Source organism: Gordonia sp. LMA484 (assembly GCF_058129505.1).
The window spans coordinates 515,704-572,123 of sequence record NZ_CM176700.1; the positions used below are offsets into that span (position 1 = coordinate 515,704).

Consider the following 56,420-nt stretch of genomic DNA (forward strand, 5'->3'; position numbering starts at 1 on the left):
ACGATGATGCGCCCGCGTGCCGCGGCGAACCCGCAGGCGAGGGCGTTGCCCTTGCCCTTGCGGGTTTGCGAGATGATCCGGGCGTTCGGCCAGAGTGACCGGGCCACGTCGATGGTGTCATCTGTCGAGTGGCCGTCGACGACGATGATCTCGGCGATTCCGTCGGGCATGCGGCGTGCCACATGCGGGAGGTTCTTGGCCTCGTTGCGAGTAGGAATCACCACGGTGACATCAGGATGTGTAATCCGCATTCTCATTTCCCCCGAAAAATGAATGCTGAAGCGATGAATACGGAACATCGGCGTCCCGTGGTGCAATCGTGACCCCATTTCGCCGCTGGCGCAACAGTGTGGATTCGGCCGACGGTTAACGGTCGATGAACTCCCGGCGTCATCCGGTTCCTGCGGACGACGAAAGTTGTTCGTATGCACGGGAAACCGCTGCAGGCCCGGGGCGGCATGACGGGTCCATCGCTTTGCCGGCTGCGTGTGATAGCGCTCACTGGTCGATCGTTTGCCATTGGGGTGTGGTGCCCGAGGTGGTCATACTCGAAGCCATGGAATCGGGGGCCATACATTCGGGCGACGTCACCGTCGTCATCTGCGCGTACACACACGATCGTTGGCTCGATCTGTGTTCTGCGATCACATCTGTTGTGATGCAACGGGATAAGCCTTACGAGCTGCTGGTGGTGACCGACCACAACGACGCGCTCGCCGACGACGTCGCGCGGTTTGCGGCCCGGATCGATCCGGACGTGCCGGTCCGGGTGCTCGCCAGTCGGGGGCCGCGTGGACTGTCCGGCGCCCGGAACAGCGGGGTCGCCGCGGCCGTGACCCCGATCGTCGCGTTCCTCGACGACGACGCGACCGCCGACCCGCACTGGATCGCCCGGATGGTCGAACGATACGACGGCGTCGACGTGCGCGGCGTCGGGGGATACGCCCGGCCGACATGGCCGGGCGGGCGGCGCCCGCCGTGGTTTCCCGCCGAGTTCGACTGGGTGGTCGGCTGCAGCTATCCGGGGCAGCCCACCGGCGTCGCGACGGTACGGAACTTCATCGGCGCCAACATGTCCCTGCGTCGCGACGACATCATCGCCGCCGGCGGATTCCACACCGGCCTGGGCCGGGTCGGCCGGATTCCGCTCGGCTGCGAGGAGACCGAACTGTGCATCGGCATCGCTCAGCGGCACCCGGCGGCACGACTGGTGTTCGACCCGGCGATGATGGTCAACCACCGGGTCACCGAGGACCGGATCACGCCCCGGTACTTCATCCGGCGCTGCTATGCCGAGGGCGTCTCCAAGGCGGCGGTCTCCAGACTGGTCGGCAGCGGTGACGGGTTGTCCAGTGAACGCGAGTACGTGACCCGCGTCCTCCCGCTCGGCATCGCGACACGTGTGCGGGGATCAGTCGGCGGCGTCGCGGAACATCGGGCGGTTGCCGACGGCGCGCGATCGCGTCTGGACCTGATCACCCAGACCGGCGCGATCGTGGGCGGCGCTCTGGTCACCGCGGCCGGGTACGCCCGCGCGCGGCTGTCCGGCACGGTGATTGCAGCCCGCGATGGCGGAGTGTCGCAGGTCGAACATGACGAGCCGGAGATACGAAGGAGTGGCGCGTGATTCGATCTGACATCCGGGCGGTGTCCGCTGTGCTCGGGGTGTGTCTGGCGATCGCAGTTCTGCCGGTCACGTGGCCGGCAGCCGCGGCACCGGGGTCATCGGAGGTGTCCGATGCGTCCGACGAGTTCACGGGCCCGGCGGGCGCCGCACCGGATTCCTCGGTCTGGACGCATGACGTCGGTGGCGGTGGCTGGGGTAACGACGAGCGTCAGATCTATACCGCGGCGACCCAGAACGCGCGTCTCGACGGCAACGGTCACCTCGTCATCGAGGCACGCAAGGACAGCGATCGGATCACATCGGCGCGACTGACCACCAAGGGACACTTTTCGTTCGTCTACGGCACGTTGTCGGCACGAATCCGGGTGCCGGTCGGGGTCGGGCTGCATCCGGCGTTCTGGCTTCTCGGCACCGACATCGATCAGGTCGGCTACCCGGGCTCGGGCGAGATCGACATCATGGAGTTCATCAACGAGGGCACCTATTGGCACACCGCGCTGCACGGGCCGACCACCGACGGGGAGCACTGGCAGTTGACCCGGTCGGGTCCGTTGTGGGGCGTGGCCGGGGCGGGCTTTCACGTCTATGCGGTGCATCGCGCGCCGGGTGTGATCGCGATGTCTGTCGACGGGCGCATGGTGAGTACCTACACCGTCGCCACGGTGCCGCAGAATGCGCGCTGGGTGTTCGACACACCCATGTATGCGTTGCTGAATCTGGCGGTCGGTGGCCGCTGGCCGGGGCCGGTGTCGCCATCGACCGTATTTCCGGCGCGGATGGTCGTGGACTGGGTGCGGTTCACGACGTGACCGGGCCGCGGCGCCCGCCTACTTAGGGTTACCTCACCGGAGTGGGCTACGATGCGGCTGTGAGTGATGTCGCGGGGGAACCGCTGGTCAAGGCCGTCGATCTGGTTCGCGAGTACCGGATGGGTGATGAGCGGGTGCGGGCCCTGGACGGGTTGAACCTCTCGTTGGACGGCGGCCAGTTCGCGTCGATCGTCGGTCCGTCCGGGGCCGGGAAGTCCACCTTGCTGCACGTTCTGGGTGCGCTGGACACCCCGACATCGGGAACCATCACCGTCGACGGCACCGACCTCGGCTCGCTCGACGACGAACGGGCATCGGCGTTCCGACGTCACCGGGTCGGCTTCGTTTTCCAGTTCTTCAACCTCGTCCCGACGATGTCGGCGTGGGAGAACGTGGCACTGCCACGTCTGCTGGACAGCCAATCACTGCGCAAGGCCAAACCCCGCGCCGTCGAACTGCTCGAACGCGTGGGCCTCGGCGACCGCGTGAACCACCGGCCGTCGGAACTGTCGGGCGGACAGATGCAGCGCGTGGCCATCGCACGTTCGCTCATCATGGACCCGACGATCCTGCTCGCCGACGAACCGACCGGCAACCTGGATTCCAAGACCGGTGATTCGGTGCTCGAACTGCTGTCGGAGGTCGCGCACGACACTCCCGACCGGCTCGTGGTGATGGTCACGCACGACCCGCACGCCGCCAACGTCGCCGACACCACGATCACGGTGCGTGACGGGAAGATCGCGTGACCGAGACGTCGACGCGGGCGAACCCCGTTAGGTCGGTCGCGTCCGGGCTCTCACGGATCCGGGTGCTCAACCTCCGCGAGATCCGCACCCACCGGCTGCGGGTGTTCACGTCGCTGTCGGTGGTGATCGTCGCCTCGGCCCTGCTGATCTCGGTGCTCGGCCTGTACGGGTCGCTGACCGAGTCGGTGCGCCAGGTCAACGCCGCCATCGCCGGGACCGCGCAGGTGGAGGTCGCGGCCATCGCCGACTCCGGCATCGATGACGGACTGGCCGCCGAGATCCGCAGAGACGTGCCCGACGCCAAGTCGGTGGTGCCGCTGATCCGCGACTCGGTGGTCATCGACGACCACAACGTCGCCCTGCTCGGTTCGGACTTCCGGGTCACCGCGCTGTCCGGAGACCTGCGACAGGCGGTGTCGCAGGAACAATCCTCGGGTCTGACCGAGCGTGACCTCGACGACGGGATCGTCGTCGGCGCGGCGACCGGCCTGCGCAAGGATCAGCGGCTGACGATCAATGGTGTCCCGGTGCGAGTGGTCTCGGTGATCGACGGCGACCAGGGCGCGGTGCTCAACAACGGCAAATTCATCTTCGCCTACCTCGGTCTCGCGCAAGAGTTGGCGTCGCGGGAGGGCAAGGTCGACTCGATCCTCATCGTCACCCAACCCGGCGCCGACGTCGCGACGGTCAAGTCCGAGGTGGCGCGCGTCGTCGACGGCCGAGCCGTGGTGGTCGACCCCGATTTCCGCGCCAAGCAAGCCGAGGTGGCCAGTTCGGTGACCCGCGACGCCACACTGCTGGTGTCGCTCATCTCGCTGGTCATCGCCGGGTTCCTGGTGTTCAACACGATGAACATGGCGGTCGCGTCGCGGCGGCAGGCGCTGGCGATGATGCGGGCGCTGGGTGCGCGGCGCGGCCACCTCGTCGGTGACCTGCTGGGGGAGTCGGCGCTGTTCGGTCTGGTCGGCGGGGCGATCGGTGTGCCGATCGGCATCCTCGCGGGCCGGTGGGCGATCGGTCGCATCCCGGAGGCCGACACCGACGAGATGGCCACCGTCATCAGCTATCACCTGCCCGGTTACGCGCCGGTGATCGCGATCGTCGCATGCGTCCTGGCCTGTGTGGCGGCGACCTCACTGGCCGCGCGATCCGTGTTCGCGGTGTCCCCGGTGGAGGCGATGGTCGCCGGCGAGGTCGCCGACGGCACCACGAAGAGCAGCCGTGCGGTGCGGATCTCCGCGGTGGTCGGTGTGGTGCTGCTGATCGGGTCGTGGTTCGTCGCGACGGACGTGCCCGGTCGGCCGGCGATTCTCGCGGGCGCCGTCTATGCCGTCGGTGGACTGTTGCTCTGCTACGCGCTGACCCCACCGTTGGTGGCAGTGGTCGTCGGGCTGACACGGCGGTTCCGCGGCCCCGGACAGCTCGCCGCGGTGAACACCGAACGCGCCCCGCGTCGCGCGTGGGCGACCCTGATGACCGTCGCCGTCGCGGTGGCGGTGGGGATGGGCACCTCGGGTGCGTTGGACAATCTCGTCGGTTCGATCTCGAATTCCCTTGACGGCCTGGCCGACCCGGATTTCTATGTGTCGTCGGCGGACAGCGGCGGGTTGCCGACCGGTCCGCCGTTGCCGACCGCGATCAAGCCGGCGGTCGAGCAGGTCCCCGGAGTCACCCAGGTCGTCGGAGCGCAGTGGGCGGCGGTGAACATCGGCGAGGCGCGCGCCTACGTCCAGGGCCTCGAACCCGGTTCGATGGCACCCTTCGTGAAGAAGGCGGACCCGGCGGCACTGCGGCAGGTCGTCGCGGGTGACGGGATTCTGCTGTCCAACGTGCTCGCCCGCACGCTCGACGTCGGGGTGGGGGACACGCTGCGGATGGCTACGCCGAGTGGCTATCGCGACATCGTCGTCCGCGACACCGTCAACTACCTGTCCATCGGATCGGGTACAGCTGCGATGTCGAATACGTTGCTGTCACAGTGGTTCGATCGCCCCGGCGACACCTATCTGCAGGTGTCCACCGACCCGAACGCCGACCAGGAGCAGATCCGGCAACGGCTCGAGGCGATCGCGGCGGCCAACCCATCCGTCGGTGGGCGCCAGGTGTATGTGCACTCCGGCGCCCAGGCGCTGGAGGCCGCGCAGATGCAGGCACAGCAGGCGGGCGCATTCACGGTGGCCATCCAGTGGATCGTGGCGCTCGCCGCCGCCGTCGCGCTCCTGAATACGTTGCTGCTGTCGGTCATCGAACGCCGCCGCGAGCTCGGGGTGCTGCGCGCGATGGGTGCCTCGCGCCGGTTCGTCTCCCGGATGGTGGTCGCCGAGGCTGCGGGAGTCGCCCTGATCGGATCGTTGACCGGCCTGATCCTGGGCAGCGCCCTGCACTTCCTGTCCGACAAGATTCTTTCCGCGACAACGTCGATCGACATCCAATACTCGCCCCGACCCACCACCCTGCTCTTCGTCGCGGTCGCCTGCATCCTCTGCATCGGCGGCGCGCTGATCCCGGCGATGCGCGCGTCGAGGATGAACATCAGTGAGTCGATCCTGAACGAGTAGCGCGGCGGCCGCGGCCGGGCTTTCTGTGAGCTAACCGCCCAGGTCGGAACCCAGATCAGACCGTCAGTCCCGCATGCGCCAGGAACCGTTCGAACAGCAGGTCGCAGTCGCGGGCGGCGATGTCGGCGTTCTCGGCGATCGCCGCTGTCAGTGCGGCGAGATCCACGTCGTCGCCGGACATGTCGGACTCCGGGCCCGAGAAGCCGTCCTTCCAGGACACGAAGCACGCCGGACTGATCTCCGGATGGAATTGCACTCCGAGGTGTCGGCCGCTGACGAAAGCCTGTACACCCGCAGCGTTTTCGGCGATCACATCGGAACCCGCGGGAGCCGTGATGGTGTCGTGGTGGTACTGCATCCACGGTCCGGTGGCCACGAGGTCGGGCCGAGACGTCCGGACCGGGATGAACCCGTGCTCCGGGTGGTCGCTCGGCACGACCGACCCACCCAGCGCGCTGGCCAGGATCTGACCGCCGAAGCAGATGCCGTAGATCGGGACGTCCGCGGCGATCGCCTCCTGCAGGTACCGTCGTTCCGCGTCGATCCAGGCCAGCGAATCGTCGTGCACGGAGTCCGACGAACCGGTCACCACGACGAGGTCGACCTCGGAGGGTGCGGGCAGTGCCTCACCCTCGTCGGCGGCACGGATGATCACGTCGATGCCGCGACGCTCCATCGCCGGGAGCAGGCTGCCGACCATGTCGCGCCGGTAGTCCGGCAGCACATTGTGCACCAATGTCAATGCTTTCAATGCCATTCGGTGAGCCTAGTGTCCCGCACCGGAAATTCGTTGGTGATTTCGACGGCCAGGCGGCGCCTCGCTTCGTTGGCGTCGTCGCAGGTACATCCAGTACCTGCTCCTCCGCCGCCTCGCGATGCATCCACCTGGACCGCCGAACTCATGAAACGAGTTTCCGGCGCGGGACACTAGATGACGCTGCCGATCCATAGGGAACCGTCTTCGTTCCCGATGCGTCCTAATCGCACTCACCATTCGGTACTCGCCGGGAAGGAATCAACAAATGGAATCGGGTTCACTGCGGTCGGCGTCGCCGCGGTTCGGGATGGATCCCGCCGAGGTCGACCGTCTCGCCAGGGCGTGGACGGCGCAGGCCGCGACCGCGCGCAGCGTCGATCTCGTTGCGTTGAAGAGTATTTCGCAGCCATCGAGCCGGACCATGATCGCAGTGGCGGCGGTGGGCGCACCCGCGGAAGGCGCTGCGCGAGCCCTCGCCGGCCGGCTGGAGTCGATGACGGAATCACTACACACGTTGACGGTCGTGGCCGAGGGCGAGGACGTCGCGGCGGCAGCAGTATTCGACGATGCCATCGGCCGTTGATGCGCCCGACGATCTCCGACCTCCGTAGGTGGGACCCGAACGGCCTCTCCATCGCCGCCGATGCCGCGCAGCAGGCGGCCCAGCTGCTCGACCACGTGGTGAAAGTGGCCATCAGGTCGATGGACGACGCCGACAGCTGGATGGGTGTGGCGCATCGTGCCGCGAACTCGATGATGTCTGCGGAGAGCCGTCGGACGGCGGAGGTGCGCACCGTGCTGACCCGGATCGCCGACGAGGCGAGGGACGCGGGGGCGGACCTCGGTTGTGCGCGGGACTGTGTGCTCCGCCACATCGACGCCGCGCTCGACGACGGATTCCGCGTCAGTGACACCGGCCAGGTGGCCGCCGCCGATGACCTTTCAGGTGGTGCCGCGGCGACGATCGCCGCGCAGATCTCCGACGGGCTCAACGTGCTCGACCACATCGACGAGTTCCACGGCGCGCGGCTCGACGACCTCGCCGAAGATCTGTTCGCGCTCGTGGATCGTCCCGGCACAACCGCGCCATCAGCGGCCGGCGATCCGCATCGCACGATCGCCCGACTGCGGAGTATGACGCCCGTGCAACGTCGAGAACTTCTATCCCACATGACCGCCGACGAAAGACGGCGTGTGGTGCTCGCCGATCCGCAGACCATCGGCAACCTCGACGGCGTCGACTTCGACATCCGGGCCGACGCGAACGAGATCAACATCCGTGCCGCGCTCGAGGAGGAACGGCGGGCCGGACGAGGTGACGGTGCGCGGGCGAGACGGCTCGAGGAGTTCCTCCGTCCGCACGCGGACGGCTCGCAGCGTCGCTTCGTCGCCTTCGACAACACCCCGAACGGGCATTTCATCGAGATGATCGGTGAGTTTCGCCGCGACACCCGGTTCGCGGCTGTGGTCGTTCCGGGCGCGGGGACGGACCTGGACAACAGCGATGCAAAATCCAGAGCGGCAGAGGAACTCGCGCGGCGGACGAACGGCCCGGTCTTTCTGTACCTGGACGGCGACCTCCCGCAGGCGTTGGGGTTCGAAGGCCTTGGCAGGGCGTTGGGCACCGGAGCCATGCTCGGCACGGTGTTCGGACCGCCCGGTGAAGCGCTGGGTTTCGCTGCCGGCGTGGCCGATTCGATCGACGGCTCGGCCGCCGACCCCGACCTCGCCCGCGCGATGGCCCCGCGACTGGTCGCGTTCGGTGCCGAGCTCGACGCCGAGATCGCCGAGCACGCACCCACCGCGACGACGACGTTCATCGGCCATTCCTACGGGGGAGCGGTGGTCGGATCGGCCGAGCAGCTCGGTTTGCGTGCCGACCGCGTGGCGTATGCGTCGGCGGCCGGCACCGGGGCGTTCGACGGCCCGTGGCGCAACCCCGACCCCGACGTCGAGCGATTCTCGATGACCGCGCCCGGCGACCCCATCCAGTACGTGCAGTCCCTGCCCGGCAACCCGCTCGGCGACGACCCGGACACCGCCCCGGGCGTGGTCCGCATGGATACGGGCTTTCACGGCCCGGACGCCGCTGGACATCGCGATCGCATCGAGGGATTCAGCGGCCACGGTGACTACTGGGATGATCCGGACTCCGACGCCTTCGCCAACCTGGTCAAGGTCATCGTCGGTGAGCAGCCCAGTCCGTCCGTCGAACGTCGCCCCGACGGCGCCGGCATTCTGGGTGACCTGCTCGGCGACGGCATCATGGCGGACCTGCGTGACGGCGACGTCGACCTGCCCGGCCCCATCCCCGACATCCCACTGCGTCTGCCCTGGTGAACGCTCCATGCGCCGATCCGAAACTTGACTGTCAATAATTCTTGACAACATAGCGATGTCAACATAACCTGACACCATGCACGACGAACAGAACCCGACCGCAGCCCAAGGCGACCTCGCCGACGACGACACCACCGGTGCCGACCTCGCCGGCGATGCCGCGAGCGGCGATCCGGCCCGGGGTCTGGCCGCCGTCCGCGCGTTGCGCACCCTGGCCGACCGACTCGAGGTCGTCCAGGTGGCCAATGCCCGCGCCAACGGTTGGAGCTGGCAGTCGATCGCAGAGGTTCTGCAGATCAGCCGCCAGGCCGTGCATCAGAAACATGCACACCGTGAGGCCCGCGCGAGCGGACCGGAAGGAGACACGAACAATGTTTGAGCGATTCAACCGCGACGACAGAATGCTGATGGCATTCGCCATGCAAGAGGCCGGCGACCTGGGTCACCGGCAGCTCGGAAACGACCACCTGATCCTGGGCATGCTCTGCAACGCCCGGAGTCCGCTGTTCACGCTGCTCGGCGAGCAGGGCCTGACCCTGGCCGGCGCCCGCGAGGCAGTGCAGAAGTACCACTCCGAGCACGACGACGAAACAGAAGCGTCTGCGGCGACCGACGAAGAGTCGGCCCAGCAGCGCTACGAAGAGGATCGAGATGCCCTGCGCAGCATCGGCATCGACCTCGACAAGGTGCGCGAGGCGGTCCGTGGCCGCTTCGGCGACGACCTGTCCGAGGGCTGGGCGCAACGCTCGGACCGCTGGCAGGGACGTCGTGGCCGCGGAGGGCCGGACGGCCGCGGAGGGCCCGACGGTCGTGGCCGCGGTCGCGGGCGTGGCCACCGCCATGGACACGGACCGCACCGCGGCCGTGGACCGTGGGGACCCGACGGCTTCGGGTCGGGCTGGGGTCCGCAAGGCCCCGAAGGGTTCGACCGCGAGGCTTTCGGCCCCGGTGCGTTCGGCCCCGGCCCATTTGGCCCGGGCGGCCCGTTCGGCAATGACGAGGGTCCCTGGGAGCCCGGACGTGGACGGCGGGGCCCTCGCGGCCGCGGATCGCGGCCACGTTTCGCACCGCAGACCCGCGAGGCGTTCGGTCGGGCCGTGGAGATCGCGCGCGAGCGCGGTGACCAGCGGTTACGTCCCGAATACCTGCTGATCGGGATCATCGACCGCGCCGACGAAGCGTCGCGCGCGGTGATCGAGTCGGCAACCACCGCCGAGGCCCTCAAGGCCGCCGTGCTGGCGAGCCTGCCGGAGGCGCCGGCCGGAGTCTGACGCCCGCTTGAGCTCATGCCCACCCTCGAACTAGTGTTCGAGGGTGGGCATGCAGTGGATCGGTGGAGACAGTGGCCAGCCGCGCCGGCCGGTGTACTTTCCGGTCGGCCACAAAGCGGTGCTCATCGATCTCAATGCGCTCTACCCGCAGACCCCGCATCACAACGGTGAGTTCTTTCCCGACGGCCTGCAGATCCGTTCCATTCATCTCGGAGTGCTCACGGCGTGGGCGCGGTCGGAGTGGGGCGAGTGGTACGGCAAGGTGACCTACACCATCGTTGCAAAAGACCGTCAGGAGAAAGTGACCCATTGGGTGCCGGGGTGGGCGCTGCGTCCTACGGAAATGCCGAAGTCGGGGCGTTGAATGGGATTGCGGCAACAATTTCATAACAAATGCGACATCATGTTTTGGGCGCCATTCATTCGCAAGAATGAATGGCATAGCGCGGTTTCGGTGCACCATTGTCCGACAAGTAAGCGATGATGGGACGTATGACCAATACGCCTCGGAATGTGTGGCGCGTAGGGGTCGTCGACGACCACGAACAGATCGTCCGGGGATTGAGGGCCACGCTCGACGAGCAGGCGGACATGGAGCTGGTGGCGGGAGCCGAGACAGTGGCCGCGCTGCTCGCGGTGACCTCTGATCTCGACCTCGTTCTGCTCGACCTCAGACTCGGCGACGGCACCTCGCCGATCACCAATATCGAGACATTGCAGCAGGCCGGGATACCTGCGCTCGTGTACACCTCGGGTGACGAGATGTACATGGTCCGTCAGGCCGCGAGCGCCGGCGTCATGGGTGTGGTGCGCAAGAACGCTCGCGAGGCCGAGTTGCTCTCGGCGATGCGGCTGGCTTTGGCCGGCGACACGGTGCCCGGCATCGACTGGGCGGCAGCGATCGATTCCGATCCCGGATTCGTCGATCTCTCTCCGCAATTACGTCGCGTGTTGGAGTTGTATGCGGCCGGGGAATCATCGGCCAGAGTCGCCAAAGAACTGGACATTTCCACCGAGACCGTCACCGACTATGTGAACCGTATTCGCGGACGCTACAGTACGGCCGGCCGACCGGCACCAACAAAGACCGACCTCTACAAGCGTGCGATCGAGGATGGATGGCTGCCCATACCGCGGCGCTTTCGCCGGTGAACGGGGTCAACGACGAGCGCGACGCGTACGCGGGCCGTCGGATCCTGCGACTGATGTCGGTGTTCGTCTCCGTCGGGTACACGGCCTACGCGGTGATGACCATCCCGATGATCGCCAAGTCGCTGCCCCTCATGGACACCTGGTGGACGGTCCTGGCGGTCGTCTTGATCTTCGGAACCGGTGTCGCGATGGGACCGATGAGCTGGCACGCCGGCATCCGCAACATCCGACTCTTCGCGGCGTCGGCGGCCTGCGGCTATGCCATCGCGGTCGGTCTGTGGTGGTTCGGATGGAACGGGCAGCGTCTGGGCACCGACAGCGGCATCTGGTTCGCGCAGTTCCCGGGCCTGGCATCGATCGCGGCGGCGCTGGCCTTCCGGGCGGTGTTCGCCTTCGGCTATCTCGGCATCATCAGCGCCGCCACCGTGGTGATCAGTCAACACATGCGCGCCCCCGGGGCCAGTGGGCCACCTTTACCCGACGTCGCATGGTCCATCTCGTTCTCGCTGATCTTCGTTGCCGCCGCGGTCATGGCGATCCGCACCGCCGGCATCCTCGACACCACCCGGGCGCAAGCCTTCGAGGTCACCGCCGAGGCCGCGGCCGCGAATGCGCGGGCGGACGAACGCAGCCGATTCGACGCGCTCACCCACGACAACGTCATGTCCACCCTGCTGCTGGCGTCGCGGCAGGGTGCCTCGCCCGAACTCGCCCAGAACGCACGCACCGCTCTGGCCGCGGTGGCGCAGGCGGCGGCCGGCGAAAGCCGTTCCGAGGTGTCCGCGCTCGAGGCGATCAGCCGGGTGCGGGCCGCGGTGAGCCTGATCAATCCGTCGCAACGGGTCACCGTGCGCGACGGCGTCCATCCCGACTCCTACCCCAATACGGCGGTGTCCGCGATCGCCGCCGCCACCGCTGAGGCCGTGCGCAACAGCCTGCGCCACGCCGGACCGGACGCCACCACATCGGTGACCGTCATCACCGGTCCGGAATCGTTGCGGGCCGAGATCGCCGACGACGGTGTCGGCTTCGATCCGTCGCATGTCCCCGCGTCGCGGCTCGGCATCGCGGTCAGCATCCTGGGTCGGATGAACAAGGTCGACGGCGGCTCCGCCCGCGTCGACTCCGGGAGCGGTGAGGGCACCCGGGTGAGTGTGGAGTGGACACAATGACGGCGCCGGACGTGGAGGCGACGCAGCGTCAGGACGTGCGCGATCTCCTGGGGATGCGCGAAACGGGCGCATGGTTGGTGGTCGGCACCTTCCTCGCCTCGACGTGGATCGCCGTCGGCTACGCCATGGGGCATGCCTCGGCGGCCTGGCCGCTGATTGCCGGAGGACTCGTCATATCGGCCGCGGCGGTGGCGATCGTGATGGTTCCGGGCGATCCGCTGCCGTTGGGTGCAACCGCGTTGTTGGCCGCGTCCGGCCCGGTCGCCAGTATCTGTGCGCTGTCGGTGATGCCGGTGTCGGTGGCGTCGTCGGTGATGGTGGTGTGGACCCACGGCGGGGCGGTCGCCGTCTACTGCTTCATGTGTGTCCGAGGCCGGCTGATCGCGCCGTGGCTGGGTCTGGCCGGGGAGGCGATCGTGTTCGCCGCCTGGGAACATCACTTCGGGGAGCCCCTGTTCAGCGGTGCGACCGTGGTCGCGATCGATGCGGCGCCACTGACGATGGCGGCGCTGTTCTCGTTCACGCTGCGCCCCACGGCCAAAGCCGTTTTCGCACTCCGCGCCCAGACGATCACGCAGGTGGCGCGACTGTCGGCCGAGGCGGCGGCCGCCGACGAACGCGCCAACCAGGTGCGGTTCCTGGACAACCTGGCCCGGCCGATGCTCGAACGGATCGCGTCCGGCGACGAGCTCAGCACCGAGGAGCGCATCCAATGCGCTCTGCTGGAGGCGCATCTGCGCGATCGGCTGCGTGCGCCGCTGATGTCCACGCTGGACCTCGACGAACCCGCCTACCAGGCCCGCACGCAAGGCGTCGAGGTCGTGTTCATCGACGACTCCCGGGCCGGTGCGACCCAGGCGCCCGAAGACATCCAGATCGACCCGCGCGTCGCGTCCGCCGTCAGTGGACTGGCATCGTCGGTGCTGGCAGATGCGCGCGAAGGACAGGTCTTCGTGCGGGTGGCGCCGCCGCATCGCTCGATAGCGGCGTCGGTGCTGCACCGCCGTCCCGATGGCCACAGCGTGCGGTCGGAGATCGACCAGACGGGTAGCGTTCGTTTGTTCAGCTAACCGTGCCCCCGGGTCTGGGGGCACGGAAAGTAGTGTCTGGTTCGTCCTGATTGCGATCCGTAACGTCATCGTCGGGGGACGTGACGCGAGGAGCATGACGATGATGAACCCGGATGTGCGGGACCCCTTTCCGCTGCGTGTGCTGAGCGATCGTGAGGTGGACGTCCTCGTTCGCTGGGTCGCCGACAAACCGTTGCGCGAGATAGCCCGGGCATTGTTCATCTCCGATGCCACGGTTCGCACCCACCTGGTCCGCATCCGTGCCAAGTATCGCGAGGCGGGCCGACCGGCCAACTCCAAGATCGCGCTGCTCGTCCGGGCCATCGAGGACGGCTACATCACGCTCAACGAGGTCGCCGCGAGCATCGACGGCGGGCGCGACCGGCAGGTCCGGCTGGTACAGCAGCGCGCCGAGAACCCGTACAGCGTGCGTCACAACATCGCTCAGTAGCCCAGCACCAACCCGACCGCCGTCAACACCGCCCACAGCAACATCGCCTGCCCGGTCCCACCGAGCGACGGGATCAGCCCCGGCCCGACCGCGCCCGCCCGCACGGGCTTGTACGCGAGCCACACCAGCGGGGCGGCCAGCAGGCCGAGCAGTGCCCACGGGGTGGCGATCGCCAACACCAGGCTCATGATCAGTGGGACGGTCAGCAGTGTCCCGAACAGGATGCGGGTCTTCTTGTCGCCGAGGCGAACCGCGAGGGTGACCTTGCCGGATTCGGTGTCGGTGGGGATGTCGCGGAGGTTGTTGACCACGAGCACCCCGGAGGAGATGCTGCCCACGCCGACCGCGGCGGCCAGGCCGACCCAGTCGATCTCGTCGGCGAGCACGAACTGGGTGCCGAGGACCGCGACCAGACCGAAGAACACGAACACTGCGATCTCACCCAGACCCGCATATCCGTAGGGGCGTGTGCCGCCGGTGTAGAACCATGCGCCGGCGATGCAAACCGCGCCGACCAGGATCAGCCACCAGGCGGTCGTCAGCGCGAGAGCGAGACCACAGACCGCAGCGATGCCGAAGCAGATGAATGCGGCCCGCTTCACCGCTGCAGGACTGGCCGCCCCAGATCCCACCAGCCGCATCGGCCCGACACGCTCGTCGTCGGTGCCGCGGATGCCGTCGGAGTAGTCGTTGGCGTAGTTGACGCCGATGATCAGGGCCAGCGCGACGACGAGCGCGAGCAGGAACTTCCACCACTCGATCGAGCCGAGTCGCAGTGCCGCGCCGGTACCGGCGACCACCGGGGCGATCGCGTTCGGCAGTGTCCGCGGACGTCCGCCCTCTATCCACTCCTTTGGGGTTGCCACCGGGTGATCATTTCATGCACACAGATCGACGATCGCACAGACGCCGCCGCACCCTCAGGGCAGGTTCCGGGGAGCTATCCGCGGAGTGATGCGAGAATGGCTGTGGCGCAATGTGTCTCAATAATCCTGGTGGCCGCCGTGCGTAGAGGTTCTCAGCTCCACAGCGGAACGAACGCAGCGATCAATGCCAACGTCGCGTGCAGGGCGTTCGTCAGAGTGTTGCCGCGGATCAGTGCGTTGCGCCGACTGCTGTCCATGTCCAGTCCGAAGGAGGTGTCGACGTTCTCCTGGAGTGCCTTGAGCTGCGGCGAGACGGCTTCGAGCGCCTGGGACGCCCGGGTTTGATGGACTTTCACCCAGCGTCGCGAGTTCGCCGAGAAGACCATCGCGATCACGTTGGTGAGGATGACGCCGACGCTCGCGACGACCTTGACGCCCTGGTCCGAGGAATTCGCGATCAATCCCAGCGCCAAGATCGAGGCCGCGATGACAAAACTGCTGACCTGGAGCCGATTGCTCTCATGTGCGGCGACGCGTTGGTACTGGAGTTCAACATAGGACCAGTAGCGTCCCTCGTCGCGCTCGTTCGCAGGTTTCGGAGGCGGATGTGTGATGTAGGGCGTGACAAGACGCCGACGGTGGTCCCACCGCAACACCGACGTCACCAGAACGACGGCTATCACGATGACGATCAACTCCGCGACGAGCACAGACAAAATTCTAGCGCCGTCCGCCGATCGGGCAGACCCGGAAAAGCCGCCGATCCGCCCTACGCACCCTTCGACAGATAGCTCTCGCTCAACCGCCGCACATATCCGCGCACCTCTTCGAGTTCTTTGCGCTCGGCGACGGCGTGGCCGCGTCCGGCGGACTCGATCCGGATGACCAGATCGTCGGCGATCCGCTCGAGTTCGGCGATGAGTAATGTTGCCTGGCTGCGGGAGGCTTCGTGAATGCGGTCCCAGCCGAACATTCCCGAGCTCATCGCCGACTCATCCGCTCACACGGACGTACATTCACTGTTCTTGATGTGTTCACCACAGTCCCCCCGACCGGTCATTCTTGACGCGTAATGCTAGCCAACCCTGCGATCGTCCGCAGCCTGGGGTGGAGTCTTCGTGTCACACCCGAGCACCGCCGCCTTGGCGAGCGCCCCGTACTGATACGCGTAGGTGTGCGCGCGAACCAGAGGGTTGTGTGAGTACAGCCTGGGGACACTGCGCATCACGACGTTCCCGTCGAAGCACTGACCGAAGATGTAGCGTGCCCGGAACAGGTGGTAGCGCCAGCTGACGACGATGACGTCGGACCAGTGACGTTTGCGTGCCAACTCCTGAGTGAACATCGCCTCGCCGCGCGTGGTCGACGGATTCGGTGCGAAGCAGATCACCTCGATCTGCTGCGTCGACCGACAGACGCGTTGCATGGTCGCGTCGTCGCGCGGGTACGGATTCGACAGCACCACGGTGTGGGCATAGCCGTCGCGCGCCAGCAGGAGACCGTAGTCCTCGCGGCCGTCATGCTCGCCGCCGAGCACCACGATCGCGTCGACGCGCCGCAGCTCGTCGGAATGGTTCTCGTCGAACAGGCGCTGCCCGACGACGACGTACACAGTCGCGACGACGGCAAGCAGGATCGCCAGGCCGAGGAGAAGAAGTCGGCGTGCCCGCCGAGGTCGGATCGCCGGCCTCATCGCCTGCCGGAGTGTCGGCGCGGTGTGCGGCTTCGTCGCACCGTGACCGCGGCGATCACCAATCCGGCCACCGCCAGCAGATCGGACTCCGTGATGCCGTGTCGGTGGTTATAGGACAACAGCACGTGACCCTCGATCGGGCCGTTGCCGACTACCCACGCCACCGAGACCACGACGAGCACGATCGCAGCCGCCACCGACGGCCGCGCCAGACACCAGGCACCTGTCACGAACAACAGATTGAGGATGATCAGCCCATAGAACAACTCGGGCGGGATCACGGCTGCTCCCAGGCGTGAACGATGGCCCCGCGCCTACTGCGCTTCGGGCAGACCGAACGCCGCGAGAACGGTCTTCGTCCACAGCTGCTGGCCGGCCGCGTTGGGGTTGACGCTGTCGCGCATCACCGCGGACAGTTTGGTCGGGTCGGTGGGGAACGCGGAGTTCACGTCGATCACCTGGATGCCCTCGGCATCCATCGCGGAGGCGAAGCCCTCGAGCTGCGCCGACGAATCCGAGCCCTGTGCGGGACTCTGCTTGATGACGGCGATGTCGGCGTCCGGGTAGCGCTTGCGCAGCTCGGCGATCAACGGCTGCAGCTGCGGCGCGAGCGACTTGGTGGTGTCCTCGGTGTGGCCGAAGTTCAGCAGGATCAGTTCCGGGGTGACGTCGGACTTGATCATCTTGTCGAGGTTCTGCAGCGTGTAGTCGGCGTCTTTGCCCGACGCGCTGGCATTCCAGAAGCCGACCGCGCCGTTGGTTCCGTCGCCGAGGCCGACCATCGCGCCGTAGTCGCCGGTCGAGGTGTTCCAGTACTTGGTGGCCACCGGCCGGTTCAGCGACGAGCTGATCGACTGGCCGAGTGCGGGCGCCCAGCCGTCGCGGGCGGCGCCGGTCGAATCACCCAGCAGAACCAGGGTCTTCGGTGTGCTCGGGTTGGCCTTGGCGTCGTCGACGAACTTCGCGGTCGCCGGGGTCTGCATCGCCGAACTGGCAACCGGCGTGGACTCGGTGGCCGCCGACGTCGTCGGAGCGGTGCGGTTGCCGGAGATGATCAAACCGACGACCAGCACGACGACACAGACACCCATGACGATCCACGCCCACAGCGGCGCCGACCCCCAGATCCGCTTCACAACATTCGGCATGCCGCGCACACTCCCCGATCCAGAACCAACCACAACCAATTCACCGACCTGCAGCGAGTCTTTGCACTAGCAGGATCCAACCGTGTCACCTTAGCGGTGAACAGTGACTGGTTTCTCAGCGAGTAGGTGCGAATCGGTCAGCAATCGCTCGGCGCCGACTTCCCTGCGAGGCGTTCGTGCATCCAGGTCGCCATGATGGGCCCCGGATCCAGTGAATGTCCTTGTCCCTCACGACGAACACGCACGATCTGGTCGCCCGTTGAGCACGCTCGTGCCAGTGTGACTTGCATTACATCTGGTGGGATGACGTCGTCGATGCTGCCGTAGACGGCCAGGATCGGCACCTTCGTCGGGTTCTGTGGCAGAGCGAATCCCTGCACCACCGCGGTCAGCCGCTGCGCCGCCGCCGGCGTGACGGCGGTGAACGAATCCGACGGCAGCAGCGTCGGCTCGTCGGCGAGCGCGGTCTTGCCGGACGCACACGAGAAGCTCGGCTGGGTGCCATCGGCGGTGTGGATGTGGTCGTCGGGCCGGATGCTCGGGTCGGCCTGGGCCACCCCTTGCACGAGGAGCGGATACAGAAAACGCTGTGCCACCGAGAGTCGGCCGTCCTGCGCCTCGGACACCAGATACGTGGCGTCGAGCAGGGGAGCGACCGCGACCACGCCGACCAGGTCACCGCTGCCTGACCCGTAGGACGCGTACTCCTCGCCCGTGGCCCACGCCGCCGCGCCGCCCTGCGACCGGCCGACCGCCAGCCACCGCTGACCGATGGCAGAGTCGATCGACCGGGCCGCACGGGCCGCGTCGATCACGTTGTAGGCGGCGGTGCGGGGCTCGAGATACGGATGCGGCGCGCTGCGAGTGCGTTCCCCGAGGCCCTGATAGTCGGTGGTGACCACGGCATATCCGGCGTTCAGGAAGTCCCGGACCGCCGCGAGGTCGCCGAACATGCCCGGCTGATCCGACGGCGCACAGTCACGGGTGATGCCGGTGGTGCCGTGCGCATAGGCGATCAGCGGCCAGCCGCCCTCCGGTGCGTCGCCGCCCGGCACGAAGACCGCGCCGCTGACCGTCGTCGACGACTCATCGATCCCGGATGTCGAGCGGTACACCATTCGGGTGATTTTCGGATGTCCGCCGAGGAACGACTGCCACGCGTCGAGGCCCGGTTCGGAGGTCACCACCTGACCCTGACCATCAGGCGTCTCGGCCCGCACCGCAGTGACCGACGACGACTCCGATGACCCGCCCGCGCCCTGTTCGGAGCACGCCGAGCACACCAGCAGTGCGGCCACCACGCAGGCCGCACCGATGAGCCGGCGCCGGATTTTCACAGGAGAACGGTAGCGGTTGACCTCGTATCGGCAACCGCGAGGCCGGGTCCGAATTCAATTCCGTGTATCTTCTGCGGTTTGCGCAGATCGGGATGGTCAACGATTCTTGTCTCGTGGAGTTGACTATCGGGGGACCCAACTCGACGACGGATGCCCTCGAGAACACCGAGGTCGCAGCGCCCGAGGTGGCTACTCGGCCACTGCGACGAGCCCACGCGGAACCGCCTGCACCCGAACAGGATCCATTCGCGGTATCGGCCCCAGACGACGAGACGGTCTACGAATATCTCGGCCCACAAATGCGGTGGATTCAGCTATTTCTGATTGCCGCTTTTCTTCTTGTCGGCTGGTCGATGATCGCATTTGCCCGGGCACATCCTTTGCTGTGGATTGCGCTCATTGTTCTTGCCGCAAATGTGATTGGCACCACACTTTCGACGCTCACGGGCATGAACAGACGCCGCATCACCTGGCAGGCGCATCAGGAGCGCGTCGCCGACTGGCAGCCCGGCGAGAAGGGTTTTCCATCCGTCGACATCTTCCTCCCCACCTGCGGTGAGAGCCTCGACATCCTGCGCGCCACCTACCGTCACGTGCACGCCATGGCCTGGCCGGGGCGGCGCACGGTGTTCGTCCTCGACGACGCCGCCCGCGACGAGGTGCGCGAGCTCGCCGACACCCACGGATTCCGATACGTGGTGCGCCCCGACCGCGGGCACCTGCGTAAGGCCGGCAATCTGCGGCACGCCTGCACCATCAGTTCCGGCGAGCTGATCGTCATCTTCGACGCCGACTTCTGCCCGCGCCCCGACTTCCTCGGCCACCTCGTGCCCTATCTCGACGACCCGCAGGTCGCGATCGTGCAGAGTCCGCAGGCATTCGCCACCACCGATGCGATGGGCTGGATCCAGCGGACGGCAGGTGCGACGCAGGAGTTCTTCTACCGGTGGGTGCTGCCGTCCCGCGACCGGATCGGCGCAGCGAACTGTGTGGGCACCTCAGCGGTCTATCGGCGTGGCGCGCTGAATCGGGTGGGTGGCTTCGCGGCGATCGAGCACAGTGAGGACCTGCACACCGGCCGCCATCTGCAGCAGGCCGGTTACGCGATCCGCTATGTCCCGGTCGTGTTGTCGCGGGGCTTGTGCCCGTCGGACCTGGCCGGCTTCCTCAATCAGCAGTACCGCTGGTGTCAGGGGTCGTTGTCGCGGCTGCGCAACCACGACATCGACACACCTGTGCGGCCGACGGTCCGGCAACGCCTCGCCCAGTGGGCGGGCGTGTTCTATTACTTCACCACCGCGATGAACGTCTTTCTGCTGTTCCTGCCGGGCATCATCATGGCGGCGTTCTTCCCCGACGACGTCCGGCCGCAGCAGCTGGTGCCGTTCCTGCTCGGCCTCTGGGTGTACGTGGTGTTGTTCCCGCTGGTGTCGCGGACGCGGTGGCGGTTCGAGGTGCTGCGCATCCAGATCGCCTACAGCTACGCGCACACCATCGCGATCTGGCACAAGATCATCGGCCGTGAGATCGGCTGGGTGCCCACCGGTGCGGTCGGCAAGAGCAATTCGTTGGCCCGGTCGATCGCGCGGCTGGGCACGCTCGCCCTCGGCGGATCGCTGCTGGTGTTCTGGGTCGTGATCGTGCGTGACGTGCTCGTCTACGGGCTGGCCGCGTTCTGGATGATGGTCGGATTCGTCATCGCCTATACGTATCTGACGGCGCCGCTGCTGGTGGAGTTCGTGAAGATCCTGCGGTCGGGGCGGGGGAGCGTGACGTCGGCGCCGGAGACGTCCGCGGTGCCGGTCCGATTGCCACGACATCGTGCGGCCGACGACGACGCGTTCCGCCCGGCACGCACCGAGCAGCGTCCGACGGCGCCCAACTGGAATCGCATCACGGTCTTCGAGGTGGTCGGCTACACGAGTGCGATCGTGTTCATCGCGGCGCTCGCGGTGGGCTGGTTCGACATCATGGTGCCGTGGACCGCCCCGTGACGGCACTGTCGGAGGCGCCGACCGACCGCATCCCGGTGCAGCCGCCGCCACCGACGTTCTTCGACGACATCGCCGGGCTCCGCGGCATCGCGGTGCTGCTGGTGGTTCTGTTCCACGCACACGTCCCGTTCGTGACCGGCGGCTTCGTCGGCGTCGACATCTTCTTCGTCATCTCCGGTTTCTTGATCACCCGGCTGCTCGTCCGCGAGTACGAGCGCACGGGGACGTTGTCGTTCAAGGGCTTCTACGCACGACGGGCCCGTCGCATCATCCCGCCGGCGGCACTGGTGATCGTGGTGTCGATCATCGGGGCAGTGCTGTTCATGCCGCTGCTGTCGGTGTTCAAACAGGCCATCGACCTGCTCGCCGCCGCCGCGCAGTTGGCCAACTGGCACTTCATCTCCCAGAACGCCAACTATCTGGCCGGCGCGATGGACGGCAGTCTCGCGACGCACTTCTGGTCGTTGTCGATCGAGGAGCAGCTGTACTTCGTGTGGCCGCTGCTGGTGTTCGGCGCGGCGTGGCTGGCGTCGAAAACTGCGCTGCGGCAGGCGCTGTCGATGCGGATGCTGGTCGGGCTGGTGATCGGCGCGATCACGGTGGCGTCGTTGGTGGTGGCCATCCGGCTGACCCCAACCGACCCGTCGAGCGCCTACATGGCCACCTATAGCCGCGCATGGCAATTCGGCGTCGGCGGCCTGATCGCCGTCGCGGCCCCGTTGTTCGCACTGCGATGGAAGTCGCCGCGCCTGGCCATGGTGGTTGCCGTCGTGATCGGCTGGCTCGGCCTTGCCGCGATCGTCGTCGCCGCTGTGCAGATCAACGCCCACACGCCCTATCCCGGCACCGCGGCGCTGCTCCCGACGATGGGCGCAGCGCTGGTGATCGCCTCGGGCCAGTTGATCGCGACGCCGCCTTCCGCTGGTCGAGCGTCTTCCGTTGGTCGAGTAGCCGCCGAGCTGCCTTCCGCTGGTCGAGTAGCGGCCGAGCCGCTAGGCGAGGCAGCGTATCGAGACCCCGCACCCCGAACCCTCACCCCCGCCACCCTCCTCGCCACCCCACCCCTGAAGTTCCTCGGCCGCGTCTCCTACGCCTGGTATCTCTGGCACTGGCCGGCGATCGTGCTGTTCGAAACCGCGACCGGTAACCATTCGTGGCCCGCGCTTCTCGCTGTCTCGCTGGTGGCGCTCGGCATCGCCACCGCGTCGACGATGTTCTTCGAGGAGCCGATCATCGCGCACCGTGAGCTCCGACGAAACGCGTCGGCCTCGATCTCGGTGGGCGTCACCGGGGTGGTGGTCGGGCTGGTCGCGACGATGGCGACGGGTGTGATCGTGGTGCAGATCGCCAGCCGCGACACAGTCGCGAACGCCGCGCTGACCTATCAGTCGGTGTTCGGAGTGGACAACAAGGACCCGTCGGGTGCCGTGGTGCCGAACCCTTTTCAGGCCTACGACGACCGACCGTCGCCGCATGAGTGTCTGATCCCGGTGGGTGATCTGTCGCCGGACGTGGACTGCACGTTCGGTCCGGTGGGCGGGATTCCGGTGGTGCTGTTCGGCGACAGTCACGCCGATCAGTGGTCAGAGGCGATCCGCACCATTGGTGCCACGCATGGTTGGCGGATCCATCAGTTCACCAAGGCGGCGTGTCCGGCGCAGGATCTGAAGCCGCGAGGTCGGGTGCCCGACCCGTATGCGAAGCCTGATTGTGCGCAGTGGCGGGCGGATGCGTTGCAGCAGATCACGGCGGTGGCGCCGCGGATGATCTTCGTGTCGTCGCTGTCGACCTATGTGCCGAACGAGGCTCAGGCGGAGACGGCGTGGAATGACACGCTCACCACGCTGCGTGCCACGAAGGCGAAGATCGTCTACATCGCCGACACCCCATACCCGGGTTTCCAAGTGGCCGACTGTATGTCGGGGGCGTTGGACAATTGGCACAAATGCGATTTCCCGCTCGACGGGTTCACCCGGATCGAGCCGATCCTCGAACAGCAGGCGCAGGGCCGCAGTCGCGACATCCTCACGATCGGCGTCAACAACCTGCTGTGCGACGGCAATCTGTGTCTCCCGGCGCGCAACAAGATCCTCTTCTACCGCGACGACTCGCATCTGACCGCGACCGCGGCAAAGGTGTTGGAGCCGGCGTTGGTGAAGCAGTTGGATGCGGCGCGATTCGATTACGGCGGTCGGTGACCCGCGCTGATCGAGCGACGGATGTGAACCGACGATTCATCGCGCGAGGTCATAACCCTCGGGCCCGGATTGGCAAATGGTCCATCCGTTCGCGACGGCATGGTTGCCGCGATCGCGTTCGATGAGTCGGCGGAGCAGTTCGTTCGCGATGATCTCCCCGGGTGTGCGGTGAGTGGGGGTGCGTGCAGGTTGGTCTGTCTGGGGTCGGGTCTGGTTGATCTCGTCGATGATCGTCTGCAGTGGGGTGCCCGGGTGGTTTCGGTCGGGTGTGTGTTCTCGGAGGCGTCGTTCGAAGAGTTCGCCGATGAAGGGTAGTTCGTTGATGCGTGGTGGGTTTGGTGGTGTGGTGCCGTCGGTGTTCAGTGTCCATTGGGCGCGGCCGGTGTTGGGGCCGTCTTTGATGATGTCGGTGGTGTATTGGCCGGGTTTGGTGCCGACCATGCGGTTGTGGGGTCCGCACGCGGGGGTGAGGGTGTTGATGTCGGTGGTGCCGCCGTCGGCGTAGTCGCGTTCGGCGTGATGGATTTCCACGGTGTCGAAGGCGCGGGTGCAGCCTGGGCAGGAGCAGCCGCCGCCGTGGGCGAAGAGCATGAATCGTTGGGCTTGGTTGGCCAGGCGTTTGGCGGTGCCGAGGTAGAGCGGTTCGCCGGTGTGGTCGGCGAACACGGCCAGGTGCATCTGGGAGTGGGCGGCCAGTTCGATCAGGGTGCTGATCGGCAGGCGTGCGCCGCTGGTGGTGGTGGCGACGCCGGCGCGTTCGCGTAGTTCGGATTCGGTGATCTTGATGATCAGGTGCGGCGGCAGTCCGCGGTGGCTGTTCCCCAGGATGCCGCCATCAAGGGCGTGGCGCAGCAGCGCGGCCAGTGCGTCGTGGTTGCGTTGCGGCTGGGAGCGGTGGTCGCGTTCGACGGCTTGGCGCAGTTGTTCGGCATCGACGACGTCGTCTGTGCTGCCGACCAGTGGGGTGTCGTCGGCGGGATTGTTCATGCCGGGAGCCGCCCAGCTGGCCAAGACCACGTCGAGCATGGCTCGGGTCTTCGGGTCCAGCAGGCCGGCAAGTGTGCTCATGTCCTGCATGTCTTGTTTGCCCACACCGAGTCGACGTTGCCGGGCGCGGTCGCGGTCGTCGGTAAGGGTGCCGTCGGGGTCGACGTGGCCGAGGATGCGTTTGCCGATCTCGATGAGTGCATCGGTGGAGTATTTGGTTGCCATGTCGGCCATTTCGGCTTCGGCGGCGGCGCTGACCGCGACCGGCAGCGCGGCCGGAATCCGGTGCAACGTCTTGAGGATGATGTCGACGTGATCAACACTGATCGCGCCGTCGATCAGCGCCTGGGCGGTGTTCGGGCAGGTGGGAGGCATCTTCTCGCCCTGCATCGAAAATCTCGGCGCCAGGGCGGCGGTGTGTCGCTGTCGCACGCGCGGCTCGCTGATCTTGAGGCGGTCGCCGAGGAAATCGGTCAGGTTTCGATACCCGAATTTGGTGAAGGCGCCTCGATCGGAGACATCCATCAAGCGGTGATGGCCCAAGCCACTCATCCGACGAACGGCACGCTCGTGCGCGTCGGCCACCTCCACGACCTCCACATCCGAGGCCGGCGTGGTGTCGACCTGCGCGATCCGATCCAGGACGTCGTGCAGTTCGCGGTACAGCGCCACCACCTCGGAGTGGGAATCGTCGGAGTGGGAATCGTCGGATGTCGGTCGGTCGGAATCCATGAGCTACACCTCCCCCTGATCGGCTCGCGGTCGAACGTACGTTCGAGTTTAAGGGACAGGGAAGGGATGCGCAAGAGGTTTGGCGGATCCTTCTGGCAAGAATTTCTGAACGCTCAGCCGAAGAAGATCGGATCTCCGCTGTCGGCGACGTGATCGAGGAGGGCTTGCACATTGTCGGTGGGCGGCAGGTCGGTGTACCTGTGGAACTTCAGGTTTCGGTCACGCCAGTACAGCGTCCACCGGCCCGTCGACGTCGTGTAGTGCAAGCGAGCGATCGGGGCCCGGGTCCAGGGTGCGTCCGAGCCGTCCCACGGAGGGCGCGTCTCCACAATCGTCGCGTGACGCTCGGCGACGTCACATTCGATGCGTACCTGATCCCAGAGCTCCTCGGGCACCCGGTCGCGGCACCACCGGCGGATGCGCGCGATGTCGATCTCGGGAAGGGTCACGGGTTCCTCACCCCAGCAACTCGAACACGAATGCGGTAGCGAACAATCCGACGGCGACAACTTGCAGGATGACGGCGTATTGCGCGGCAGTCGCCTTCGACTTGTTGCCCTGACGCAGACTGATCGTGGACAGGACGAGCCGTCGCAGGACCATCCTCTCGGCCGTCTCCTCGTCCAGGTCCCACAGGTCCTCGGTCATCCCGTTCAGGGTCTTCTCGCCGGTGACCGTGAGCTTGAGTGACCAGTTCTGGATGAAGATGGCGATGAAGGACGAGACGACGAAGCATGCCAGGGAAGCGACCAGAACCCACTTCGACTGCCAGTGGTTCGTGACAACGTAGTCCTTGCCGAGAACGTAGACGGTGATGGCGGCGATCAGCGCAATCAGTGCGGCGCTCGTCTTGATGATCGAATCGCCGCGTGACTCAAGCACCTTACGACGGTCGTACTCGCCCGCCAGGAGGTCGCTGACGTGTTTGGTGTAGATCGCGGCGACAGGCTTTGACGGCACTACTGGTCTCTTCGGAACACCTTGTCGAGGAAGGTCTCGGGGGATCGATAACGCAGCACCTCGTCGTCGTCTCCGGGATCCTCCCAACGGCGGATCGGCGGGGCGGGCGGAATCAGCTCGCCGTAGTAGTCATCGTGATCGTGGTCGCGTTCATCGGCCATGACGCTCACCTCTACCTTGCTCATGAAGTTGGGATCAGGGTACGCCCAGGTCAGAGGCGGTGGTGTCATTCGTTTGGGCGAATACTCCGCGCGAGGCGAATGGTGCCGCGGGCAGCTACTCGGCCACTTCCGACTCTGTTTGGAGGTGCACACGCGTAGTTCCCTACGCGTGAACGCGATTGCGGCATCGCTGACACTGATTCCACCCTGTCGATTGATAGAAAGGTTGGAACAATGTCCATCACAACTGGTAACGCGTTCTCGCTCGAATGCCTGGGCACAGGACCCGGGACATCACGGTTTCTCGACGGACGAACTGCCAATGCGACTGTCGGGTTGTCGCCGAACACCGAAGCCCCGTTCACCGGCGCCCGATGGGTCGCAGTCGACCTGCAGGACGGCGGCCTACGTCTGATTTGTCTTGGAGCGCTGTCGGGTCCGAGGTTGCTCGACGGAGTCACGGCCGCCGGCACGGTGGGTCTGGCGCCTCAGCAGTATCGAGAGTTCACCGGCACCCGGTGGGAGGTGCGATCCGTCGGCGGTGACGCCGTCGCGTTCAAGTGTCTGGGTTCGATTCCGTCGCCCAATGTGTTTCTCGATGGCCGGACGGCCGACGGGACCGTGGGGCTGGCGCCACAAACCGGGGGAGTGTTCACCGGAACACATTGGCGTGCAGTCAAACTGGTAAGTTCACCCTCGATCGGGGTGACTCCCGTACGAACTCAGACCGGCGTGGACATGACGGTGAAGGTCGCGGGCCTGCCTCCGAACACAGAGATCAAGACCTTCTTCCTCGGCGTACCCAGACGTGCAGGATTCGAGTCCGGTGGCTTCGGAATCAGCGGCGGCGATGGTGTGGCCAGCGCATTCACACGATTCTCGTTCACCAGTACCGACCACGACGACAGCTTCACGAGTGTGATCGTGTTGGCTCATGCCGCCGGCAATGTGGACAAGAGTGCGGCCACAACCGTCAGTTCCGCGAACTGGGTCGCGTGAGGTGCGGTTGCGCTGCGCGGGTCACCCGTCGTGGCCCGCGTAGCGCAGCACCCCATTCACCCCGAAATCCACATAATCCGCAACCAGCTGATCGACGTCCTGGTCGTCGTGCAACCACCAGCTGATCCCGTTCATCAAGTCCAGCAACGCAATCGCCGACTGTCCCGCATCGCGCGCCTGGAACTGTCCGGCCCGCGCGCCGGCGGCGATCACGTCGCGCACCCGACGCTGGTAGTACTTGCGGTAGTCGGTCACCACCGCCCGATGCTCCGGCAGCAGCGCCGACAGTTCCCGCAACGACACCAGGTGCTCCACCCGGTGTTGGGCCAGATGCCGGACATGGATCTCGACCAGTCGGGTCAGCCGCTGGGCCGGTGTGCCCTCCTCATCCAGAACCAGCAGATGTTCCTGTGGGTCCTTGGTCATCTGCAACGCGATGGCGTAGAGGATCTCCTCCTTGGAATGGAAGTGGTTGTAGAGGCTCGCACCCTTGATCCCGACGGCCTGGGCGATATCGCGCATCCCGGCGTTGTTGTATCCGTGCTCGGCGAAATACGCTGCGGCGGTGGCCACGATCTCGTCGCGGCGCACCGCGCGCCGGACCCCACGCCCCTCGGCACGCGCATCGGTTTCGGCCGGCGCCGCGTCGTCCATCCCCATCAGCCCTTCCCGTAGCGTCTCCGGAGCTCCCGCTTGAGTAGTTTGCCCTGCGGGTCGGTGGGCAGCTCGGTCACCAGGTGGATAGCCTTCGGGATCTTGTACGAGGCCAGGTCGTCTCGGCAGAAGGCGCGCAGGTCATCCGCCGTCGCCGTCGCACTGTCCTGCAGGACGACGAACGCGGTCACCGCCTCCGACCAGTAGTCGTCGGGCAAACCGACGACGGCCGCACGTAGCACGTCCGGGTGGCTCTGCAGGGTGCGTTCCACCTCCTGCGACGACACGTTGTAACCGCCGGTCTTGATCATGTCCTTGCGGCGATCCCGGAAGAACAGATTGCCGTCGTCGTCGATGCGGACGATGTCGCCGGTGTGGACCCAGCCGTCGGCCAGAACTGCGGCGGTCCGCTCGGGATCCTTGTGGTAGCCGAGCATCACCGACGGTGTCCGGCACAGCAGTTCGCCCTCGGCGGCATCGTCACCGTTGGCGTCGACGACGCGGATCTCCAGATGTCCGACGGGTTTTCCGATCCAGGTCGGATCATGGTCGGGCACGTCCTCGAGCCGCGTGAACCAGCCGACCGAGCCGAGCTGGGTGAGTTCGGACTGACCCCAGTAGGTACCCCACACCGACGACGGCGTGGCATCGGCCCACGCGTCGATCGCGAACGGTGACACCTGGCCGCCGTAGGTGAGGCAGCGACGCACGGAACCGACTGTCTTCGGGCCGAAGTCGGGGTGATTGGCCAGCGCGATGTAGAACGTCGGGGTCTGCGCGAGCACCGAGATCTGCTCGTCGCGGATCACCCGCAGCGATTCACCCGGATCGACGGAGGCCGGTAGCACCAGCGTGGCGCCGAGCAGGGTCAGCGAGGTGAGCGACCCGATGCCGGCGATGGTGTGGAAGGGCATCACATAGAGCCACACATCGTCGGGCAGACACCGCAGGCCCCACGTGTAGGCCGGGGCGGTGGAGATGAGGTAATTGCGGTGCGCGATCTCGACACCCTTGGGCGCCGACTCGGTGCCGCTGGTGTAGACGATCATCGCGAGGTCGTGCTCGTCGACGTCGGCGACGGGCTCGTCGGCCGATGCTTCGCTCACCACGGTGTCGAAGGAACTCCACGCCGCGTCGGGGGACTCTCCGATCACGACGACCCGTGCACCGGCCCGGGTGGCGATCGGACCGGCCACCGCCGCGTTCTCGGCCGCCACCACCAGCACCGACGGCGCGAGATGCTCGATCTGCTGGGCGATCTCACGTTCGCCGAACAGCGGGCTGATCCCCGAGTAGAACGCACCGATCTTCAGTGCGCCGTAGTAGGCGATCACGTTCTCGACCCGGTTGCGGCCCATCACCGCGACGCCGTCGCCGCGCCCGACGCCCAGTTCTTCCAAGACGTGGGCGAAACGATTGGCGAGCTGGTTCAGTTCGCCGTAGGTCGTCGCGTTGCGGGTGCCGTCGGCGCCATACGACACGATCGCCGGTTTGGCCGTTTGCGTTCGGGCGAGCCGGCGCAGTTGATCGCCGATGGTTGCCCGCCCCAGCATCGACGACTGTGCGGGGGTGAGGCCGCGGGGCGGCACACTCGTCGGGGCGCTCATGCGAACATCGGGGTGTCGAACGTGTCCAGGTACGCGATCTCCTCCACGGGTGAACGAGTGAGCTTGTGGGGGAATCCATCCCGCGGATAGCCGACCGCCACGTGGGCGGCGGTGATGAACCCGTCGGGAATGTGCAGCAGCTCCTTGACGGCGGGTTCCTCGGCGCAGAGCAGGGTGGTCAGCGCCGACGCGACGCCCTGTTCACGCAGGGCAAGGGTCAGGTTCTGGACGGTCGGATAGATCGACGCGCCGCCGACGACGCTGAGCCGGCCCAGCTCGTTGTCCGTCGGATGCAGGCCTTCCATCTCCGCGCAGACCACGACCATCACCGGCACGTCCGCGAGGTGATGGGCGAAATCGTTGGCGCTCTCGATGGTCTTGGGGACGGCACCCACCGCCTTGGACCCGTCGACGATGGCGGCGTAGTAGGCCTCCCAGTAGGGCAGATACAGCTCGGCGAGCCGCTTCTTGGTCTCGGCATCGCGCACCACCACCCAGCGCACCGGCTGGCGGTTGCCGCCCTGCGGGCCGAATCGGGCGTTGTCGAAGGCCTGACGCAGCACCTCGTCGCTGACGTGCTTGTCGCTGAAGTAACGGCACGTCCCGGTCGACCGCATTGCCTCGCTGAGTTCCATCACCACTCCTTGTTCGCTGGGTAAACCAACCAAATGACTAACTGCGGTTAGCATGATGTCGATCACACTTGCACGGGCTGTCCAATGTGTCAAGCGTCGGTGGTGACCAGCAGTGACGGCCTTGACGACGCGTAACTAACCGTGGTTAGCATTGTGCATGTCGTCTTCCATCACTGCACGCGCCGCCGCGCCCGTGGACGTGCCGCGGTTGCAGCGCGCTGTCCGTGCCGGCAACATGCCCACCCTGATCGCGGTGCTGGTCGAGCTCACGGGGGACCGCCGATGGTTGTCGGAGCGCTACCGGCCGACGAGGTCGCGGGGCATGGACGACAACCGCACCGGTGGATTGGCGCCGGAGATCCAGGAGGAGATCGCCGGCGCGGTGGTGGATGCGGTGATCGCCTGGCATGCCGACGGCTGCCCGCGGCGTCGGCTTCCCGACGAGGACCTGATTGCCGAACTGCTGGACTTCACCTCCGGCGAGACCGTCCCGCACGAGTTCAGCCCGATGATGGCCGAGATCATCGCTGGTGATCAAGAGATGGGCGATCAGCCCTCCACGCCGCCGGACGCCGACGTCGACCACCTCAGTGCCATCGTGATCGGGGCGGGCGTCGGCGGCATGCTGATGTCGGTGCAACTGGCGGCGGCCGGTGTCCGCCACGTCATCCTCGAGAAGAACGACGAGGTCGGCGGATCATGGTGGGAGAACCGGTATCCGGGCGCCGGCGTCGATACCCCGAGCTACCTGTACTCCATCTCGTCGTTCGACCATCACTGGTCCACCCATTTCGGTAAGCGCGACGAAGTGCAGGACTATCTCGCCGCCTACGCCGATCGGCACCACATCCGTGACCGCGTCCAGTTCGGCACAGAGGTGCAATCTGCGGCTTACGATGCGGCCGAACAACTCTGGACGGTCCGCGCGCGCGACCGAGACGGCGTCGTCCAGACGTTGCAGGCGCGGCTGCTGATCAGCGCCGTCGGCCTGCTCAACCGCCCGAAGGTGCCGCAGCTACCGGGTATGGACACCTTTGACGGTCCGATCTTCCACTCCGCCCAGTGGCCGGCGGCCCTCGACGAGCCCGGCGCTCTGGAGGGCAAACGGGTCGCGATCGTCGGATCGGGTGCCAGCGCCATGCAGATCGGACCCGCCATCGTCGACAAGGTGAAGGAGCTGACCATCTTTCAGCGGTCGCCACAGTGGATTGCGCCCAACGACGACTATTTCGCACCCGTCGGCGACGACGTGCACTGGCTGATGGAGCAGATTCCCGGCTACCGCGAATGGTATCGGGCGCGGCTGTCGTGGATCTTCAACGACAAGGTTCATCCCACACTGCAGGTCGATCCGGACTGGCCGGAGGAGACCGCGTCGATCAACGCCGCCAATCACGGGCATCGCCGCTTCTATCTGCGGTATCTGCAGGAGCAACTCGGCGATCGGGATGATCTGATCGCCCTGTCCACGCCCGACTATCCACCCTTCGGCAAACGGATGCTGCTCGACAACGGGTGGTACACGATGCTGCGCAGGCCGAACGTCGACCTCGTGCCCCATGCCGTGCGCGAGGTCACCGCCACCGGACTCGTCGACGATGACGGTCGTGAGCGTGACTTCGACATCGTCGTCTTCGCAACGGGTTTCCACAGCGACCGGTTCCTCTACCCGATGGATGTGCGCGGCCGCAGCGGGCGCTCGACCGTCGAGGTGTGGGGCGAGCACGACGCCTACGCCTACCTCGGGATCACCGCTCCCGACTTCCCGAATCTCTTTGTGCTGACCGGACCCAACACCGCACTCGGGCACGGCGGGAGTTTCATCAGCATCCTCGAATGCCAGGTCCGCTACATCGCCGACGCCATCGCGATGATGACGCGGGAGCGGCTGGGTGCACTCGAGGTGCGCCAGGACGTCACCGCCGAGTACAACAAGGCCGTCGACGAGGCACACGCCCGCATGGTGTGGACCCACCCGGCGATGAGCAACTGGTACCGCAACGACGACGGCCGCGTCGTCGCCGTCACGCCGTGGCGGATCATCGACTATTGGAAGATGACTCGGGCGGTGAATCCAGGGGATTTTGTGGTGGAGCACCTGATGTCAGAAAGCGGTTGACGCACTCCGTAGCCTCGAATTGTGATCAGAAAGCGTGCCGCCGACCTGATGGGCTCGCCCCGTGGGCGACGTCTGTGTGTCGAACTGATCAATCAGATCGAGGATGGAGAGCTTTCGAGATTTCTTCTCCAGGTAGGACATCCGAAGTCCTCCAGGTTCGTCGAGCCGAAGGGACGACCGCAGGCGGTCGTCGACTATCTGGCCCACATCGATATCGACTCTGTTGCGCGGTTGTCGCCGTCGGCGATCCGTGCGGCGATGGCCGACGTCACCGACTGGGCGTGGTATTGGCAGCCGCCCGACGATGACGATGTGCTGTGCGCCGACCCGTTGGTCATCGCGGCTTTGCAGCCGATAGCGGAGGCGCTGTGGAGGTCGGCGTACGTCGACTGGTGGTCTGACCCGGTCGATCTCAGCGGACAGCGCTGGGTTCAGTGGTTCGATCCGCAACGGGGCTGGTGGGAGCTACCTCAGCTCGACGCCGGTGTGGATTATCTTCGGCAATGGCGCGACCGTGCCGTGCGCGCCGAGGCGAGGGAGCGCGACTCGGTGGATTGGCGCCGGGTGAGCGGTGAATGGTGGTCGACACCCGTGTTCAGCGGTGCTCCGCACACCACGTCGACCCGGTATGGCCTGGCCGCGCTTGGGCTCGAGCTCGTCGAAGACGACATGGGGTGGTCGCGCACCAAGGTCTGGGCGGTGACCGTGGACCGTGCCGCACGCGTGTATGAGATCGACTCGCCGCAGGACTGGGCGAACCTGGTTGCCGACTTCCCGTTGGTGGTGGCGAAGTCTCGACGTGGTGACTGGTACCGGACGACGGGGCAGGATCTGCGCTGGCTGATCCCCGACTGGCTTGCCGTGGCCGACGAGTACGACGCGGTGCACCTGACCGTGACCGGGTATCTGACGTCGGCCGGAACAGCCATTCCGATCGGCGACGACGAGCGTTCGGCGTCGGTGATCGCGGGTTGGGAACCCGATGTCACCTACTGGCTGCGGCGAGACATGATCGAGCTGACCGAGCCGCCGACGGAGCATGAACTGGTCGACGATCAGGACGGATTCCGTGAGTGGCCGCAGACCTGAAACGCGTTGTCGACAGATCTGTTACGTGAAGATCAACCGACCGATCTCGTAACCCGCCCGCTGGATCTCGGCGAGCTCGGACCGCGCGCCCTCGGCGATCATCAACGCGCCGCCGGTGCTGCGAAAGAACACTCCGGTCGCCGTGGCGCTGATGAACATGATCAGGGCCATCGCCAGAAAGATCACCCCGAGCAGTATGGGGATCGCGCTCAGATTCAGGAACTGGCCGCTCGAGGTGAAGCAGAGCAATGCGGCGAAGAGCAGGAACACCCCGTACAGAATCTTGCGCGTCGACGTCGCATTCCCGGTCGACACCTGACAGACATGCCGCAACGGAGCCTCGTGCTGCAGGTAGCCGCGCTGAAAGATGCCGAACAGCAGGTGCGGATGATGCACGATGACCCGGCGGTCGGTGAGGGTGACCGTCGTCTTCACGTGGGAGAGAAACAGATGCGGGGAGAACTGGCCCTGGTATCGGACCATTTCACCTGCGACGAGAGCTGGTTGGGTTGCGGTCGTCATCGACGTCCTTCCATGGTGGTTTACGGCAGGTAGACAGTGGAACCCTCGGGAGGTGCGGTGTTGCTGATGAGCTTTCCGAGGCAGTGATCGCGGTCGAATCCTTGCTGCCCGCACCAGCTCACCGCCGCCGACGGGCTGGGGAAGGTCTGGGTCGTGATGGTCACCCACCACCCGGGGGAGCTGAAGACGGGCCAGTCATCACTCCACAGCAACCGTGTCCCGGAGAATCGTTGATCGAATGCGGTGAACTCGTCGAGGATGTCCTGGTTGGTCCAGACCTTGCCGTCCGCGACGAGTCCCGGCTTCTTCGAACTCAGTTGGGCGACCCACTGATTGTTGGAGCCCGCGAGGATCTGCGCACGGTCGACGCCGACCTGCGCGCGCAGCGACTGCGCGGCCACGGCGTCGAGGTCGGCGCCCGCAGGTACATACGGGAGCGCGGCGGTCACCGCGACGGGTGCCGACGTCGAGGCTCCCGACATCTGCGTGGTACTGCCCGTGCCCGCCGAATTGATGCTCAGCGCAAGGCTGCTCGTCTCGGCGGCGGTCAACGTATCCGGCAACTGGTAGTAGCTGCCCGACGGGAAGCTCACGATGATCTGCCGCCCGGCCGATGTCGAGGGTGGGATCGCGATCGGTGCGCTCGAGAGGTCGAAGGAACCGGACGCCACCAGCCCGGACGGAGACGACACCGTGATCTGAGTGTCGGAGCTCGACAGGATGTCACCGGTGGCGCAAGGGCTGGTGCCGGTCATCGTCACCGTCAGGCCGGCAGGCGTGACGGACAGCTGCTGTGCCTGCAGCGTGGGTGCCGTGGTGCACGGGGTCACGGTGGCCGGGGCCGCGTCGGACTGCGTGCCCGTGCTCTGCTCGTCGAGATATCTGTTGGTCAGCACCAACGCCACGGCGCCGATGGCGAGCAGCAGCACGACGACCAGGGCGCCGGCGATGATCGGCCCACGGTTGCTCGGCTGCGGCGGTGGACTCGGCCACGACGGGGGCACCACGGGACCGGGGTATGGCGGTGGGTAGGGGTCTGGCCCTGCATCAGTGGTCACCCATGGGTGGACCGGGCTCGACGCTGGTTCGGTCGGCTCTGCCGACGACAGCGGCGTGGTCGGCGTCGGTGTCTTGATGGGCCGCGGCACAAACACCCGAGGCGTCGAGCGCGACGTGGTCGGGCTGTCGACCGGCGTGGTGATGCGCTCCGTCGTTGCCGATGAATCATGGTCGGCGCTGACCGTCGCGGTGGAACTCCCGTCTTGTTCAGATCCGGGACGCCATGTCATCCAATCGAGTTCGAGGCGACCGCCCGAACCTGCGGCACCACTCGGATCGCTGTCGGACAAGGCTGCCCCGTTCGCTAGCGAGCGCCGGAGGTCCACGGAGAACTCATGGGTGAACGCTACAAGCGGATCATCTGGTTTGCTATCGCACAAAAGGTGCAATGTGGCGGATCACCCGCAGCGGTGACCTGTCGCGCACGCGGCCAGTCGACCGTCGGCTACTTATCGACCCGCCGCACGTCTGGGATCTGATTGAATGAACATCGCTCTCGAGAGGAAGACCCTTGACCGACGACAACGATGTCGCAGCACGAAATCTGGTGATCTGTCTGGACGGCACCACGAATGAGCCGGAGACCGGATTCACCAACGTGGCACGGCTGTTCGACGTCTGCGTCAAAGACGAGCACCAATTGGTGTACTACGACCCGGGTGTGGGCACGATGGGTTCGCGGGCAGCGGTGACGCAAACCGGCAGGGCGGCGACACGGTTTGCCGGGATGGTTGCCGGCTACGGCATCCGCGACAACATCGAGGAGGCCTACAGCTGGTTGTGCCAACGCTATCGACCCGGTGACCAGATTTATGTGTTCGGTTTCTCGCGCGGCGCCTACACCGCCCGGGCGCTCACCGGGATGCTGCGTACCGTCGGCCTGCTCCATGCCGACGCTCTCAATCTCGTCCCATATGCGCTCAAGCTCTACACCCGCTCCGGGCCGGACAGCGATTCCATCAGCGATCCGGATCCGGCTACCCCTGACCCCGTCAAGGAGTTCTGGAAGCTGCGCAACGATTTTCGCGTCAAGTTCGGTAATCCGGACTTCCCGGTGCCGTTCCGGAAGACGAAACAGATCCGCTTCCTAGGGGTGTGGGACACGGTGAAGTCGGTGGGCTGGCTCAATCTTCGTGCCCGGTTCGAGGTGGCACGCTGGCCGTTCACGGCCAACATCGACAATGTGCAGACGGCACGCCACGCACTGGCGATCGACGAACGGCGACGACCGTTCGCCGAGTACCGCTTCTCCGGAGAGTCGCTGAGCGGGCGAGATGTTCAAGAGGTGTGGTTCGCCGGTGTGCACGGAGACATCGGTGGGCAGTGCCGCGAGGACAGCCGGCTGCCCGACATCACCCTTGCCTGGATGATCGGCGAGGCAGATGCCGCCGGCATCCACATCGACGAGCGGGCCTATCGCCGTGTGCTCGGGGTGAAGTTCGGCGATCCGCTTCCCGATGACCTGGCGCTGGGGGTCATCGAGCCCAACAAGCGGGCCTGGCGTCTCGCGGGCGGATGGCGGACACGGGTGGTGCGCCCCGATGATGTTCTGCACACGAGTGTCCATCGCCGGATCGAAGCGACACAGCATGATCGGCGGCCCTATCGGGCGCCGTTCGAGCGGTGAGCCGACGTTCCGCGGAACGTCACGCCGCGACCGGCTCCTCCATCTCCTGCTGCTGGCGCGCCTTCCACGCCCACACCGCGTACAGAACCTCGGTCGTGTAGACGGCGTTGAGGTGACGGCCGCCGTTTCTCGGATGCACCGCTGCGTTGTCGATCCCAGCGTCGGGTTGCCACTCGTCGGGTGCCTGAATCGTGGGTGCTCGCTCGATGGTCGAACCGTCGGGTCGATGAAAGGTGAACTGCTGATCGCCGTGGGCGCGGATCGAGAACGCTCCCCGGTGTAGCGCCCGATGATGGGCGGAACAGAGCAGGATCAGGTTGTCGGGATCGGTCGGGCCGTCTTGCGACCAAAACTGCACATGGTGGGCGTGTAGGTGGCCGGTGCGGCCGCAGCCGGGATGCTGACAGCACCGGTCGCGCTCGAAGAGGACGCGCATCAGCATGCGCGTCGGCATGCGGCGCTTGCGGCCGTACTTGAGCACCACTCCGCGCTTACCGCGTTTCACCTTGCGCGTGGCGCCGCCACAGGTGGCCTCGTCGACGTCGGCATCGTCGAGGGCCGGTCCGCCGTCGAGGTGCGGGTCGGCATCGTCGTGGGTGTGTATGACGACCTCCGCGCCCGGCACGAACTCGGGGACGTCGATCACGTTCTGCATCGTGTCGCCCATCGCGACGACGGCGGGTGCGATGTCCGACGGAACGTTCCGCCACAGGTCTGCAGAGGTGATGTCGTCGATGGGCTTCGCAGCGCCGTCAGTATCCGTATCGACGGATTCGGGTGCGGCGGTGACATCGGGGTCGCCGGCCGTGCGTGTGCGCTCGTACTCCGCGCGCACTACGCCGGCCAGGAAACGCCCGCCGTCGAGCGGTGAGAGCCGCAGATTGACCGAGAGAGATCCATCGAGATTCCACCGCCACGAACTGCTGGAATCGATGGCACCGCGGTCGGACTCGTCCTTGCGGCGATCGACATTGCGGATGGACCGGACGAGGTATTCGACCTGAGAAGCAGTCGAGCAGAGGGCGATGTTCAGCAGTTCTTCGTCGCGGTCGGGCGTGGCGACGCGAGTGAGTGCACGCACCTTCGAATAGGACAGGCGCCCGTCGCCAAATGCCGCGCGGATACCGGGAAGCTCGGGCAATGCGTGCGCCACCCGCAGGTGGTCTTGGGCGGTCCTGACGGAAAGTCCGGTGCGCCAGGACAACCAGTGGGCGCAGGACATGATGCCCTCGCCACCCCAGCCGGCGCGGCGATCGAACTCCGCCAGGAGTTCGAGAAATCGAGCGGTCAGTGCTGCCATCTGGCTGGCATACCCGATGAGTCGAGTACCGATCTCGTCGGTGGACAGATCGCCCACCTCGGCACTGTCGAAGATGCTGCGCACCTCATCATCTGAGTGCAGCTTGGAGGATGGCAATGGAGTAACCGACATCAGGACCCCCTGAGATGTGTGAAACGGTTACCGACCAAATTATCGCTGGCCACCGACAATCCGCGTTCCGCGGAACGTTCGGCAGCGCTGCGGCCGCCGCGCTCATCTCAACCAATGTTTAGTGCGCGCGCGCCTGTGACCTGCGATGATGCCTCCCGAACGTTCCGCGGAACGCGATAAGGTGTCCCGAGTCGGGTGCGTTGTTAGCCTCGGTTGTAGTCCGAGTCGGACCAATGGACGTCGGGGTCGCTCGCGTGAGGATTCCCCCCTCCCCATGGGAGCGCCACGGCGAAGACCGGACTACGAGGCACCGTGCGCTAAAGGCCTGAACTCCCTGTGGCGCGCGGTGCCTCGGTCTGTCCGGAACCCGAAGTCGTGCAGATCAGGCGTGCGAGTTCGCCGTGGTCGACGAGCAGTTGGGTGCACTCGGATGCGCCGGTCCCGTGACCCGGGACGACTCGCTGCCGATGTTGCAGATCCGCGACATCGCGAGGCGGATCATCGGCCGGGAGAAGGTGTCGTCATTGGTCATCACCAGCTGTTGCAGCAGTCCGTCCATCAGCGCCACGACGATGGTCGCGGCCTCATCGGGCCGTGCCGGATGAAACGGTTCACCGACCGCCACCGAGAGCTCGATGAGTTGGGTCCGGTGGGCGTCGGCCAGCTCACCGAGCTCGGGATAGAACTGCGCCTCGACCATCAGCATGTGGCGCGCGACCACCACCTTGCGCGCATCGGTGCGGGCCGTGTCGACGAAGTCGGTGGCGCACTCGACCACGAGTTTCTGCTCGTGCGGTCCCGGGCCCAGCAAGGGACCGAATGATTGGACGGCCACTTCCATCAGCTTCGCGTGCACGGTTTCCAGCGCGAGGGCGAGAAGTCTGGTCCGGGTGGATGCGTAGTAATTCACCGAACCGACCGGCAGGCCGGAAGCTTCGTCGACCGCCCGATGGGTCAGGGCGCGCAGCCCGTTTGCCGCGATGACCTCGACCGCGGCGTCGCCGAGCCTGCGCCGACGTTCACCCTGGGGCTCTCTCTTTCGTGTCACGACCCGTCTCGCTTTCTCACAGTCGCCCCGTGTGTCCCGTTACACAGCCTATTTGTCTGTTTGCCGTAGTGCATCGACGACTCGCGACGGTCTCGCTTCTCAGCAGATGTTGAGATCGCGCAAGATCTTTCGCAGAAGTGGCGCAGAGCTGCGATGTCGCCCCATCGACAGACGATGGCACGGCGGCCGTGGGTTGGGCACGTGTCGCGTACCTCACTCCCCAGCAGGCGGGCAGCCGATCAGGCCGACGCCGTCAGCGAGCTCCGAAACGCCTCGGTGCTCGCGGTCGTGGTGTTGAATCGCCAGTCCCGTTCCTTGTCCATCTGGAACCAGAGGAATGCGGCGACGCGAGGTTCGTATTCGACGATGGCGAAGAAGTCGCGAATCCAGTTCGCCTTCATGTCTGGTGCCGTACCGTCGGCGCAGCCGACCTCGGTGATCAGCAGGGGATGGGCGCCGTCGAGCCGACGGAGCGCGTCGAGGCTGGATCGGAACAGGTCCGGAGCGGGCTGCCATCGGTGTCCGGGGACGTCGCCCCAGTTGTAGCCGTCGACGGCGAGGTAGTCGACCTGGTCGTGACCCGGATAGGAGGCGGTGAAGTCGGTGGTGCCGAGGGTCAGCACGTTGGGTGCCCACACGAACTTCACGTTGTCGGCACCCTGATCGGTGAGGACCGACCGCATTCGTTGCCAGGCGGCGCGGTAGTCGGCGGCGGTGTTGCCGTTGATGCCGACGGCCCATGGGTACCAGCTGCCGTTCATCTCCTGGGCGAACCGCAGCAGCAGCGGTTTGCCCCATGCCGCGATGCTGGTGCCCCAGCGGCGCAGCTCAGTGTCGAAGTCGCCGGCAGCGATACGGGCAAGGGCATACCGGGGTTGGTTCACCCCCTCATCGGCTTTCCACGGCTCGAGCGTGAGCAGGGCAGTGGCACCGAAGTCGACGATGGTGTCGAGGTCACCGATGGGTAGCTCGTCGCCGATGGCGACGAACCTGTGCACGTAGGTGGGTTTCGCGCCGGCGAGAGTGGAGAGCTGATCGAGTGGGGACGTCGGCGATCCAGGGAGCGGCGTCACGGAAGGGATGAAGGCACCCCACTTTTGGCCCTGCGGGGTAGGCGTCGACGGGGAGTCGGGGCCGCAGGCGGCGAGGGTGAGGGTGCCGGCGCCGATCAGTGCCAAGCGAAACGCGCTGCGGCGACTGAATCGTTGCGTCACTGCACGCGAGATCTCCGATTGACCGCTCGCGTCCACGGGGTCATCGTAGGCGGACGGCATTCGTCACGTTCTGCACGACGACAGCTCGTCACTGCTTACGCGGGCCTCTTGCTCTTCCGGAACTCGAGTTCGTCGCGCATGGCACGCGTATCGCCGACGCTGTAGTGCCGAAAATGCGGGTTCATCGCGGCGTGGGCGCCGAGTTCGGTGATGTCGAACCGCTTCGTGAGTGCGTTGAGCTTCTCGGCAGAGTCGGAAATCGTGGCCATGATCTGCGTGACCTCATCCGGATGATCGAGCGCAGCGACTATGCCCTCGAGGATCTCGATCTGGATTTCGTTCTGGCGCAGAGGGTCTTCCACTTCCTCGTCGAGATCGTCGTCGGCGGCGACAGGGCCCTCCCAGCGGAAGAGGTCGCCGGGGAAGTCGTCGCGTCCGACGAGGTCCGTGACCTCGAATACCACTTCGCCCTCACTGGCGAAACGCACGATCAGCCCGGTGGCATCGTCGAAGGCGAGCTCGATCGGATCGCCGCCACCGAGCGGTGCAAGCGATGCCGACCACGCCGACCGACCACCGACGTCGGTCGCGGTACAGGGCCCCGCGGCGCACATGTCGGAAGGTATGTCGTCGAGAAGGGAGTCGCGGCCGAGCAGATCGAGCGGTTCGAATGACGTGCCGATCCACATTCTGAAGTGTCCGGGGTACTGGCGACGCATCTTGCCGTCGAAGTAGACAACGGGCGGTCCGTCGGCGCCTGCGACATAGAGCGTCTCGCCGTCGCTTTCGATGCGCCAACAGCCGGCGTGGTGCCAGAAGGTGAACCGCTCTTCGAAAGAGATCCCGTGATCATGCACGATCACGCTGAGGTGGCCGGAGAACGACGTGCGCTCGGCGGCAATGTTGCGGTCGACCAGTTCGTCCCAGGACGGCGTATTCATGCGGTCAGGTTACGAACGAACTCCGACACGGTCCGCCACAGCGGCCCCGCACCCGCAACGTCACCCGCGCAACGTGTCGACGATCAGATCGGCCATCGCCGCACTTTCGTATCCACTTTGGGCCGCAAAGCCGCTCGGCGATCATCCTGTTACAGTCGTCGGCGTCTGGGGACACTGAGGGGACTGCGAGGGGGCTCGGGGGGAGTGGGCGAGAAGCTCAGGGCTGATCCGGAGTGGATCAGCGGGTTGGGAAACTACGTTCTGGCGTTGAACGGGAACCTGCAGAAAACGGTGCAGTTGGTCAGCGGCCACGCCGGGTCGACCGGTGAGTTCAAGGGTCTTATGAGTGGCCTCAAAGGCCCTGTCGACACCTTGCGTGACGCGACCGTCAAGCGTCAGGGCACGCTCGATCCGGCCTTGGTCGGTACCGGCGTGAATCTCAAACAAGCGGCGTGGAACTACACGAGCACCGACCACAACGCGGCGCTGGGGATCGCGCACACCCGCACGGACGCGCACAATCCCAATCCTTTCCCGTCGCCGCTCGAGTTCTACCTTCCGAAACCGGTTGTCGACGACTTTCCCGGCGCGCGCACGTTGACTGCGCCGCGATCGGTGGACGTCGCGGCGCCGCCGCCGGAGGACGTGGACTGGGATGGGATCATCCAGGAAACCGCCGGGTGGCTGGGTGATGCCGACCGTGCGATCGAGAATCTGACCGGCTGGAGCCCGATTCAGGAGGCGCTGGAACCGGTCGCCGGTAACTGGATGGAACTCAAGCGCATCGGGAGGACGTACGGAAAATCCGGGACCGCCTTCGACACCATCGCCGGGGATCTGACCAGTGGACACAATGAGGTCGATTCGCACTGGAACGGCAAGGCGGCCATCGCATTCACGAACTACAACATCGCGATGGTGCGAGGCCTCAACTGGGAGGGCTCCGTCGGTCGGCTGCTCGACCGTGGGCTCAGTATGGCTGCGGACAAACTGCAAGAGGCCGCCAAGGCGATCATCGAGCTCGTCAAGAAAGGGCTGTCCCGGCTGATCAAGGTGGACAGCTTCGAAGGCATCCTCAAGCTGGCCGCGAAGGTGGTGCCTGGTGCGGGACAGCTGCCGCCGTCGCAGAGGTGACACGTCTGCTGTATGAGGTGGCGACCACGGTCAACGACATGATCCAGGAACTTCAGACCGCCATCGATGCGCTGAAGACGTTCATAGAGTTCTGCCACGACCCTCTCGGTTTCGCTCGCGGACGAGCCGAGGACAAAGTCAAGGACGAGCTCAAGCCCTTCACCGATTTTGTCGGCGACGTCCAGGACAAGACACAGCTCGTCGAAGACGTAGGAACGGCATCCCAGGTGGGACGAGTCGGTGCGACACCGACCACTGGCTACGATTCGGGTGCCAATGGACAGCTTTGGGAGGACGCGCCGTGAAGAATCTGATCAAGTTCCCGGCGACGTGCGCGGTGGTGGCGACGGTGTTGCTTCTCGGTGCATGCGGCGAGGACGCGGCAGATGGCGGGCAGGTGTCCTCGAGCACGCAAGGCCCTGTGACGGTCAGCGCCGCGACGTCGAGTGTGGCGACCAACTGGGCCGAGAGACCGGAACAAAACCCGACAGACCTGACGGCACAACAATTCTGCGCGATCCTCACTCAGCAGGACATCGCACCGTTGGCCGAGGGCGACGTCGGTGACCGGCCGACACCGACCGACGACAATGGGCTGCCGGGCTGCACGTGGCCGCTGAGCGAGGGCTACGGGTCGCTCGCGATGGCGGTGACCAAGCCGTTCGACGTCGATATCCTCTTGGACAACACGGTTTCTGGAAAGTACGCCATGCGCGACGGCACGATGTACCGGCAGACCGAGGAGGACATCGCGAGGTGCCGCGCAATGGTCCAGACTCCCAAGACACCGGAGGGATTCCTCCTGTCTGTGTCGGTTGACGGATCTGTTGGTGCGGCGGTCAATCCGTGCAAGGCGGCCATCCCGCAGACCGAGAAGGTCCTGAAGGCTCTGGGGTGGTGAGACACCTGTGACAAGCCCGGAAGGCTTCGACGCCGCATTCCGCAAGCTCGAGTCTGCGATGGGCGACCTCGGCACGGCCACGGCACGGGCCCGCAACATCGAGTTCCCCTCGGTCGAGTTCACTTCTCCCAAAACGGAACCCGAGCCTGATCCCGGACGTACCGGCGACGAACTCGCCGACCTTCGCCGGTGGGCCGCCGACGAGCATGCCCGCAACGCCGAGTTCCGCCGGCGGGTGGACGAGGCGATCGACGCCGAGATCGAGGCGCGGGGTGGCTGGATCACCGACGACCGGCGTAATCAGATCATCGACGACGTGCGCGCGCACATGCTCCGGCAACTCCGGCGCTTCGGCGGTGCGTGAGGCTCGCTGAGCGGCGCCGCCTCGGAATCGTTGCGCTGCAGACGCTGATGGTTGCGAGCGTGGTGGGAGTCGGCAATGTGGCGCACGATCGGGGGAGCGCTCACCGATGCATCCCCAGCGGAACGCGAAGCTGTTGCGGTGCCACGCCCATTACACGGGGAACTGTCAAATACACGCGATGCATTGCGTGTATTTGACAGTTCCCCGTGTATTTGCGGAAGCCTGCCCCTCACACCCGACTCAAGATCGCAAACCCCGGCCCGTCCGTCCGCCGCACCGGAGCGCCCTGCGGCCCGTCGACCACCTCACCGGACTCCGGGCATCGCGCCACCCGGGCGAACGCCTCGGCCACCCGTGCGATGAATCCGCGGTCGACGTCGGCGACCAGATTGTGGCCGACGAACGCCTTCGCCACCGGCAGCTCGGCCAGCGAGGCCAGCGACTGCGCGAACACCGAGACGTCGCTGTCGTCCAGATGCGCCCAATAGGTGGTGGTCAGCAGGGTGTCCCCGCAGAACAGGAAACCGGTCTCGGCTTCCCACAGACACAGCGAGTCGGGCACGTGACCTGGGGTGTGTAGCACGGTCAGGCGACGGTTGCCGAGGTCGATGACGTCGCCGTGGTCGAGGCCGCGGGTCGGCGGGGTCGCGGGAATCGCCCACTCCGCCAGATCGGGGAGTGGCCGCATGGTGAGGTCATCGGGGCTGAGGAAGAACTTGACCTTGTCGAGCTCGCGAAACTGCGTGTAAGCAGCCAGCAATCGCTGCGCCGACGCCGCGTGAGCCTCGAGAACCTCCGCAGGCACCTCCCCGTACAATTCCATCCCCGACCGGTGACACAGGAACTCGTCGGCGTCGACGTGCTGGTTGCCGCCGCGATGGTCGTAATGGTGATGCGAATTGATTACGACCAGCGGCAGATCGGTGATGCCGCGCACCACGTCGTGGATGTTGCCGATGCCCAATCCCGTGTCGAAGAGCAGCGCACGCTCGTCACCGACGATCAGGTAGCTGTTCACATGCCCGGGCTCCGCGATCAGATGAACGCCGGAACCATAGTCGCGCAGGGCAAACCAGCTGTCGCTCATGACCACTCGCGGAAGTCGGCCTTGCGGATCACCGTGTGACATCCCTTCACCTGATCGACCACCTGGGAGATCCGCACATCGCCCGCCGCACTGAGGTAGGCGTACGCCAGGTCGTGGGGCACATCGTAGCGGTGGGACAGAAGGTCGAGTGCGGCCCGAACACTCTCGCGGCACGCCTCGTCGAGGTCGGCGTCGAGGCCGATGCTGATCAGCAGGTCGGCGGTCTCGGCGAAGGGACGCCCGTTCGCGGCGTGCGCACCACCGGGAATCACCTCCACCTGCAGGGTCGCGCGCAGTGGGGCCTCGAACGCGGTCAATGCGACCTCGCCGTCACCCTGGGCGTAGTGCGGGTCGCCGACGTAAAGCAGCGCATCCGGAACCTGCACCGGCAGATACAACGTCGCGCCCACGCCGAGATGTGTGATGTCGAGGTTGCCACCGTAGAGTCCCGGTGGGATGGAGTTGGGACGAACCGATCCTGCGGCCGCCACCCCGACGATCCCCAGGAACGGCTTGAGCGGGAAGCGGATCGAACGTGCCGACCCCGCATACGCCGACTCGTCCTGCGCCAGCGGCAGCAGCCCGAGATCGCCCTCCGCTTTGCAGAACACACTGCTCACCTCGCCGGTGGGGAAGCTCTCGGGCAGCGCACCGCGGCCGTGACGCGACGACACGATCCCATAGTCGGCGCGGCGTTCGAAGTCGACCATCGAGACCGCCAGCAGATCACCGGGTTGGGCGCCGCGCACCCCGATCGGTCCGGTCACCACGTGGGGTCCCACGTCGCCGTACCGCAGCCCGGACGCGGCGATCTCGACCGCATCGGGCAGCACGTCCCGCGCGGGAACCCCGAACCGTGCGAAGAACTCTCGCGGGTCGCTCCCCTGGTCGGGCAGGATGCCCTCATGGCTGACGGTGTCGATGGTGATCGTCTCGCCCGGCGTCATCGCAGCCACGGGCGCATCGTCGGTGCACGGCAGCTCGCCCCACAGAATGGTGTCGGGCGTGGAGGTGAGGTGATGGGTGCCGACGGCGTCGTCGGCGGTGGTGGTTTTCACGGTGCAGCAGTTCCGTTCAGATGCGACGCCGCCAGCACAGCGACGTCCTCGGCGGTCAGATCCACGGGAGTGCCGCGCAGGATGAGATCCTCGAAACCACCGTCGTTTTCCATGACCGTGATGGTGTACATCTTGTCGGTCGCCGACGTGTTCGCGATGTGATGGACCGACCCGGACGGCAGCACGATCACCGATCCGGCTCTCAGGTCCACGACGTGGTCGTCGCTGTGCGCGACACCCTCACCACGCAGCACGACGAACGTCTCGGTCGACTCCGGATGCGAATTGTCGGGCTGTGAGCCGCCCGGCTCCCAGATCTCGAAGCACACCGTCGTCGACGACCCGGACGTCGACGGCCCGGACAACACCATCAGGACCACCGTGTCGTCGGGGCTGATCTTGTAGGCGGTCAGGTCGGCGACGTCGTGCAGGACGGGGGCGGAACTCATGATTCCTCGATTCTGGCGACCAGCGCATCCAGATGCGCCGTGAATCCATAGCATTGGCGAACGTTGTAGACGGTGGCGTCCATGCAGTACGACGGGGACGTGGTGGCGACGGCGTCTTCCAGCATGATCACGTCATAGCCCAGGCAGGCGGCGTCGACCAACGTCGCATACACGCACTGGTCTGCGTTGACGCCGGCGAACAACAGGGTGTCGACGCGCAGGTTGCGCAGCACCGAGTCGAGCTCGGTGTCGAGGAAGCCGCTCATGCGGTACTTGTCGACGAAGATGTCGGAAGCCTCGGATTTGAGTTCGGAGGTGACGGCGGCGCCCCAGCTTCCGCGGGTCAGAACCGCCTCGGACTGTGCAGCGGTGTCGCCGATGCCGCCGCCGGTGCCGTCGGGGTCATAGACGTGCAGCACGCCGGGTGGGAGGTTTGCCTTGTCGAGCCGGTTGCCCCAGTTCACCCAGATCACCGGGACGTCGGCGCCACGCACCGTGGGAAGCCCGGCAGTGAGCGCATCCACCGCACCGGCCGCGCCCGAGACGTCCACACCGATCCCGTGCAGCCAGCCGCCTTCGGTGACGAAGTCGTTCTGCATGTCGACGACGATCATCGCGGCCCGCGTGAGATCGATGGTGACCGGCGTCGGTTCGGCGTCCAGCACCACCGGGCGTTCGGGCAGCGCCGGCCGACGCAGATCGGCGTGACCCGGGGACAGCGACCACAGGTTGCGGGTCATGACCGGGTCCGGGCGGGAAAGCTGAACGAGCGCACCTCCAGCAGCGATACGGCGAGCTGCTCGGCCGCGGACGCGAGGATGGCCTTCCCGACGTCGGCGCTGGCATTGGTCGGGTCGCCGACGGTGCCGGATGCCGAGACATCGTCGGTGAGCCATGCGGTGGGCAGCACACCCTCGAGGGTGAGGTGCTTGTACTTGGCGAACTCGGCGGCGACGGCCTGACCGTCGGCGAATGCGCGCTCGTGGTGGACGAGTTCGGGGGCGATCGCCATCATGATCGACGTCTCGCCGTAGCCGCCGTGGATGTCGAAGTCGTCCTGGCTGCGATCCACCTCCGGGGGCGTGGGGAAACGCATCGGCATCACCGGGAACACCTCCAGCCCGGTCTGGTGGCGGATGTCGCGGGCCACCACATCGAGCAGACCGGGTTGCCCGCCGTGTCCGTTGACGAAGACGAGTTTGCGGAAACCGCTGGCGGCCAGAGATTCACCCAGGTCCATGCAGACGGCCATCAGGGTGGCCGCCGACATCGCGATGGTGCCCGACCGTCCGAGATGCTCGGTGGACTTGCCGTAGTGCAGGGTCGGCAGCACCCACACGTTGCAGTCGTCGGGCAGGCTCTCGACGGCGGCCGCGGTGATCACCTCGGCGTGCATGGCGTCGGTGATCAGCGGCAGATGCGGTCCGTGCTGTTCGACGGCGCCGATCGGCTGCACCACCACGGCATCTGATTTGTCGATCGCCTCGACGTCGGTGGTGGTCAGGTGCGCCAGATGAAAGATCCGTGTCATGAAGAGTTCCTCACTCGTCGTCGGGCAGGGCGGATTCGTGCCAGCGGGAGAGCAATACGCGTTCGAGCAGGACCACGAAGCCGAACAGCACCAGGGAGACCACGCTGGCCATCACCACCGCGACAAACAGCTGCGGCGTGCGGAGTTGGACGGCGCTCTGGGTGATGATGTAGCCGAGTCCGCCCTCGCCGCCGCCCACACCGGCGACGAACTCACCGACGATCGCACCGATCACCGACGCGCCGGCGGCAATACGCATGCCGGTCAGGATCGACGGCGACGCACCCGGCAGTCGCAGCGAGAACAACGTCACCCGCGGCGGTGCGCCGGCCATCGAGTACAGCTGCACCAGGTTCCGGTCGATCGACTTCAGGCCGTGCAGTGCGTTGGCGGCCACCGGGAACAGCGCGATCATCGCGCCCACCAGCATGTTGGTGGTCTGCCCGGGACCGATCCACACCACGAACAGCGGCGCGATCGCGACGATCGGAATGGTCTGCAGCACGATCAGATACGGGTAGAACCCGCGTTCGGTGATCCGCCATCGGGCCATCACCAACGCGACGGCCACGCCCGCGACGGTGGCCACCAGGAACGCAAGATACGACTCCTGCACGGTCACCCAGGTGGGCTGCCAGATCGAAGTCCGCTCCTCCCACATCGTCTGCACCAGCGTCTTCGGCGACGGCAGCATGTAGGACGGGATGTCGAAGAGGGCGATGATCAGCTGCCACAGCGTGATACCGAGGATGAACGCGCCCACCGGGGGACCGACCTGCAGCAGCCGCCCCTTCACGGAACGGCGGGCTTCGATGGTGCCGGCGGTCTTGGGCTTGACGATCTTGGTCAGCAGGGATGGGGAATCGATGACAGTCATTCGCGGAAGCTCCCAAGCATGATGGAGATCTGTTGTTGCAGCGCCCGTAACGCGGCCTCGTCGCGTTCGGACTCCGGGTCCAGTGATGGTGGGCTGGGCGACTTGATGACCTCGACGACGTGGCCGGGTCCGGTGTTCATGATCGCGATCTGGTGGCCGAGGGTGCACGCCTCGTAGATCGAGTGGGTGATGAACAGGACGCTGAACTGCTTCTCCCGCCAGAGCCGCAGCAGTTCGGCACCCATCTTCTCGCGGTTGAATTCGTCGAGGGCGGCGAAGGGTTCGTCCATCAGCAGCAGTTCGGGGTCGCTGGTGACCGACCGGGCCAGCGAGGTGCGCATCTTCATGCCGCCGGAGAGTTCACGCGGGAACGATTTCTGGAAGCCGTCGAGCCCCACCATCTTGATGGCCTGTTCGGCGCGTTCGCGACGTTCCTTGCGCGGCACCTTCTGGAGTTTCGCGATCACCTCCACGTTGGCCTGCACGCTGCGCCAGGCGAGCAGGGTGGGGTCCTGGAAGACGTACGACATGCGTTCGGTGTCGCGGGTCATCGAGCCCGAGGTGGGTTCGGTGAGCCCGGCCGCCATCCGCAGCAGGGTGGTCTTGCCGCAGCCGGACGGACCGACCAGCACGGTGATCTCGCCGCGCCGCACCGATAGGTCAATCGGGGCCAGTGCCCGGAAACCGTTGCCGTACACCTTGTCCGCAGCGTCGAAGGAGACGAGATTCTCCGCCATGGTCATCGTCATGATCTCACCGCCATGTCATCGTGGTGGACGATCGATGCGCGACGTGTACGCATCGACCGGTGGATGTCGTGTCGATCGGCGGTGAGGACCTCACCGCCGCCGACGACCTGGGTGCCGTCGACCCACACATCGGCGACGTCGGCGGGGGAGCCGGCGAACACCAGTCCCCGTCGCAACGTCGACGAACCCGAGTAGCCGGGTGACTCGACGTCAACGGTCACCAGGTCGGCGCGATAGCCCGCACGCACGGCACCGATCGTGTCGTCCAGGCCGACGGCACGTGCGCCGCCGCGCCAGGCCATGTCCAGGGCGTCGACCTCACTGAGCCGACCCGCATCCAGGGTGCGCAGCCGGTCGGACAGCACCGACCACTTGATGGCCTCGAACATGTTCTGGCCGTTGTTGCTTCCGGGTCCGTCGCAGCCGATCGCGACCGGCACCTCGAGCGCACGCAGGTCGGAGATGGGTGCCGGGCCCGACGCGAGGTAGGCGTTCGACGTCGGGCAGGTCACCACGGTGGCGCCGAGTTCGGCGATCAGTTCGCGTTCGTCGGGTTCGAGCCACACGCAGTGGACGAGTTGTGTTCGCGGGGTGACGAGTCCGTGGTCGCGGAAGTAGTCGACCTCGCGCAGGCCGTGACTTGCCACGGTGGACTCCACGCTGGTCTGGGTTTCCGCGCAGTGCGCGTGCAGGCCGATGCCGGTGTCGGCGAGGTAGCCGCCCACCCGGTCGCACAGTTCGGCCGACGCGAGCCAGGTGGTCTGGATGGCGGCTTCGCAACGAATCCGCCCGGCCGCCGCGCCATCCCACGCCGATACGAATCCGGCGAGGTTGTCCAGATACTCGTCGACGGTCTCTAGCCGTGAAGTACGCGTACCGCTGGCGTCCATGTCGACACCGCCGCGCGCGATGAGGCCGCGGATGCCGATGTCGCGGAACGCGCGGGCCACATGATCGGAGTTCTCGGGATGGTGGTGGACGTACTGGTTCTCCAGCACCGTGGTGACGCCGGAGCGCAGGTTCTCCAGCAGTCCGGCGGTGGCCGCGAGGTAGAAATCCTCGGGCTCCATGCGCCCGGTATACGGCCAGATGTCGTGGGCCAGCCAGTCTTCCAGGCAGTGTGTGGTGCTGACGCCGCGGAGCATCGATTGGAACAGATGGCAGTGGGCGTTGATGAAGCCCGGCATCACCAGGTGTCCGGTCGTGTCGACGACGCGGTCGGCGGTGGCGCACAGTTCTCGGGCGGCTTCGCCGTCGCCGACGTCGGTGATCACACCGTCGTCGACGACGACGAAACCCGACGGCATCTCGGTGAAGGCGTCGACGATGATCGCGCCTCCGGTGAATACCGTTCTCATGAGGGGTTTCCTAGCCTTGGTCGGTTCTGCGGATCAGTTCTGGCCGGACGGCGGTGCCGGCAGATCGGTCGGCGCAGCGACCGTCGGCAGCAGGCTGGCGTCGTAGAGATCGCCCGTGGTGACCGGCTTGGAGATCTGATCCAGCTTCTTGAGCTGATCGATCAGGGTGGACCAGCGCGCTTCGGTCATGGCGCCGAGCTGCTTGGCACCGTCACCGGAGACGACATACTTGCGCTGGGCGTCCCAGGCGTACCAGACGGACTCGTTCGACTGTTCGCTGTTGGCCTTGAGGATCGCGTTGTTGGCGTCGGTGGCCACCTTCACGTCGGACATGTAGTCGTGCCAGCCGTTGATGCTGGCGTCGAGGAACGCCTTCAGCTCGGTTTTGTGCTCGTCGAAGTACTTCTTGGAGGTGAAGACGACGTCGTTGTACGGGTTGAATCCCGACGCCGAGTACGGCATGAAGTTCACCGGCACACCGGCTTCCTCGGCTTGGCGCACCTCGTTGGTGGGCCAGCCCTGCTGCAGCAGCGTCGGGTCCTTGAGGAAGTTGGCGATGGACCCCTGGTACTGCATGGTCTTCAGCGGCACCCCGAGTTCCTTGTCGAGCCAGACCGGGTAGAGCGCGCCGGCCTGGCTGACCAGAGTGTGGCCCTTCATCGCGTCGAACGAGGTGATGTTCTGATCCTTGTGCGACAGGATGCCCACCGGGTTGTCCTGGTACAGCGCCGCGATCGCGACGACGGGGATGCCCTCCTGCTGTGCCTGCACGATGCCGGCGGCGTCGGTGTGGCCGATCTGCGCACGGCCGGAGGCGACCAGCTGTGTGGCCGACACCTGCGGTCCACCGGGCTGCAGGGTGACGTCGAGATCGGCGTCCTTGTAGAGGTTCTCGGTCTGCGCGGCGTAGTAGCCGCCGCCTTCCGGATCGGCGTACCAGGGCAGGACCACGGTCATCGTGGTGGCACCGCTCGCGTCAGACGAGGAGCCGGAGTCGGAGCCGCAGGCTGCGGTGCCGAGCGCGAGGGCGGATGCGACGACGGCAACCGCGACGCGCAAGAGCCGCCGACGAGGACGTGCTGATTCCATGGGGAAACCTTCTGTGTGTGATGGATGGATGACGATGATCGACGTTGATCAGAACGACGGGTGGTGTGAGCGAGTCATGTCGGCAACCTCGGAAAGATGCTGCAACATGGCTTGTCTCGCGGCCTCGGGATCACGCTGCTGCAGGCAGAGGTAGATCCGGTGGTGTCCCTCATGGGACAGGCGGCGCGAGGGCGAGTCAGCATGCGACAGCGCCCGGGTGGAGGCGGTCCACTCGTTGGCCAGCGTTCCCAGCGCCACGAGCAGACGGTTCTGTGAGGCCTGCGCAACCAGCATGTGGAACGCGATGTCCTGCTCGATCGATTCTTCCTGGGTGAGCGGAAGTTTCGTTCGCTCGAGGACGGTTTCGAGCGCGATCAGGGTGGAGTCGGTGATCCGACGCGCCGCCAGTTCCGCGAACCGCGGCTCGATCGTCTCCCGCAGCTCGGCCACGTCACGCAGCGTTCGCTCGGCCTCTGAGATGCGTTCGTAGAGGTCGTTGGCGCGGGCGGTGGGTTCGGTGACGATGGTGCCGCGACCCGGGCGCCGAGCCACCATGTTCTTGACCTCGAGCTCGTGCATCGCTTCTCGCAGGGAGGTGCGCGAAACATTCAGCGACGCAGCCAGTTCCCGTTCAGATGGCAGCCGGGTACCGGGCTGGAGTTCGCCGGTGGAGATCAGCCGTTCGAAATGCGCGACGATCTCGTCGCCGATCGACGTCGACCGACGGACGAATCCCGTCAACTGCGGCAGTTCTGTCACGCGATCCCCTTGGACTGATTGGTCGGACCATCTGATGAACACATCGTATGGCGGGGTGCGCTTGGGTCGCGCGCCGGAGAACGATGCTGCAACATGTCTTTGACGCGCGAAATGTAGATGTAACGCAAGGACTTCCCCTCCGGTCCTCAGGAGCGAGCTTGCGAGCGTCCAATCGGTCCCTGAGGAGCGAGCTTGCGAGCGTCCAATCGGTCCCTGAGGAGCGAGCTTGCGAGCGTCCCTTCGGTCCCTGAGGAGCGAGCTTGCGAGCGTCCAATCGGTCCCTGAGGAGCGAGCTTGCGAGCGTCACGAAGGGCCGACCCTTCGTGACGGCCCTCCGCGAACGTAGTGAGTGGCGTATCGAAACCACCGCCACCCACCCGGTCCCTGAGGAGCCTCGCGAGGAACGAGCGATGCGTCACGAAGGGCCGACCCTTCGTGACGTCCCTCCGCTATCGCTCCGGCCCTCCTCAGGGATCGGGGAAGACGGCCCTCCGCTATCGCTCCGGCCCTCCTCAGGCCACGAAAAACGGCCCGCACCAACCGGTACGGGCCGTTCCGCGGAACGCAGCTCAGATCCGAAAACCCAACCAAGACCGAGCAAACGACACCAACGCACCATCACCCCCGACCGCCCCAACCGCACACAACCCCACCGGAGCATCCTCCGCGGTCAAACACGGAGCTGAGATCGCCGGCCGGCCCGACAGGCTCGCCAGGCAGGTGAGATGCAGCGTTGCCGTACGCGCGCGCTCAGCCGAACCGCCCGAGCGATGCGGCGCCGGACTCGAACTGCTCGGCAGCAACAACACCGAACTACCGGGCAGCGCACCCGCAAGCCGCTCACGCGCCTCCTCGATTACCCGCCGCGCCCGCCGGGCATCGTCCGAGGTCACCATCGACGCCGCCCGGAACCTCTCGGCGACATCGGCGGTCACTGCGTCGGGATGCGCGGTGAGGAAATCGCCGTGGCTCTCCCACGCCTCGTAGGCCTGCACTGTGCGGAAGGTACGGAACCAGTCATCGAGCCGACCGTCGACGACATTGCGGAACGAGACAGGGACATCCTGACCAACAAGCCGAACTGCCTGCCAGAATGCCTGCGCCACTTCGGGCTCCGCGTAGCCGAGCAGACTGGGGTCGATGATGACATCGGTGACCTGCTCCCACTCCTGCGGCGCAACCAGAACGTCGATTCCGCGGGACAGCGTGTCGATGTCACGCGCCAGGAGCCCGACGGTGTCGAATGACGGCGCCAACGGCAGGACACCGGTGGTGTCGATGGCGCCGTGACTGGGCCGGTATCCCCAGATTCCCTGGTAGGAGGCGGGTACTCGGATCGATCCGGCGGTGTCGGTGCCGAGGCCGAGATCTACTTCGCCGGAGGAGACCGCGACCGAGGGGCCGCTGCTCGACCCGCCGGGAATGCGTTCGGGTGCGGCCGGGTTCGGGGGTGTGCCGTAGTGCGAGTTGACGCCGCCGAGGCTGTAGGCGAGTTCATCGGTGTGAGCGAGTCCGGTGACGGTGGCCCCGTGAGAAACGAGAGCGTTGACTGCGACCGCGTGTGCCGACTCGATCGGCGCCTGCGCCAGGTAGTGGGGTGTGCCACCGCCGATCGATTCCCCGGCGATGGCGAACAGGTCTTTGACCGCCACCGTCAGTCCATTCAGTTCGCCGTCACCCGTGGCCGGTACCAACGGTGCTCCGACCTTGCGCCACACGGTGGTATCGCGCGGCGGTCCGGCGCTGACGTGCGCATAGGTCACTCTCCAGCCGTCCGGGGTGAGTTGCCACGCCTGCGTTTGGAGGCCACGTGCCCCGTTGGGGCGGCAGGTTTCGGTGAGGATGAGAGCGGTGTCGTCGGCGAGTTCGCGGACATGGACCGCGGTGATGGTGCGGGCCGGCGCCCCCTGTGTGCGGGCGGCGCGGAACCGGGCGATCTCGTCGTGTCCGATAAGGACGGCGGAATGGTCGGCGCGGATCGTGCGCTCGTCGTGCCAGAACAAGTTGTCGAGTTCCGCCACGTCGTTGGCCATCAGCGCCGACTCGTAGCGCCAGAATGCCTGCATCAGAGTCGAATTGGTCTGATCGATCGGGGGAACGGAACAGTCGATACTGCTACTCATGTCCACAGACTGCACCGCGAATGTTTCACACACATGACGAATCGGTACAACATGTCTGACATGTGCTAGCGTCGCCGCCACGACAATCTGCTGGGAGGTGGCCATGAGTCCCGTTGTGTCGTCGATGCGACAGATTCCTGTTCAGACCTTGACCGACGAGGCGTTCGCGCCGTTCGGTGCGGTGCTGTCCGGGGTGCCCGACGGTGATGCGCCGCAGCCCGGGGAGCGTCTGCTCGACCTGAGCAATGGCACTCCTCGGTTCTATGTGATGTCCCTGCGGGATCGGCCGGCGCGGTTCACGTCAGTGACCCGTCACCGCCGGGTGACCCAGGCATTGGCGGCGGTCGGCGGTGCGGAATGGATTCTCGCCGTTGCTCCGCCCGGCGATGCCGACGACCCCGATATGCGGCCGTCGATCGAGCAGGTGGCGGCGTTTCGGGTGCCCGGTGACGTGGTGGTGCTCATGCATCGGGGAACCTGGCATGCCGGCCCGTTCTTCGACGATGACCAGATGAGTTTCTTCAACCTGGAACTCGATGACACGAATCGTGTTGATCACCAGAGTCATTCCTTCGACGGGGTGGAGCTGGTCGTGGTCGAGGAGCCGCACTCATGAGCCAATCCCTGCCGGTGGGGCTGCTGTATCAGATGTGGGAGACCCCCGATGTGTCGACCGCGGCACTGGTGGACCGGGCGCTGGACGATTTCCGGTTGGCCGCCGATCTCGGGTTCGATGCGGTGTGGGTCGGCGAGCATCATTTCGTTCCGCAGGGCCGCAGCTTCTATGGGCGGATCTCACACCCGGAGATGCTGCTGACCAGAGCGGCCGCCGAGATCCCGCGCATGCGGTTCGGTACCGGAGTGAAGGTGCTGCCGGATGTGAGCGCTACCCGCGCCGCCGAGGAGATGTGCATGCTCGACCTGCTGTCGGGTGGGCGTGCCGACTTCGGGGTGGGGCAGGGCACCGGATACGCCGGCGACGAACGGCTACGCCGGCAAGAGATCTTCCGTGACCGAATCGACGAGATCCTGCAGCTGCTCGACGGGGAGGTGTCCGACGGGCTGCCGCGGATCACGTTCGACGATGGTGGTCGGGTGCGCGACAACCTGTGGGCGGCATGCCGGGACGAGGCGTCAGTGGTGCACGCGGCGCGTAACGGACTGAACTTTGTGGTGGGGCAGGCCGAGAATGCGCGGGCGCAGGCCGAACACATCCGGTGCTACCGGGAGGCCAGCGGGTTGGGGCGGGTGCGTGGGGTGCGCGCCGTCTATGTGGCCGAGTCGCGGGAGCGTGCCTGGGCCGAGTTCGAGGAGGCGTTCGAGGTGTACAGCGTGATGATCGCCGGTCCGGACGGCCGGTACACGCGGGAGGCGATCGCCGCCGGGCTGTTGCCGGAGCAACCACGAACCATCGATGAGTGGCTGTATCAGGCCAATGTCATCCTCGGCACTCCCGAGCAGGTGGCCGAGCAGTTGTCGGAGTACCTCGATGTCACGGGCGTGGATCGACTGGATCTGCTGGTGCAGTTCCCGCGCCTGCCCGCGGAGTGCACCCGGCGATCGCTGGAGTTGTTTGCGTCGGACGTGTGGCCCCATCTGGCGCCGATGCTGGTCGCGTTGTGAGCTGATCAGCGGCGGACGAGCCGGATCATGGTGTGCTGAAACGCGTTGGTCGCGTGGAGCTCGGAGGCCCAGTACGCGGTGAGTCCGGCACGGCTCACCCCTACAACTTCCATGGTGAGAGCCGGTTTGCCTTCTTCGATGTCGAGTAGGCCGGCGTCACGCGCCGACACCGACGTGGCCGACGGGTAGACGATCTCCCATTCGGTGGCGCCGACCCCGAACTGAGCCGCGATGTCGAACACCGGCTTGGTCGCGTCGATGTCGGCGGGCGCGGAGGCGGGCAGGACGATCGAGTCGTTGGCGCGGATGACCGGGAGGTCGTCGGCGAACCACACCTTGG

General features: G+C 66.1%; 59 protein-coding genes (2 of these 59 only partly in view). 25 read left to right on the plus strand and 34 right to left on the minus strand.

All coding sequences use genetic code 11. The features are described 5' to 3' along the window. A protein-coding gene (locus tag AC4AMJ_RS02315; protein ID WP_489917037.1) for a glycosyltransferase family 2 protein crosses the window boundary here: on the minus strand, positions 1-251 show its 5' portion. The gene continues 541 nt to the left of window position 1, outside the view; the window shows 251 of its 792 coding nt (coding positions 1-251); its start codon is at positions 249-251; its stop codon lies off the left edge, out of view. A gap of 305 nt (positions 252-556) precedes the next feature. On the opposite strand from AC4AMJ_RS02315, the gene AC4AMJ_RS02320 reads away from it, so the two are divergent. The 4 genes from AC4AMJ_RS02320 (at position 557) to AC4AMJ_RS02335 (ending at position 5,743) form a co-directional block, all read left to right on the plus strand. Further along, a complete protein-coding gene (locus AC4AMJ_RS02320) occupies positions 557-1,627 on the plus strand; it encodes a glycosyltransferase family 2 protein (protein ID WP_489917039.1) in 1,071 nt (356 codons plus the stop codon). Continuing rightward, on the plus strand, positions 1,624-2,436 hold the full coding sequence (locus AC4AMJ_RS02325; RefSeq protein ID WP_489917041.1) for a glycoside hydrolase family 16 protein: 813 nt from the start codon (positions 1,624-1,626) through the stop codon (positions 2,434-2,436). The genes AC4AMJ_RS02320 and AC4AMJ_RS02325 overlap by 4 nt, the downstream gene beginning before the upstream one ends. A 119-nt stretch (positions 2,437-2,555) precedes the next feature. Continuing rightward, positions 2,556-3,185, plus strand: a complete 630-nt coding sequence (locus AC4AMJ_RS02330) for an ABC transporter ATP-binding protein (RefSeq protein WP_489901038.1) — start codon at positions 2,556-2,558, stop codon at positions 3,183-3,185. Continuing rightward, on the plus strand, positions 3,182-5,743 hold the full coding sequence (locus tag AC4AMJ_RS02335; protein ID WP_489917043.1) for an FtsX-like permease family protein: 2,562 nt from the start codon (positions 3,182-3,184) through the stop codon (positions 5,741-5,743). Before AC4AMJ_RS02330 ends, AC4AMJ_RS02335 begins: the two co-directional genes overlap by 4 nt. A 55-nt stretch (positions 5,744-5,798) precedes the next feature. Here AC4AMJ_RS02335 and AC4AMJ_RS02340 read toward each other — a convergent pair whose 3' ends face one another. Next, a complete protein-coding gene (locus tag AC4AMJ_RS02340; RefSeq protein ID WP_489897201.1) occupies positions 5,799-6,500 on the minus strand; it encodes a type 1 glutamine amidotransferase in 702 nt (233 codons plus the stop codon). Positions 6,501-6,765: 265 nt separating this feature from the next. On the opposite strand from AC4AMJ_RS02340, the gene AC4AMJ_RS02345 reads away from it, so the two are divergent. From AC4AMJ_RS02345 to AC4AMJ_RS02385, 9 genes are all read left to right on the plus strand, one after another. Then, the gene (locus AC4AMJ_RS02345) at positions 6,766-7,083 is read left to right on the plus strand and encodes a hypothetical protein (RefSeq protein WP_489917045.1); all 318 of its coding nucleotides are present in this window, start codon (positions 6,766-6,768) and stop codon (positions 7,081-7,083) included. Further along, positions 7,083-8,840 (plus strand): alpha/beta hydrolase, encoded by a 1,758-nt coding sequence (locus tag AC4AMJ_RS02350; RefSeq protein ID WP_489917047.1) that lies wholly within the window; start codon positions 7,083-7,085, stop codon positions 8,838-8,840. The genes AC4AMJ_RS02345 and AC4AMJ_RS02350 overlap by 1 nt, the downstream gene beginning before the upstream one ends. Before the next feature lie 76 nt (positions 8,841-8,916). Further along, positions 8,917-9,219: a helix-turn-helix domain-containing protein gene (locus AC4AMJ_RS02355; protein WP_489897198.1), complete on the plus strand. Its 303-nt coding sequence runs from the start codon at positions 8,917-8,919 to the stop codon at positions 9,217-9,219. Next, complete coding sequence (locus AC4AMJ_RS02360; protein WP_489917050.1) at positions 9,212-10,111, plus strand: ATP-dependent Clp protease ATP-binding subunit; 900 nt, start codon at positions 9,212-9,214, stop codon at positions 10,109-10,111. The genes AC4AMJ_RS02355 and AC4AMJ_RS02360 overlap by 8 nt, the downstream gene beginning before the upstream one ends. Positions 10,112-10,160: 49 nt before the next feature. Continuing rightward, entirely contained in the window at positions 10,161-10,475 is a 315-nt protein-coding gene (locus AC4AMJ_RS02365; RefSeq protein WP_489918357.1) for a hypothetical protein, read from the plus strand. 128 nt (positions 10,476-10,603) lie between these two features. Then, entirely contained in the window at positions 10,604-11,263 is a 660-nt protein-coding gene (locus AC4AMJ_RS02370; protein ID WP_489897196.1) for a response regulator transcription factor, read from the plus strand. After that, positions 11,230-12,435: an ATP-binding protein gene (locus tag AC4AMJ_RS02375; RefSeq protein ID WP_489917052.1), complete on the plus strand. Its 1,206-nt coding sequence runs from the start codon at positions 11,230-11,232 to the stop codon at positions 12,433-12,435. The genes AC4AMJ_RS02370 and AC4AMJ_RS02375 overlap by 34 nt, the downstream gene beginning before the upstream one ends. After that, complete coding sequence (locus AC4AMJ_RS02380; protein WP_489917054.1) at positions 12,432-13,505, plus strand: DUF8320 family protein; 1,074 nt, start codon at positions 12,432-12,434, stop codon at positions 13,503-13,505. Before AC4AMJ_RS02375 ends, AC4AMJ_RS02380 begins: the two co-directional genes overlap by 4 nt. 100 nt (positions 13,506-13,605) lie before the next feature. Then, the gene (locus AC4AMJ_RS02385) at positions 13,606-13,956 is read left to right on the plus strand and encodes a response regulator transcription factor (protein ID WP_489917056.1); all 351 of its coding nucleotides are present in this window, start codon (positions 13,606-13,608) and stop codon (positions 13,954-13,956) included. On the opposite strand, the gene AC4AMJ_RS02390 is transcribed toward AC4AMJ_RS02385, so the two are convergent. The 7 genes from AC4AMJ_RS02390 to AC4AMJ_RS02420 all read right to left on the minus strand — a co-directional run bounded on the left by AC4AMJ_RS02390 (position 13,950) and on the right by AC4AMJ_RS02420 (position 19,000). Beyond that, on the minus strand, positions 13,950-14,822 hold the full coding sequence (locus AC4AMJ_RS02390; protein ID WP_489917058.1) for a 1,4-dihydroxy-2-naphthoate polyprenyltransferase: 873 nt from the start codon (positions 14,820-14,822) through the stop codon (positions 13,950-13,952). The two genes, AC4AMJ_RS02385 and AC4AMJ_RS02390, sit on opposite strands and share 7 nt — an antisense overlap. A 152-nt stretch (positions 14,823-14,974) precedes the next feature. Beyond that, the gene (locus AC4AMJ_RS02395; RefSeq protein ID WP_489897191.1) at positions 14,975-15,532 is read right to left on the minus strand and encodes a hypothetical protein; all 558 of its coding nucleotides are present in this window, start codon (positions 15,530-15,532) and stop codon (positions 14,975-14,977) included. Between the two features lie 59 nt (positions 15,533-15,591). Then, positions 15,592-15,807, minus strand: coding sequence for a hypothetical protein (locus tag AC4AMJ_RS02400; RefSeq protein WP_489897190.1), 216 nt, complete (start codon positions 15,805-15,807; stop codon positions 15,592-15,594). Between the two features lie 90 nt (positions 15,808-15,897). Beyond that, positions 15,898-16,515 (minus strand): YdcF family protein, encoded by a 618-nt coding sequence (locus AC4AMJ_RS02405; RefSeq protein WP_489897189.1) that lies wholly within the window; start codon positions 16,513-16,515, stop codon positions 15,898-15,900. After that, complete coding sequence (locus AC4AMJ_RS02410; RefSeq protein WP_489897188.1) at positions 16,512-16,796, minus strand: hypothetical protein; 285 nt, start codon at positions 16,794-16,796, stop codon at positions 16,512-16,514. Before AC4AMJ_RS02410 ends, AC4AMJ_RS02405 begins: the two co-directional genes overlap by 4 nt. Before the next feature lie 33 nt (positions 16,797-16,829). Continuing rightward, positions 16,830-17,663, minus strand: coding sequence for an SGNH/GDSL hydrolase family protein (locus AC4AMJ_RS02415; protein ID WP_489917060.1), 834 nt, complete (start codon positions 17,661-17,663; stop codon positions 16,830-16,832). A gap of 137 nt (positions 17,664-17,800) precedes the next feature. Beyond that, the gene (locus AC4AMJ_RS02420) at positions 17,801-19,000 is read right to left on the minus strand and encodes a lipase family protein (protein ID WP_489917062.1); all 1,200 of its coding nucleotides are present in this window, start codon (positions 18,998-19,000) and stop codon (positions 17,801-17,803) included. 113 nt (positions 19,001-19,113) lie between these two features. Here AC4AMJ_RS02420 and AC4AMJ_RS02425 point away from each other — a divergent pair, with 113 nt between their 5' ends. Together AC4AMJ_RS02425 and AC4AMJ_RS02430 are read left to right on the plus strand one after the other, a co-directional pair. After that, positions 19,114-20,994, plus strand: a complete 1,881-nt coding sequence (locus AC4AMJ_RS02425) for a glycosyltransferase family 2 protein (protein ID WP_489897185.1) — start codon at positions 19,114-19,116, stop codon at positions 20,992-20,994. Next, a complete protein-coding gene (locus AC4AMJ_RS02430; protein ID WP_489917064.1) occupies positions 20,979-23,192 on the plus strand; it encodes an acyltransferase family protein in 2,214 nt (737 codons plus the stop codon). Before AC4AMJ_RS02425 ends, AC4AMJ_RS02430 begins: the two co-directional genes overlap by 16 nt. A 36-nt stretch (positions 23,193-23,228) precedes the next feature. Here the strand turns inward: AC4AMJ_RS02430 and AC4AMJ_RS02435 are convergent, their stop codons facing one another. From AC4AMJ_RS02435 to AC4AMJ_RS02450, 4 genes are all read right to left on the minus strand, one after another. After that, entirely contained in the window at positions 23,229-24,911 is a 1,683-nt protein-coding gene (locus tag AC4AMJ_RS02435; RefSeq protein WP_489917066.1) for an HNH endonuclease signature motif containing protein, read from the minus strand. 113 nt (positions 24,912-25,024) lie between these two features. Continuing rightward, positions 25,025-25,360 (minus strand): DUF3024 domain-containing protein, encoded by a 336-nt coding sequence (locus AC4AMJ_RS02440; protein WP_489917068.1) that lies wholly within the window; start codon positions 25,358-25,360, stop codon positions 25,025-25,027. A 7-nt stretch (positions 25,361-25,367) separates the two neighbouring features. Then, positions 25,368-25,871: a hypothetical protein gene (locus AC4AMJ_RS02445; RefSeq protein WP_489897181.1), complete on the minus strand. Its 504-nt coding sequence runs from the start codon at positions 25,869-25,871 to the stop codon at positions 25,368-25,370. Continuing rightward, positions 25,871-26,032 (minus strand): hypothetical protein, encoded by a 162-nt coding sequence (locus tag AC4AMJ_RS02450; RefSeq protein ID WP_489897180.1) that lies wholly within the window; start codon positions 26,030-26,032, stop codon positions 25,871-25,873. The genes AC4AMJ_RS02445 and AC4AMJ_RS02450 overlap by 1 nt, the downstream gene beginning before the upstream one ends. A gap of 234 nt (positions 26,033-26,266) precedes the next feature. Here AC4AMJ_RS02450 and AC4AMJ_RS02455 point away from each other — a divergent pair, with 234 nt between their 5' ends. Beyond that, on the plus strand, positions 26,267-27,031 hold the full coding sequence (locus AC4AMJ_RS02455) for a hypothetical protein (protein WP_489917070.1): 765 nt from the start codon (positions 26,267-26,269) through the stop codon (positions 27,029-27,031). 21 nt (positions 27,032-27,052) lie between these two features. Here the strand turns inward: AC4AMJ_RS02455 and AC4AMJ_RS02460 are convergent, their stop codons facing one another. The 3 genes from AC4AMJ_RS02460 to AC4AMJ_RS02470 are packed head-to-tail and all read right to left on the minus strand — an operon-like array spanning position 27,053 to position 29,927. Next, a complete protein-coding gene (locus AC4AMJ_RS02460) occupies positions 27,053-27,691 on the minus strand; it encodes a TetR/AcrR family transcriptional regulator (RefSeq protein ID WP_489917072.1) in 639 nt (212 codons plus the stop codon). Continuing rightward, on the minus strand, positions 27,691-29,292 hold the full coding sequence (locus AC4AMJ_RS02465; protein ID WP_489917074.1) for a class I adenylate-forming enzyme family protein: 1,602 nt from the start codon (positions 29,290-29,292) through the stop codon (positions 27,691-27,693). The genes AC4AMJ_RS02460 and AC4AMJ_RS02465 overlap by 1 nt, the downstream gene beginning before the upstream one ends. Further along, a complete protein-coding gene (locus AC4AMJ_RS02470; protein ID WP_489897177.1) occupies positions 29,289-29,927 on the minus strand; it encodes a nitroreductase family protein in 639 nt (212 codons plus the stop codon). The genes AC4AMJ_RS02465 and AC4AMJ_RS02470 overlap by 4 nt, the downstream gene beginning before the upstream one ends. A 157-nt stretch (positions 29,928-30,084) precedes the next feature. Between AC4AMJ_RS02470 and AC4AMJ_RS02475 the strand changes: the two genes are divergently transcribed. After that, complete coding sequence (locus AC4AMJ_RS02475) at positions 30,085-32,046, plus strand: flavin-containing monooxygenase (protein ID WP_489917076.1); 1,962 nt, start codon at positions 30,085-30,087, stop codon at positions 32,044-32,046. 21 nt (positions 32,047-32,067) lie between these two features. Next, entirely contained in the window at positions 32,068-33,135 is a 1,068-nt protein-coding gene (locus tag AC4AMJ_RS02480) for a hypothetical protein (protein ID WP_489917078.1), read from the plus strand. Between the two features lie 21 nt (positions 33,136-33,156). On the opposite strand, the gene AC4AMJ_RS02485 is transcribed toward AC4AMJ_RS02480, so the two are convergent. Beyond that, the gene (locus tag AC4AMJ_RS02485; protein ID WP_489917080.1) at positions 33,157-33,657 is read right to left on the minus strand and encodes a hypothetical protein; all 501 of its coding nucleotides are present in this window, start codon (positions 33,655-33,657) and stop codon (positions 33,157-33,159) included. 20 nt (positions 33,658-33,677) lie between these two features. After that, positions 33,678-34,664, minus strand: a complete 987-nt coding sequence (locus AC4AMJ_RS02490; protein WP_489917082.1) for a hypothetical protein — start codon at positions 34,662-34,664, stop codon at positions 33,678-33,680. Between the two features lie 563 nt (positions 34,665-35,227). Between AC4AMJ_RS02490 and AC4AMJ_RS02495 the strand changes: the two genes are divergently transcribed. After that, on the plus strand, positions 35,228-36,343 hold the full coding sequence (locus AC4AMJ_RS02495) for a T6SS phospholipase effector Tle1-like catalytic domain-containing protein (protein WP_489917084.1): 1,116 nt from the start codon (positions 35,228-35,230) through the stop codon (positions 36,341-36,343). Between the two features lie 19 nt (positions 36,344-36,362). On the opposite strand, the gene AC4AMJ_RS02500 is transcribed toward AC4AMJ_RS02495, so the two are convergent. The 4 genes from AC4AMJ_RS02500 to AC4AMJ_RS02515 form a co-directional block, all read right to left on the minus strand. After that, positions 36,363-37,775, minus strand: a complete 1,413-nt coding sequence (locus tag AC4AMJ_RS02500) for an HNH endonuclease (RefSeq protein ID WP_489917086.1) — start codon at positions 37,773-37,775, stop codon at positions 36,363-36,365. Between the two features lie 382 nt (positions 37,776-38,157). Beyond that, entirely contained in the window at positions 38,158-38,823 is a 666-nt protein-coding gene (locus AC4AMJ_RS02505; protein ID WP_489917088.1) for a TetR/AcrR family transcriptional regulator, read from the minus strand. A 239-nt stretch (positions 38,824-39,062) separates the two neighbouring features. Further along, complete coding sequence (locus AC4AMJ_RS02510; protein WP_489917090.1) at positions 39,063-40,073, minus strand: glycoside hydrolase family 26 protein; 1,011 nt, start codon at positions 40,071-40,073, stop codon at positions 39,063-39,065. 59 nt (positions 40,074-40,132) lie between these two features. Beyond that, positions 40,133-40,978 (minus strand): hypothetical protein, encoded by an 846-nt coding sequence (locus AC4AMJ_RS02515; RefSeq protein WP_489897148.1) that lies wholly within the window; start codon positions 40,976-40,978, stop codon positions 40,133-40,135. Between the two features lie 204 nt (positions 40,979-41,182). On the opposite strand from AC4AMJ_RS02515, the gene AC4AMJ_RS02520 reads away from it, so the two are divergent. Genes AC4AMJ_RS02520 through AC4AMJ_RS02535 form a run of 4 tightly spaced genes read left to right on the plus strand, consistent with a single transcriptional unit; the run spans position 41,183 to position 43,377 of the window. Next, positions 41,183-42,112 carry a hypothetical protein gene (locus tag AC4AMJ_RS02520; RefSeq protein WP_489897147.1) on the plus strand — a complete coding sequence of 310 codons (930 nt, stop codon included), beginning with the start codon at positions 41,183-41,185 and terminating at the stop codon, positions 42,110-42,112. Positions 42,113-42,129: 17 nt separating this feature from the next. Next, entirely contained in the window at positions 42,130-42,417 is a 288-nt protein-coding gene (locus tag AC4AMJ_RS02525) for a hypothetical protein (RefSeq protein ID WP_489897146.1), read from the plus strand. After that, on the plus strand, positions 42,414-43,013 hold the full coding sequence (locus tag AC4AMJ_RS02530; protein ID WP_489917092.1) for a DUF3558 family protein: 600 nt from the start codon (positions 42,414-42,416) through the stop codon (positions 43,011-43,013). The genes AC4AMJ_RS02525 and AC4AMJ_RS02530 overlap by 4 nt, the downstream gene beginning before the upstream one ends. Before the next feature lie 7 nt (positions 43,014-43,020). Next, positions 43,021-43,377: a hypothetical protein gene (locus AC4AMJ_RS02535; protein WP_489917094.1), complete on the plus strand. Its 357-nt coding sequence runs from the start codon at positions 43,021-43,023 to the stop codon at positions 43,375-43,377. A gap of 229 nt (positions 43,378-43,606) precedes the next feature. On the opposite strand, the gene AC4AMJ_RS02540 is transcribed toward AC4AMJ_RS02535, so the two are convergent. The 11 genes from AC4AMJ_RS02540 to AC4AMJ_RS02590 form a co-directional block, all read right to left on the minus strand. Then, the gene (locus AC4AMJ_RS02540) at positions 43,607-44,464 is read right to left on the minus strand and encodes an MBL fold metallo-hydrolase (RefSeq protein WP_489917096.1); all 858 of its coding nucleotides are present in this window, start codon (positions 44,462-44,464) and stop codon (positions 43,607-43,609) included. Next, on the minus strand, positions 44,461-45,522 hold the full coding sequence (locus AC4AMJ_RS02545; RefSeq protein ID WP_489917098.1) for an acetamidase/formamidase family protein: 1,062 nt from the start codon (positions 45,520-45,522) through the stop codon (positions 44,461-44,463). The genes AC4AMJ_RS02540 and AC4AMJ_RS02545 overlap by 4 nt, the downstream gene beginning before the upstream one ends. After that, entirely contained in the window at positions 45,519-45,971 is a 453-nt protein-coding gene (locus tag AC4AMJ_RS02550) for a cupin domain-containing protein (protein WP_489917100.1), read from the minus strand. The genes AC4AMJ_RS02545 and AC4AMJ_RS02550 overlap by 4 nt, the downstream gene beginning before the upstream one ends. Further along, positions 45,968-46,711 carry a cysteine hydrolase family protein gene (locus AC4AMJ_RS02555; protein ID WP_489917102.1) on the minus strand — a complete coding sequence of 248 codons (744 nt, stop codon included), beginning with the start codon at positions 46,709-46,711 and terminating at the stop codon, positions 45,968-45,970. Before AC4AMJ_RS02555 ends, AC4AMJ_RS02550 begins: the two co-directional genes overlap by 4 nt. Continuing rightward, positions 46,708-47,502 carry a creatininase family protein gene (locus tag AC4AMJ_RS02560; RefSeq protein WP_489917104.1) on the minus strand — a complete coding sequence of 265 codons (795 nt, stop codon included), beginning with the start codon at positions 47,500-47,502 and terminating at the stop codon, positions 46,708-46,710. Before AC4AMJ_RS02560 ends, AC4AMJ_RS02555 begins: the two co-directional genes overlap by 4 nt. Before the next feature lie 10 nt (positions 47,503-47,512). Beyond that, positions 47,513-48,379 (minus strand): ABC transporter permease, encoded by an 867-nt coding sequence (locus AC4AMJ_RS02565; protein WP_489917106.1) that lies wholly within the window; start codon positions 48,377-48,379, stop codon positions 47,513-47,515. Beyond that, a complete protein-coding gene (locus AC4AMJ_RS02570) occupies positions 48,376-49,128 on the minus strand; it encodes an ABC transporter ATP-binding protein (RefSeq protein WP_489897137.1) in 753 nt (250 codons plus the stop codon). Before AC4AMJ_RS02570 ends, AC4AMJ_RS02565 begins: the two co-directional genes overlap by 4 nt. Beyond that, entirely contained in the window at positions 49,125-50,486 is a 1,362-nt protein-coding gene (locus tag AC4AMJ_RS02575) for an amidohydrolase family protein (RefSeq protein ID WP_489917108.1), read from the minus strand. The genes AC4AMJ_RS02570 and AC4AMJ_RS02575 overlap by 4 nt, the downstream gene beginning before the upstream one ends. A 33-nt stretch (positions 50,487-50,519) precedes the next feature. Next, the gene (locus AC4AMJ_RS02580) at positions 50,520-51,575 is read right to left on the minus strand and encodes an ABC transporter substrate-binding protein (protein ID WP_489917110.1); all 1,056 of its coding nucleotides are present in this window, start codon (positions 51,573-51,575) and stop codon (positions 50,520-50,522) included. 48 nt (positions 51,576-51,623) lie between these two features. Continuing rightward, complete coding sequence (locus AC4AMJ_RS02585) at positions 51,624-52,334, minus strand: FadR/GntR family transcriptional regulator (RefSeq protein WP_489897134.1); 711 nt, start codon at positions 52,332-52,334, stop codon at positions 51,624-51,626. A gap of 569 nt (positions 52,335-52,903) precedes the next feature. Then, entirely contained in the window at positions 52,904-54,457 is a 1,554-nt protein-coding gene (locus AC4AMJ_RS02590; protein ID WP_489917112.1) for an AtzH-like domain-containing protein, read from the minus strand. A gap of 103 nt (positions 54,458-54,560) precedes the next feature. On the opposite strand from AC4AMJ_RS02590, the gene AC4AMJ_RS02595 reads away from it, so the two are divergent. Together AC4AMJ_RS02595 and AC4AMJ_RS02600 are read left to right on the plus strand one after the other, a co-directional pair. Next, entirely contained in the window at positions 54,561-55,073 is a 513-nt protein-coding gene (locus AC4AMJ_RS02595; protein ID WP_489917114.1) for an ureidoglycolate lyase, read from the plus strand. Then, positions 55,070-56,080, plus strand: a complete 1,011-nt coding sequence (locus tag AC4AMJ_RS02600; RefSeq protein ID WP_489917116.1) for an LLM class flavin-dependent oxidoreductase — start codon at positions 55,070-55,072, stop codon at positions 56,078-56,080. Before AC4AMJ_RS02595 ends, AC4AMJ_RS02600 begins: the two co-directional genes overlap by 4 nt. Before the next feature lie 5 nt (positions 56,081-56,085). On the opposite strand, the gene AC4AMJ_RS02605 is transcribed toward AC4AMJ_RS02600, so the two are convergent. Then, positions 56,086-56,420, minus strand: the end of a protein-coding gene (locus AC4AMJ_RS02605) for a GntR family transcriptional regulator (protein ID WP_489917118.1). It continues 397 nt past the right edge of the window; 335 of the gene's 732 nt are visible here — the last part of the coding sequence; the start codon falls outside the window, past its right edge; it ends in the stop codon at positions 56,086-56,088.

Coding starts and splice junctions, on each gene's coding strand:
- AC4AMJ_RS02380 (WP_489917054.1), top strand. CDS start 12,432: ATGACGGCGCCGGACGTGGAGGCGACGCAGCGTCAGGACGTGCGCGAT.
- AC4AMJ_RS02415 (WP_489917060.1), bottom strand. CDS start 17,663: ATGCCGAATGTTGTGAAGCGGATCTGGGGGTCGGCGCCGCTGTGGGCG.
- AC4AMJ_RS02595 (WP_489917114.1), top strand. CDS start 54,561: ATGAGTCCCGTTGTGTCGTCGATGCGACAGATTCCTGTTCAGACCTTG.
- AC4AMJ_RS02435 (WP_489917066.1), bottom strand. CDS start 24,911: ATGGATTCCGACCGACCGACATCCGACGATTCCCACTCCGACGATTCC.
- AC4AMJ_RS02550 (WP_489917100.1), bottom strand. CDS start 45,971: ATGAGTTCCGCCCCCGTCCTGCACGACGTCGCCGACCTGACCGCCTAC.
- AC4AMJ_RS02385 (WP_489917056.1), top strand. CDS start 13,606: ATGATGAACCCGGATGTGCGGGACCCCTTTCCGCTGCGTGTGCTGAGC.
- AC4AMJ_RS02370 (WP_489897196.1), top strand. CDS start 10,604: ATGACCAATACGCCTCGGAATGTGTGGCGCGTAGGGGTCGTCGACGAC.
- AC4AMJ_RS02540 (WP_489917096.1), bottom strand. CDS start 44,464: ATGAGCGACAGCTGGTTTGCCCTGCGCGACTATGGTTCCGGCGTTCAT.
- AC4AMJ_RS02330 (WP_489901038.1), top strand. CDS start 2,556: ATGGGTGATGAGCGGGTGCGGGCCCTGGACGGGTTGAACCTCTCGTTG.
- AC4AMJ_RS02565 (WP_489917106.1), bottom strand. CDS start 48,379: ATGACTGTCATCGATTCCCCATCCCTGCTGACCAAGATCGTCAAGCCC.
- AC4AMJ_RS02580 (WP_489917110.1), bottom strand. CDS start 51,575: ATGGAATCAGCACGTCCTCGTCGGCGGCTCTTGCGCGTCGCGGTTGCC.
- AC4AMJ_RS02500 (WP_489917086.1), bottom strand. CDS start 37,775: ATGTCGGTTACTCCATTGCCATCCTCCAAGCTGCACTCAGATGATGAG.
- AC4AMJ_RS02560 (WP_489917104.1), bottom strand. CDS start 47,502: ATGACACGGATCTTTCATCTGGCGCACCTGACCACCACCGACGTCGAG.
- AC4AMJ_RS02400 (WP_489897190.1), bottom strand. CDS start 15,807: ATGAGCTCGGGAATGTTCGGCTGGGACCGCATTCACGAAGCCTCCCGC.
- AC4AMJ_RS02555 (WP_489917102.1), bottom strand. CDS start 46,711: ATGACCCGCAACCTGTGGTCGCTGTCCCCGGGTCACGCCGATCTGCGT.
- AC4AMJ_RS02375 (WP_489917052.1), top strand. CDS start 11,230: ATGGCTGCCCATACCGCGGCGCTTTCGCCGGTGAACGGGGTCAACGAC.
- AC4AMJ_RS02485 (WP_489917080.1), bottom strand. CDS start 33,657: ATGACGACCGCAACCCAACCAGCTCTCGTCGCAGGTGAAATGGTCCGA.
- AC4AMJ_RS02350 (WP_489917047.1), top strand. CDS start 7,083: ATGCGCCCGACGATCTCCGACCTCCGTAGGTGGGACCCGAACGGCCTC.
- AC4AMJ_RS02455 (WP_489917070.1), top strand. CDS start 26,267: ATGTCCATCACAACTGGTAACGCGTTCTCGCTCGAATGCCTGGGCACA.
- AC4AMJ_RS02475 (WP_489917076.1), top strand. CDS start 30,085: ATGTCGTCTTCCATCACTGCACGCGCCGCCGCGCCCGTGGACGTGCCG.
- AC4AMJ_RS02355 (WP_489897198.1), top strand. CDS start 8,917: ATGCACGACGAACAGAACCCGACCGCAGCCCAAGGCGACCTCGCCGAC.
- AC4AMJ_RS02345 (WP_489917045.1), top strand. CDS start 6,766: ATGGAATCGGGTTCACTGCGGTCGGCGTCGCCGCGGTTCGGGATGGAT.
- AC4AMJ_RS02570 (WP_489897137.1), bottom strand. CDS start 49,128: ATGACGATGACCATGGCGGAGAATCTCGTCTCCTTCGACGCTGCGGAC.
- AC4AMJ_RS02450 (WP_489897180.1), bottom strand. CDS start 26,032: ATGGCCGATGAACGCGACCACGATCACGATGACTACTACGGCGAGCTG.
- AC4AMJ_RS02515 (WP_489897148.1), bottom strand. CDS start 40,978: ATGAATACGCCGTCCTGGGACGAACTGGTCGACCGCAACATTGCCGCC.
- AC4AMJ_RS02590 (WP_489917112.1), bottom strand. CDS start 54,457: ATGAGTAGCAGTATCGACTGTTCCGTTCCCCCGATCGATCAGACCAAT.
- AC4AMJ_RS02575 (WP_489917108.1), bottom strand. CDS start 50,486: ATGAGAACGGTATTCACCGGAGGCGCGATCATCGTCGACGCCTTCACC.
- AC4AMJ_RS02365 (WP_489918357.1), top strand. CDS start 10,161: ATGCAGTGGATCGGTGGAGACAGTGGCCAGCCGCGCCGGCCGGTGTAC.
- AC4AMJ_RS02320 (WP_489917039.1), top strand. CDS start 557: ATGGAATCGGGGGCCATACATTCGGGCGACGTCACCGTCGTCATCTGC.
- AC4AMJ_RS02600 (WP_489917116.1), top strand. CDS start 55,070: ATGAGCCAATCCCTGCCGGTGGGGCTGCTGTATCAGATGTGGGAGACC.
- AC4AMJ_RS02465 (WP_489917074.1), bottom strand. CDS start 29,292: ATGAGCGCCCCGACGAGTGTGCCGCCCCGCGGCCTCACCCCCGCACAG.
- AC4AMJ_RS02460 (WP_489917072.1), bottom strand. CDS start 27,691: ATGGGGATGGACGACGCGGCGCCGGCCGAAACCGATGCGCGTGCCGAG.
- AC4AMJ_RS02405 (WP_489897189.1), bottom strand. CDS start 16,515: ATGAGGCCGGCGATCCGACCTCGGCGGGCACGCCGACTTCTTCTCCTC.
- AC4AMJ_RS02470 (WP_489897177.1), bottom strand. CDS start 29,927: ATGGAACTCAGCGAGGCAATGCGGTCGACCGGGACGTGCCGTTACTTC.
- AC4AMJ_RS02340 (WP_489897201.1), bottom strand. CDS start 6,500: ATGGCATTGAAAGCATTGACATTGGTGCACAATGTGCTGCCGGACTAC.
- AC4AMJ_RS02360 (WP_489917050.1), top strand. CDS start 9,212: ATGTTTGAGCGATTCAACCGCGACGACAGAATGCTGATGGCATTCGCC.